Below are 57,671 nucleotides of genomic sequence, written 5' to 3'. Positions count from 1 at the left end.
GGTTCTCCTGGTAAGTTAGTTGCGCTTGAAGATACTATTAAAGGCTTTAAAGGCTTAGTTGAAGGTGAATTCGATGACCTTCCAGAGGCTGCATTCTATATGGTTGGCAATATTGAAGAAGCTAAACAAAAAGCATTAAAACTATCTTTAGAGGTAGCGTAAGTGAAAGTAGAAATACTAACACCTGAAAAAGTAATGAGTTTTGAGGATACTGCTGTGGTATCCTTTAAAACTAAAGAAGGTGAAATGGGGGTTATGGCTGGGCATGAAAACATGATTACCCTGCTTTATCCAGGAATCGTATCTGTACAGCAAGATAAACAAGTTAATCAGTATTTTATTACATCAGGCTTTGCAAAAATATCAGATAGTATTGCAACTTTAGTTGTTGAAGAGATATTTGATAAAACTAATATATCTAGAGAAATGCTTGATGAAAAAAAGAAAGATTTAGAAAATACTCATGAGCATCATCCTGAATATAAAGAAAAAATGCTTGTTGTTGAAGCTTTAACTGAGATGGTTTAATTCAGTAAAAAAAGTTTTTTTGGATAATAAAAATCAGTCAATCAGGGTAGCATTTAGTATTCTTTTATATTTAAGTATAAGTACTTGATAGGCTTCCCATAACCGCTTATTTCAATATATATTTAAATGTCCTCAAGTATAAAATCTTGACTTTATAGAAGTTTCAATCCAAATTTATAAAAAATTTCAAAAATAATTCTATTAATTAATATATTAACTATTGGCTTATTATGTATTTATCTAAGTATTTTGCACCATTAATTAAAGAAACACCAAGTGACGCGCAGGTTATATCACATCAGCTTATGCTACGTAGTGGTATGATCAGGCAACTTTGTTCAGGAATTTATAACTGGCTTCCGCTTGGACTTAGGGTTCTTAAAAAGGTTGAAAACATTATACGTGAAGAAATGGATAAAACTGGCGCTTTAGAAATACTAATGCCTTCAATACAGCCAGCGTCACTTTGGATGGAATCTGAAAGATATGACGCATATGGCAAAGAAATGCTACGTATAAAAGACAGACATGACAATGATATGTTATATGGTCCTACGCATGAAGAAGTAGTAACTGATATATTTAGAACTAATGTAAAGTCATACAAGGAATTACCGCTTACTCTTTATCAAATTCAAACAAAATTCCGTGATGAGATTCGCCCACGTTTTGGTTTAATGCGCGGCCGTGAATTTATGATGAAAGATGCATATTCATTTGATTTAGATGAAGAATCGGCATCTAAAACATATGAAAAAATATTTAATGCATATTTCCAAATTTTCAGGCGTATTGGCGTTACTGCAATTCCTTTAAAAGCGGATACAGGCGCTATTGGTGGAAGTTTAAGCCATGAGTTCCACATTTTAGCTGAAAGCGGTGAAAGTGGCGTTTTCTATGATCCAAAAATATTAGAACTTGATAATATTACGCTTTCAAACTATCAGGATTTTTATGCCGCAACCGACGAAAAGCATGATGCAAACCTAGCGCCAGCAAATGTTGTAGAAAAACGTGGTATTGAAGTTGGACATGTATTTTATTTAGGTCAAAAATATTCAAATGTACTTAATGCTAAAATACAGGGCAAGTTTAGCGACTTTATTCATCCTTATATGGGATGTTATGGCATTGGTGTATCTAGGGTTGTTGCAGCAGTAATTGAAGCGTCTAATGATGAAAAGGGTATTATCTGGCCTGAAGCTATTGCTCCGTTTAAACTTATTGTAACGCCTTTGAAAGTTGAAGGCGGCGTAATGGAAGCTGCGGAAAGAATTTATAATGCCGCGAAAGATAAAGGCATTGAAGTTATAATAGACGACCGTGATTTAAGTGCTGGTAATAAACTTGCGACGGCAGATTTAATAGGAATACCTTATCAAATAGTTATTGGTAATAAATCTATAGAAAACAATGCAGTTGAGTTTAAAAAACGTGGTGGTGATACACAAAATGTAAGTTTAGACTCTATCGAGCAATTGTTAGCGAAACTAGTTTAGTTTTAGTGAAGGATTTTCATGAGGTTGTGCTTCTGAAAATCCACGCCATGAATTATTTTCTTCAGAAATCAAGCTAAGATTTATGATTTCCTGCTGCATTCTGATTTGTAGATTCGTCAAATATTCACTTAAGTTTACCGACATATTATAAGTTCTTTGTAAAAATTATATTTCTTCCATTGAATGATTATAATATGAATTACATGAAAAATAGCTTGGAGAATTCTGAATATTTTTTAAATAATCTTCGTAACTATGTTTTATTAAATTAAGCATTGCAAAAATATTTTCATATGTAAATTCAACTCCAGACTTTATCATATTTACCAGTCTTAAGCCGTCATAAAATGTAATATATTCTTTTTTATTAATAAGTTTTAGAAAAGCAAGTTGTGATCTTATATACGTTATTGGACAGGATTTATTAATAACGCCATCATATTTTTCTAAAATTTGAAATTCTTGTGAAGTAAATGTATTTTGGGATAGTAAGTACTGTAAATTTTCTTGAACTTTTGTAGTATTTGAGTTGTATGCATATAAAAATAACTGTATTTTTTGAAAATCAGGATATGTTACAGGTAATGATTTTAAAAATTTGACATATTCTGGTATTAGTTCAATAGAATCATTAAATAAAATTTTTGTGTGAAGGTTAAACCCTTGATACATTTCATCATGTTGTATAGCAAGTTTTTGTATATTTTCGCTATTTAAGTGCGTAAAGGATTCACAGTGAATCAATTGAATTAACATATTATTCCTTTTGTTATATCAGGGTATATGCATGTATAAATATAAATTTCAAAAACTTCAAGTAATTAATGAATACAGTAGCTTTATTTATCTCTAACTTAGGCTATATATTGACAATTAAGCCAATTAGCCTTAAAAATATGGCTAATAATTTAATTTTATAGTGCTAAAAATCATGTTTACGGAATATAAAAGTTTATCATCATCCCCTAATTTTAATAACATAGAATTAGAAGTTTTAAGTTACTGGAAAAATCTAAAAGTATTTGAAAAATCAGTAAATTTTAGAGATAAAAATATTGCTGGCAAAAAAACTGATTATATTTTTTATGATGGTCCTCCATTTGCTAATGGTCTGCCACATTATGGGCATTTGCTTACAGGTTTTGTAAAAGATACTGTAGCTCGCTACCAAACCCAAAAAGGTTTTAAAGTGGAGCGTAGATTTGGTTGGGATTGTCATGGACTCCCTGCGGAAATGGGCGCTGAGAAAGAGCTTGGTATATCAGGTCGTGGTAATATTATAGAATATGGAATCGATAAATTTAACAATCACTGCCGTACTTCAGTTCTTAAATATACCAAGGAATGGGAAAATTACGTAAGCCGTCAAGCCAGATGGGTAGACTTTGAAAATGACTATAAAACAATGGACACTCCGTTTATGGAATCAGTTTTATGGGCATTTAAGCAGCTTTATGATAAAGGCTTAGTTTATCAGTCAATGCGCGTTATGCCATACTCATGGGCGTGTGAAACGCCACTTTCAAACTTTGAAACTAGGCTTGATAACTCATACAGAGAAAGAGCTGATAAATCTGCAACTGTAATGTTTAAGTTAAAGCAAAAGCCATCTACACTAAATATTCAGGAAGATTTATATATTCTAGCATGGACCACAACCCCATGGACACTTCCATCTAACCTTGCATTAGCAGTAGGCGGTGAAATTGAGTATTCGGCTGTAAAATATAACGACAGAGCCGTTTTAATTGCTACAAGCTCAATTTCTCAATACAAAAAGGAACTTGGTGAAGATCCTGAAGTTCTTGGAAAAGTAATTGGTAGTGATCTGCAAAATTTTAATTATGAGCCACTTTTTGACTATTTCAAAAGCCATGAAAATGCATTTAGAGTGTTAGTTGGTGAATTTGTAACAGAAGGTGATGGTACTGGTATAGTTCACTTAGCGCCAGGCTTTGGTGAAGACGACCAAGTACTTTGCGAAAAAGAAAATATACAGCTTGTTTGCCCAGTTGATAATCGCGGTAAGTTTACGTCCGAGGTATCTGATTTTGAAGGTATGCAGGTATTTGATGCAATTGATGAAGTAATAAAAGCATTAAAACTTAAAGGTTTATGGCTTAAAACTGAGCAGTTTATCCATAACTATCCACATTGCTGGAGAACAGATACTCCTTTAATTTTTAAAGCAGTTCCATCCTGGTATGTAGAAGTCACAAAATTTAAAAACCGTATGGTAGAGCTTAACCAGCAAATTAACTGGATACCTGGGCATATTAAAGACGGTGTATTTGGTAACTGGTTAGAAAACGCAAGAGACTGGTCGATCAGCCGTAACAGATTCTGGGGTACGCCAATTCCTGTATGGATGTCAAATGATCCTAAATATCCAAGAATTGAAGTTTATGGATCTATCAAAGAATTACAGGAAGCTTTTGGTGTAGAAGTTAAAGACCTTCACAAACCTTATATTGATGAGCTTACAAGACCAAATCCAGATGATCCTACAGGCAAATCTATGATGGTACGTGTAGAAGATGTATTTGACTGCTGGTTTGAAAGCGGTTCAATGCCATATGCACAAGTTCATTACCCGTTTGAAAATAAAGAATGGTTTGAGAAAAACTCACCAGCCGATTTCATTGTAGAATATGTAGCTCAAACAAGGGGTTGGTTCTATACGTTAATGGTTCTTTCTACTGCTCTTTTTGACAGACCACCATTTTTAAACTGTATATGCCATGGCGTTATCTTAGATGAAAAAGGTCAAAAGCTTTCTAAGAGACTGAATAACTACGCTGATCCTATGGATATATTTGCGGAATATGGGGCAGATACGCTCAGATGGCTTATGCTTTCATCGCCTGTAATGCGCGGGCAGGAGCTTTTAATTGATAAAAGTGGGAACATGCTTAAGGATGTTCAGCGTTTAGTAATAAAGCCTATATGGAATGCTGTGCATTTCTTTACGCTATATGCAAATGCCGATAAAATATCACCAAAATTAAGCTTTGAAAGCCAAAATCCTATTGATAAATACATTATTTCTAAACTTCACTCGACTGTTAAAAAAATCGAAGAGTCAATGGATTCTTATAATACTGCTGAAGCATGCATAGCTGTACAAAATTTCTTTGAAACACTTAATAACTGGTACATCAGAAGAAACAGACCAAGGTTCTGGAAAAGTGAGCATGATAGCGATAAATTAGAAGCTTATAATACTTTATTTACATGCTTAGTAACAGTTGTTAAATCTATGGCATCATTGCTTCCGCTTCTAAGTGAGGCGATCTATGGTACGCTTCAGAAATTTGATTTGTCTAAAGCTGAAGAAAGTGTGCATTTAACAGATTTACCTGATTATAAACAAATTCCATTTGATGACTTACTCGAGAAACAAATGGATAAAGTTCGTGATATTTGTAACTCTGGTCACTTTATCAGAAATACAAATAACATAAGAATTCGTCAGCCACTTAGAAGTATTAAACTTGCAGGTAAAAATCCTGGTATTGAAAGCATGGTGGACTTGATCAAAGACGAACTTAATGTTAAAAATGTAGATTTTTCAGATAGTTTTGAAGGTCTTGCAACACAAAATCTAAAAATTAACTTCCCAGTTCTTGCTAAGAGACTTGCAGCTCAGATGAAAGATATTACAAAAGAAGTTAAGCAAGGAAACTGGAAGCTTTTAGAAGATGGTAGAGTAGGGGTAGGAGAGTTTGTAATTGAAAAGGATGAACTTGAGCTTACATTAGTACCAACTGATAATAAATCTTCAAGCAGTCTTTCATCGCAAGATGCTGTGGTTATTATGGACTTAAATATTACCGAAGAATTATTTGAAGAAGGTATAACTCGTGACTTTATCAGGATAATTCAGCAGATCAGAAAAGATATAAATTTAAATATTACTGATAATGCCAGCGTATTTGCTGAATGCTCTGATGAGTACAAAAAAGCTATAGAAAAGCATTTAGGTTACATTGAAACTCAGACACTTAGCAAAGTAAGTTTTATAATGCACGACAATGCTAAAGAGTATAAGCTTGGCGAAATGAAAGCTAATATATATATCGAGAAAGCATAGATGATTGCAGTTTTAGGCGCAGGATCATGGGGGACGGCTTTAAGTATTTCTTTTGCAGAAAAGCAAAAAGTTATGCTTTGGCATAGGGATAAAGAATATGCAGATAATATGAAGCATACTAGTTGTAACTCAAAATATCTTCCTGAAATAAAACTGCCTGAAAACATTGATATTACAAGTGATTTAGAGCATGCTATAAAAGTTTCTGAAATTGTTTTTATAGCTGTTCCTTCAAGTGCTTTAGAAGATATTTTACAGCAAATTAAGCCGTTTAATCCTCAAAATATTGTGTTATGCTCTAAGGGATTTGCTAAATCAAATTTAGGATTTTACAGTGACCTGGCTAGTCAAATTTTACCAAATAGTAAAATTGCAGTTCTTAGTGGTCCTAATTTTGCTTTAGAGGTGGCAAAAAAATTACCAACTGTAACAAGTTTGGCGTCAAAACATAAAGAATTTGAGCAAATTGCAAGTAAGTTTTCTACAGATACATTCCTCTTAAAATATACAGACGATATTATAGGTACTCAGCTTTTAGGGGCGCTTAAAAATATTTATGCTATTGGGGCAGGTTATATTTCTAAAAAGTATAATAGCGAAAATACTATGGCGGCATATCTAACCAAAGCTACTTTAGAGCTACAAAAATTGCTGGAAAAATATGATGGAAAAGCAGCTACAATTTTTGAACCAGCAGGAATAGGTGACTTGTTTTTAACATGCGGCGGTAAAACCTCCAGAAATTTTAGGTTTGGTTATAATTTTGAAGAGAACCCAGAGCCGTCAGACACGGTAGAAGGGCTTGTCGCGCTTAAAATTATATCTGATAAACTTGGAAACCATATTGCTAATTTTGAATTAATCTATAAATTACATAGAATTATCGTAAATAAAGAACAACTAAATTTACCAAAAGGATTAATATAGGTGCTTAGACTGATTTTTAAAAAAATCCCAACTCTTTTTGCTAAATCAATTAGTGATTTTGTGAATAATGATGGAATTGAGCATGCTGGCTACATGGCATTTATAACCATATTAGCGATTTTCCCATTTATGGTGCTTCTTATATCGCTTGCTGGTATGGTTGGAGAGTTAGAAGTATCTAAAGAATTTATTAGAAGTTTCGTAGATAATGCTCCAGACCATGTACAAAATTTTCTACTACCAAGAATTAATGAGATAATATCAGGACCCCCTGAAAGCATTATGACTATTGCTATTTTAGGTGCTATATGGACTGCATCATCATCTTTTGAGGGGTTAAGAACATTTTTTAACAGATCTTATAGAGTTAATACTCCTCCTGCATATTTACTTCGTAGAATGCTTTCAATCCTACAATTCCTGGCGTTTACCGCATGTGTTTTATTAATTATGGCGCTTCTTATTATTATTCCGCCATTTTTATTTAAGTTTGCAGAATACTTTAAAATTCAGCCTATAATTATACCAACCATATATTTCTTTAGAAACTTTGGCTTATTTATTATAATTTTTATTGCAATATCAGCACTTTACTACTTTATACCCAATAAAAAGCAAACTTTAATGCAGGTTATACCAGGATCATTAATAGTGACAATTTCTTGGTCACTCTCAAGTAAGCTGCTTTCTCTTTATATTCAGAACTTTACACAGGTTAATCTGATATATGGTGGATTAGAGGGTATAATTATTACATTGCTTTTTTTCTATATTAATAATATAACACTGATATTCGGTGCAGAATTTAATTATCATTTTATTAATTTTATGAATAAAACCAATGAATAACAGTCGACTTTTATCTATTATTGAGTTTGTTTTCCCAGTTAAAAAGAAAGAGCTTGGTAAATTTTGCTTACTTAGCATCCTAATGTTTGGTATTTTATATATACATGCCACTTTAAGATCTCTTAAAGATACTATAATTGTTCCAAATATTGGTGCTGAAGCTTTAAGTTTTATCGATTTATATTTGGTGCTTCCTTGCGCTGTTTTATTTACCCTTGCATATACAAAGCTTACTAATATTATTCCAAGCGATAGGATATTTTATTTTATTAAGCTAATGTTTTTAGTGATTTTTTCAGTATTCTTACTTTTTGTTTATCCCAATACTCATATTCTTCATCCAGATCCTGATAACATTGATATGTTAATTGCTACATATCCTAAACTTAAATGGTGGTTAAAGCTTTATGGAAAATGGACATATGCCATTTTTGCTGTAGTCGTTGAACTATGGGGTCCAATTGTAACAGTACTTAGTTTCTGGCAGTTTGCCAATAAAGTAACCTCTTCAGAAGAAGCAAAAAGAATTTACCCAACTCTTGCATTACTTGGTAATTTTGCTTTGGTAATGGCAGGTTCAGTAATTAAGGTAAGTGCCAAATATACTGAAAATGTTATTGAATTTAACCTGGCAATTATTGTTTTCATGATATTACTTAATATGACAACATATTTTATTTCAAATAAGCTTTTAGAAGTCGATAATTCTAAAACTGCACCTAAAACAAATTTATCAGTATTTAAAAGCCTTAAGATTATTTTAAGTTCCAAATACTTGTTATATATTTTCGGTATGGTTTTAGCTTATGGAATGATCAATAATATGATTGAGGTTCAGTGGAAGGCTAATATTAGACAACTTTACCCTGAACAAAATAATTATGCTAAGTTTATGGGTTCGTTTACTCAGTATATGGGGTATGCATCTATTGTTATTATGATGTTTGGTAGCCATATTCTCAGGAAATTTAGCTGGTATGCTGCTGCAATAACAACACCAATTGTTGTTATTATGACGAGTGTGTTTTTCTTTTTAAGTTTAATCTTTAAAGACAGTATTGAGCCATATGCTCAATCTATTTTTCATGTTAATGCTACGCAGTTTATTGTAGGTCTTGGTATGTGCCAGATAATACTCATGAAGGCATCTAAATATGGATTATTCGACCCTACAAAAGAGATGGCATTTATTGCTGCCGATGAAGAAATTAAAACTAAAGGTAAAGCGGCAGTAGACGTTGTTGGCATGAGACTTTCAGATACAACAGCTGCGTTGATACAATCTATTCTGCTTATTTTCTTCCAAACAGCTCTTATTGCCGGAATGACATTTAGCGTAATGGTTATTGTATATCTAATTTTAATTATGTGGGTAACATCTGTTAAAAAACTTAACAGAATTTATAGCAAAATAGCAAAAAATGGTCATAGCCATCATTAGTATTTAATCATTTTAGAAATTTATAACAGTTTGTAACAGGCAAACAAATGCTCGCATCTATTCGTGAATACTATACTAAACTTAGTGAAAACGACCATTTATTCAATCCCAGATTAGAACTTGAGACCTTACTTAACGCTGACAGTTATAATATTAACAATGTAATAGTACTTTATAGGTTATACAGTACCAATAATGTGAGTATTCAAAATAAATTACGTTTTGCTAACTTACTTATTGAACATATTGAAGCACTCGAAGGTGATGAGGAATTATATGAATGTGCTGAAACTTTAGGTGTGCTTGTTGCTCAGCTTGATGACGATAATTTAATACAAAAAGTATTTAATAAAAGTTCTGCAAATTTTTCTTTAAAGTGCTTTGAGCTGCTAACAGAATATGAGTTTTTTTAGGCATATACAGTAATTCTAATAAGTTTGAGCAGATTTTAAATTATATTGGCGATTTTGATACTATTATTGCGGCTATTACAAGCGGCAATTTCATTGAATTTAAACTAAATGATATTATTGATTATTCCAGATATTTTTGTAATCAGGAAAAAGTAAGAGCTAACTTATATATTTTAATGAAAGTTCTTAAAAGCTTGGATTGCAATAAATATGAGAAGACCCTCGAAAATACTCAGAGTTTTTTTGAACAAAACATTAGTCTTTTTGATAATGATAAAAGTCAAACTTTTATATCACTATACATTCCAGAGTTAAATGTAGATTATTTAAAACAAAACATCTCTCATCAAGAGCTTGCTTTGAAATTAAATAAAACAATTAAGTATATTGAAAGAAATTTTTATAATTTTTCTGAAATACAGAAGACATATTATGTAAATAAATTCACAGCTGACCTTATAAATGTTAGTGAAGATATTAAAAACCTTGATATTCTAAAGCATCATTTTATAAAATTATCAATGCTGATTCATTATTTCTCACCTGTGGATTTAAGCAGCAGAGAAAGCATTGAAAATTATGTTAATAATTCATATATTTCATTAGAATATTTTATTTTTACCAAGTTTCGATTATCTATATTGGTAAGTAAGTTACCTGATTACTATCAAAACAATTATTATTATCTTAAGGTAAAAGATGGTGATTTAAATGGTATATCATATACTGATAAAACACTGATATTTTTTGATTGGCTCATACAACATAAAACGCTTGATGATAAAACTGTCAAAGCATTAGAATTTAGCAATCATGATTATCATCCAATCTACCATTTTTTAAATATACACAATATAGCAAGTATTGGGGATTATAATTTAAGAATTCATCATAATAATGATGAAACACATCCTAATTGGTATACGCCACTTAATAGATATTATTATCATACACGTTTGATTACATATTTTCCGAGAATGAAAGTATTTGGTAACTTTGTAGAGTCATTATTTGCCAGTCCAAAGACAGAAAGTATTAAAAATACAATTAATGGACTACAAAATAATGATCACAACTTTCAAAGTTTATTTTTATACAAAGATCTGGCTTCTAAGCATTTTGGTGTAGAAGTTTCAGTTGATAATATGATGAATAATATTTTATCTGAATTTGATATATCTAAATCGCCAGAAAATAATGCATGGATAGGTATTTTATTCAGGCATTTTAACGACTTTGGTGTTGATTTGAAACAAGATATATATAAAGCCTTAATTTCTACAGGTAACGATTACAGGGTTAAGGCTCTAGACCTAAGTCTTTATATTATGGTAAATGATAATACTGAAAATATTCAGTTATTTATTGATCGCGATGCTGATTTTAAAAAAGAGTTAGCGATACATCTTATAAAACTTATCCATAATAAAAATTGCCATCAAAATATTTATGAAAATTTACATCAATTTAGAGAGTTGTTGTTCAGTCATAGTATAAATATTTTCGATCATTTTAATAATAATAGGGATAGTAGATATATCTTTCCCTTAGTTGATATAATGGAATCTCTTCAAAATAATTTACTAGTTTCAAATATTTTATCACGTTTTTCAGATGCGGATATTAAGAATATGTTTGGTAGATATGACAGAGGTGAAATATCTTATTTACCAGTATATAATGCAAGAATCAGAAAGCTTTTAAAAGAATACTGTAATGATGATAATAATGTAATTTTAAAGTTTTTAGCTAAATCAAATAATCATTCATACTTAGAACTTGCACAAGAAATATTACAAATCAATGTAGAGAATATATTAGAGGTTTTGAGAAGCTTTAATGATGATATATTGCTAAATTTCCTAACTGTGTGGGCAAATGATAAAAATCCTCAGGCAAATACCTTGGAAATTTATAGTATAATTGATGATAGAATATTACTGCTTCTTGATAAATCTTCTTCTAAAAAAGCTATTGATAAAATATTAGAGCTTTACCTACAAAATAAGCTGACAACAGAGAAGCTGGCTGAGAAAATAGGTTCAGTCTCAATAACAGCACAAAATTTGTCGTATATATTTAATAAACTTCAAACCGATAAAAATGAAATAGATAATAATATTGAGCTGCTCCTGCTCCTAAGTGAATTGATGAAAAAACCTAAGCCTATATACATTGAGGCTTTTGCAAATATAAATTTACCAGTAGAAGAAAAAAATAATTATTTTAAAATTTTTGTACATAAAGGAAATAGTAATGAGATTTCAAAATCTGTAAAAACCTTGTTACTTAATAGCAGTGATATTCTCAAAAACGATAAGTGGCTTACTGACTATATAATTCCATCAGATAAAAATGATTTACCTAATGAGCATTTAAAAAATAAGACTAAAATTTTCGGTAAAATAGCTGATTGGTCACTATTTGTTTTAGAGTTTGCGATATCATATAAATATTGGCCAGGCAGATTAAATATTCAGTGCGTGATAACTTATGCAATATTTAGTATAATAAATCATGCGTATTTTTCATATAAATATGAAAATGTAGCAAATAGCGCGCCAAAACCACAAATTATAAAACATGTTTCATCGGCATTAAGTTGTGGTTTAAGCAGGTTATTTTATAGAAGTGACTTTAGACTAAAATCCGAAGTAGATATAAATGTAGTGCGAATTCAAAATTTATAATTTCTAATTATTGTTTTCGATGATCTTTAATCTGTCCTTCAGGAATATATTCATAAAGTTTAATTCATGTTCTGAAATATTATCAATATTATCCATAATATTTTTGATAATTAAAAATGCTTCTTCTTTATCGCCAACTTTTTCATGGTAAATGGCTGGTAACTGTCTTACCCAAATAGGTAAATCTCCTTTAGCATTTACTAAATGATCTGCGATTTCAATACCTTGTTTTTGATCTTCAAGTTTATGGAAAGCTAAATATGAAGCCTGATAAATCCACCACCATTTAGTATCAATCCTGTCTAGAGAATGTTCCTTTAAATAATCTACCAGGTACTGAATATCTTTTATCCTAGGAGTCATGCTATAATAATATGATGCGAGTGATGGAACGTAATCAGATTCATTGTCAAGTTTATCAAGGAGTTTAAACCAGTTGTACAATAATTTATAATCATAATCTTTAAGAGGTGTACTTCTGCCGTAAGTATCACCCATATACTGAAGCTCAAGGGCTAAAACCCTGAAATAAGCCTCGTTATCACCAAGTGAGTTAAAAATCACTTCTTTTTCAGACGGCAGTCTTTCTTGTATGCTAAGTTCTGCAAAATTATGGCGATTAAGATAATAATAAAATGAATTAATACCAAAAAAAATCAAGAAAACAGTTAGGTTTAAGTTAACCTTGTCTGTAATTTGGCTAATATTAAAATTCTTTTTTTTCAATATCATAAAAGGCTGCAAAGTGAAGAATTATTATATACATAACAGCTTGTACTGCTATGAATTTTATATTTTCGTAAGACTTAATCTCATATAAAAGCCAGTTAGTTTGGGTGTAAAGATCGAAGCGCGGAAGAACTACAGAAGTTATGTACATTATTTTCTGAGGCAGCCACTTTGAAAGAGAATCAATACCTGTATAGATATAATCATATCTTGCAGACATATAGAAAAAGCCCATCATTCTAGCGCCTATGTAAAACGTAAAAGAGGCAAGGATAGCTGAAACCTGACTGCGAAAGAAAAGGGAGGTTAAAAAGGCGAAGGTTGTAGTTATGACAATTTCAAATGTAAAAGATATAAACCAAATAAAAGTATTTTGAATTAAACTACCAAATGCGATTAGCAATGCTGTTGGTATTAAGGCTATTAAGAGGGAAAGTAAACTTATACCAAGTGTATATGCACAAATAATAGATTTTCTTGAAATGGGCTTGGATAATACAAAATCAATTTCTTTATTATAAAATAACCTTGTTATGTGCGTTATAATAAAAACTATCATACCAAGATTGATAATAATTCTGCTTGAGGAAGCAATATAGGCTACTATCATTTGCGTTTGCTCTGCTATAGCATTGCCACCAAAAAATATTGAAAAAGCAGAACTAATAAAGATTAGCAAAAATAATGAAATCAATAATCTATCACGCTTAACCGATAGAGCAAAAAATTTAAGTAGTGCTAGCATCTTGTATTACAATTTAAAAATTTATTTCAATTGTAATGCATTGGGGTCATTTGTAAAGGTATTATAGAAATCTTTATCAGCAGGCGTATAATTTGAACCACCTGGAAGAATAGTTGCTTTTAAAAATACTATAGTCTGAATAGTGTTTTTAATTTTACCATTTGACTTAAACAGATTGCCAAAAAAAGGAATTTCTTTTGCAAGTGGTATGCCGCTTTCATTATTATTTGACCTTTCTTCCATCATACCGCCAATAACCATGATATTGCCGCTTTTCATTTTAACAATTGAGTCAAGCTCTTTTACTTCAACAACAGGAACCTCACTTGTTAAATCCTGATTTGTAATACCTGTGCTTTCTAAAGCATATACAATTGCTGGATCTTTTACGCGGTTTACTATTCTTGAAATTGTTGGTCTTACAGCCATAGTAATTTCATTTGTTTCAACGTTTATTGTAGGCTGAATTGAAAGAATAAGTCCAATAGGTACAGTTTTAAGATCAGAGGTAACTTTAGTATCTGTTACAGCACTCGATGAGCTGCTGGTAGTAGAAGAAGTTTGATCAATATTGAGTTTAAAGTATACGAAATTCTGTGCAAATGATAATACGGCTTGCTGATTGTTCATAGCATGAAGCCTTGGACTTGAAAGTGTTCTGGTTGCGCCAAATGTTTCCATAAGCTGAACAGCAGATATAAGCGTATCAGATGAATTTGAATTAAATCTTTTAGTTTGACTTATTCCTAGTCCGTTAAGAACGCCAAGAGTAAAGTCACCAGCGTTTGCAGTGAATTCTCCTATAGGGTTAAATGATACATTCGCACCAATTTTAGCACCAGTTCTATCTATCATATTCCAGTTAATACCTGTGCGATATTCATCACTCAGTGAGACTTCTACAATTTTAGCTTCAATTAAAGCTTGTGCGGATATATTACTTTTAACTTTTGACAAATAATTACGTATACGCTGATGAACTCTGGCATTTGTTACAACTGTTATGATACCTGCCCGTTGGTTAATAGTGACATAAGGCGTTATATTTGATGCGGGATAAGTAGTAGATTCAATCATTTGTTTGATATCGAGCGTAATAGTACCCCAAAGATCATCTTTTTGCTCAGATGTAATTTCTGTAAGTGATCCGCTACCGATAGAAGAGCTTCCACCACCACTTCCACCACCCGAACCATCAAGTCCTACATTTACTTTATACGATGACTTATTACTTCTAACTAAATTTATAAAATCTACAGGGTAAGACTCAGAGTATGGAGTATCTACTTCTACCCTTAAAACATTACCATTAATTGAATATCTAAGGCTTGCAAGCTCAGAAACCCTGTCTATTACTTCTGTTAAGGGTTTGTCTGTTACTTTCAATATAATACCGCCTTTAACGCCTGGATCAATTTCTATATCAATTTCTGCAAGTCGTGCAAGTTCTATGAGAACATCTTTAACATCTACATCGTTACTTATTGATAAAGTTACAAGCTTATCCTTTTTAAGGCTTGGTTTTAGGGGTTCTGCAATAATTGGTTCTATGTCATCGATGTTTTGATGCTCATTGTTTACAAACTTATCTTGATTGTATCTGCTAAAATAACCGTCTACCTGACTTTTACTTAATCCTAAGTCATCATCGATCTTAGTGCCAGAGTATCGGTTTCTAATATTGTGCTGCACAAGGGGGTTGCAACTGGTAACCCCAAGAGAAATAGTGCTAATTAAAGCAATAATTCTGTAAAAATTCTGGATATTTGGCACAATTAAAACACTTAAAATGTTAATATATTAATATTATTAAAACATATTATAAAAGAAAAAGCAAGCGCAGGGATAAAAGGAAATTCTTCTTTATCAGTAAGTTTTTGTGAAATTAAGCTGGTTACAACTCCTACGATACCGCTAATAAATAAATAGGCTGGTAAAGAGTGTAATGGTAACAGGCATCCTATGCTTGCAACAAATTTAACATCGGCAAAGCCTAAAGAGTCACGTTTTTTAATTTTGCTGACTATTATGCCTGTAAAGAATAATAAGCTGGCAAGTATAACTGATGAAGAGTAGTTAAAAATAAAGTCACTAAAATTAAGGTAATTATATATAGAGCATATTATAAATAGAAAGATCATTATTTCATCTGGAACAATTAGATTTTCAAGGTCGGTGATAATCATTGCAAATAAACTTAAATATATAGCAAGCTCAATAATATAATTTAAGCTGAAATTACTGTGATATTTATAGAACAATATTGCTGCTATAATTCCACAAATAACCTCAGTTATTGGGTATCTTATGGATATTTTTGTTTTGCAGTTATGGCATTTTCCCTTTTGCCACAAGAAGCTTATTATTGGAAATAACTGCAGAATTCCTAGTGATTTATGACATTTAGGGCATTGTGAGGGTTTAAAAACTATATCCTCGTTTCTGGGGAGCCTATAGGTAACCAGCGTTATGAAGCTACCAAGGCAACCACCTAGCATAAATATCAAAAAATACACAATTATCATATAATGTTTGAAAAATTAATTATAATTTGATATTTTCATGTTTGAACTTATAGTCAAGAGATAAATGGCAAATAAAGCTTTTAGTTTAACAGAGTTAGCAATAGTTTTAACAATCATCGGCATAATATCATCTTCTGCCATATCAGCAGGTATTTCACAAACAGATTCGTACAGGTATGAACAAACTCAGGCAAAAATGAAAATGATTGAAGAGGCAATTGTAGCTTTTGTGGGGCTAAATAAACGCTTACCTTGCCCTGGGAATGCAGCCCTTAACATTGATACAAGCGCAAATAGCTCAACGTACGGAATAGAAAATTTTTCAGGTACTACCTGCACTGGAACTCAAACTGTAAACGTCACGGCAAACTTGCCAGCTGTAACCCCAGCATTTACGGATGCTAATATTGTAATGGGAAGTGTCCCTGTGCAGTCGCTTCTTCTTCCAAAAGAAATTATTTTAGACGGGTGGGGAAATAAATTTGATTTAGTTGTCTCAAGAGGGCTATCAAATAACACTACTTTGCCAGCAATTGATTCACAGGAATCTGGTGTTATTAAGATAAAGCGTTTTACCAATCCCGGCGGTGCAGTATATGTTACAAATGGAGCTGCATATGCCATAGTAAGTCATGGTCCTAGCGGGGCAGGCGGTTATAACAGAAGCGGTACAAGAGCTTCTGCGGGTGCTGATGCAAAGAAAGTAGAAAATGCGCATACAAGTGGCGGTTACGACGAGGTTTTTGTGCTTAATATACCAAATAACTCAACAACTTTCGATGATGTAGTGCGTTATAAAACTAAAACTCAGGTGTTATTTAGCCTGGGTGTAACCCTATCAGGTAATTCCTGTAATAATGCTTATACTGCGCTTAGCAACTCTAATCAGACTAACCCGCTAAACTTGCTTTGTTTTGGTACGGCAAATGCGGCAACAGGTACAATTAATTCTTCGGCTGATTGTAATGTATATATGCTAACATTTTCTGAACTTGTGAGAAAAAGATGTATAACAAGGTAAAATTAAAGGCATTCAGCTTAGTAGAATTATCGATTGTAATGATTATTATATCTGTTGCTTTAGGAGTGGTTTTAGCATTTGCTACACAAAAAACCGATGCTGATAAGTTACTAGAAACTAAAGAAAAAATCGAAATTATTGATAAGGCACTTGGGGCATATTTGCTTGATAATGGTTCCATCCCATGCCCTGCGAACGGTACAATCGCTACAAACAATGCGGCTTTTGGCGATGCGCTAAGGGGAGGGCTTAACTATCAGTGCGCTGCAAACTTTAGTAGTGGTAGTATGAGCTGGGGTATTATTCCTGTAAGAACCTTAAATTTACCAGATGAATTGGCCTTTGATGCCTGGGGTAGAAGGTTTAGCTATGCTATTATCCAGGATTGTAATTGTGATGCTGCAACAGCGGGATGTGCAGCAAGGAATTTTAATACTGACTTTTGTGGTGTGTCAGCCGGTATTACTGTTCAGGGTAATGCCAGCTCTACAATTATGAATAATGCTGTGGTAGTTATTGTTAGCCACGGGAAAAATGGTCATGGTGCTTTTGCCTCTAATGGTGGTGCTGCAAGAATTGTATCTAAAGTTGGTAGTAGTATTAACTCTGATGAGCAAGAAAATGCTCATCTATCAATGGCGGGTGCGAATTTGGCAGTAAACGCTACATTTTTAGCGCGAAACCAAATATTATCAGATGATCCTGCCGTTAACTTTGACGATATAGTATATTTCAAGAATAAACAGCAGCTTATCAATGCAACAAAAGGATTAAACGCTGATAAGGACAATGTTTGTGCGTTTAAAGATACTGCAGGTTTTTCAACCAATCAGTGCGGTAACAAAACTACAACCTCCTGCGCAACTACTATGGATGCTTTGATTCAGGCGTTAGATTGCTTTAATTGATTATCTAAGGCAGTAAATCTATAATGCTGTATATACACTGAATATCTTTTATAAATGTATCATACATAGTTTTATCTGCGGGAATGCTTAAGTTTTTATATTCAAAAAACTCATAATCTGTGGGTATTAACATTATCATTTCATTTTTATAAAACACGCAGCTAAATCTTCCAGCTTTTACAACAGGTTCAAATAATTTCTGAGCTTTAGCCTGCAAATATTCTAATACATTGCCCTGAAACTTATTAGAAAGCGAGCTTTGGGTTTGAAGTATTGTTGATAAGTTATTCAGCCTTTCCATTAGTTTTGCTGTTAAAAGTTTTCTAGCCTCCAGCTGATCTGTAGAAGTAACTTTAAAGTATTTGCTAAACTTTGGGTCTTCTAAAACTACCTCTTGTTTACCAGAAAAAATCTCCAAATTCATCTGGAACATGACTTTAGATTTTATAATAGTTGTCGCATACAGCTCTTTTTTTAAATCTACTTTAAGCATATAGCCTTTGAAAACATTGACCGTACTTTTTTGATTTGAAGTTTGTAAATTAAGTTTAAAGAACTGAAATTTTTGGTTTGCATGTTTTCCAGATATTGTATCGGAAGAAAACATGTAATCAAACTCAGGAGTAATTTCTAAATTTCGGATAAAATCAGGGTCGGCATTATACTGATGATTATACTGTATGTCAGGTAAAACTAATGAAATTTTGGCAAATAATTTTTCTTTTATATCGAACTGATACAAGCTTTTAATAAAAGTTATGTATGCGAAATGGGAAAAAATTCCTATGAATGGTGCATTATAACCTGCCTGAAGTTTTATCAGTATAGCATATGAAATTGGTACTATTGCTAACCAAATAACTATTATTCCTATATATTTAGCTTTCAGTAGTTTTTGGCGTTTGACTTCTATTTCTTCTATTGTTGGTGCTATATGCTTTGTGTAAATGTTTTCAAAGTTTATAGCACCATTTTCCATAAATTATTTTTTCAAAATATTGTTAATATCTAAATTATCTTTATTTTCTGTTTCAAAAAATGGCATTGATTTAAACCCGAATAATTTAGCAATTAGATTACCTGGAAAAATCTCAACAGCATTATTAAATTCCATGATGGCTGAGTTATAAAAACGCCTTGCTGCAGATAAGTTCTCTTCAATATCCTGAAGGCTAGACTGAATTTCAAGCATTGCAGTATCAGATTTTATAGATGGATAGTTTTCAGCATTAACAATAAAATTTGATAATTTTCCTGCAAGCTCCTTTTCTATTCGAAAATGCTTAGTTACATCATTTGCATCTTTTTGATTATACTTTTGAATTGCCTCTGCTCTGATACTAGTAATATCGGTAAGAATTTTTTGCTCAAATTCCATAGTTTTGGAAGCTATCGCAACTAGGTTTGGTATTAAATCGTGTCGTCTTTTTAACTGAACATCAATGCCGCTTAAGGCATTTAAAGTAGTATTCCTTCTTTTAACAAGTATTACGTACCAAATGTATATTAATAGTGCCAGACCTGCACTTATATAGCCAATAATTTCAATATCCATGGTGACCTATAATATAAATATTTTAATCTATTATCTAAAATTTTGATCTTGATGTAAAGTTTTATTGACTTATACAATTTTAGGTTCATATTAATTCTATTCCACTTAACTTATGAGGTAATTTATGCAAGCAGCAAAAAAAGCTACAAAAGCTACCGCAGCACATGTAAACAATATTAATAGCGAAACAATCACTTCAAATAATATTAACTTTGAAAATATATCTGCGGCTAATGAGCAAACTCATGAAAATATTAATAGCGCTTTAGAGCAAATGGGTAAATTCGGTTTTGATTACATTACATACACTTCAAATGTAGTGTCTCAGTCTATAAAGTCTGCACAAGCGTTAAACGATATTACTTCTGAGTTTACAGATGAAATTTATAATGCTAATGCAAAAAATTTAAGAGAATCTTTAACATGCACAAGCTTTTCACAAATAGCTGATTTAACTGAAAATACTATTAACCAGCAGATAAATTCAATTACAAGATACTCTAATGACCTCATGTCTTTATTAAGTTTAAACTTTGATAAAATAATTAATGAGGTATAATATAATAAATAGGGCAGTGTAAGTGCTTGATATATAATAAAAAAACTGTTAAGAGTACTTACTTCCCTCAATTATTTATTTAGAATTTATCTGGAATATGGTTAATAAGTTATTAAATTTAATAGCTCTGGTGGCTACTTTATTAATATTTTGTGCTTCAAGTGCGTTTGCATTTGAGAAGCATAAGTATGCTGCATTAGTTGTTGACCAAAAAACAGGTAAAATTCTGTACGAAGAAAACGCGACTCAGCACAGATACCCAGCTTCAATTACTAAGGTAATGACTTTATATTTAACATTTGAAGCTATTGCAAGAAAAAAACTTGATGTAAATCAGGATATTACAGTATCTAAACATGCAGCATCAATGCCTAAAATGAAACTTGGTCTTAAGCCTGGTTCTAAAATTAAATTAAGAGATGCGATATATGCTGCGGTTGTAAAATCTTCAAATGATGCTGCGGTAGTTTTAGCTGAAGCAGTAGCGGGAAGCGAGCATAATTTTGTTAAATTAATGAACAAAAGAGCAAAAGATTTGGGTATGAAACATACTACTTATGCTAATGCTTCAGGTCTTCCAAATCCTACAAACAAAAGCAGTGCGTATGATATTGCTAAAATTGCTATAGCCATTGAACGTGATTACCCTGAATACTTCAAAATTTTCCAAACTAAAGAATTTAATTTTAAAGGTAAAAAGCTAACTACTACAAATAATCTGCTTGCAAAATATAAATACGAAGGCGTTACAGGTCTTAAAACCGGCTTCACTAATATGAGCGGTTATAATTTGGTAACAACAGTTAAGCGTGGTGATAGAAAGTTAGTTGCAGTTGTATTGGGCGGAAGTACAGGCTTCGCACGTGACAGGAAAATGATGGCGCTTCTTGATAAGTTTTTAGGATCAAATGGTAGTAATGTTACTGAAACTATTATTGCTAAAAAATCTACTAAAAAACAACCAAAACAGAAAGTGACTGAAGTTGCAAAAGCAAAAATTAAACAAGAAAATGTTCAGTTAAATTTAGCTAGCGCAAAAGTTTCAGAGAAACGTATAAAGGCTGTAAGAACAAAACTTTCCGATAATCATAAACAAAATACTAAAAAAAATAAAATAGCGCAAAATTAAAAGAGTGTAATATTATGCAGAATGATTTTAAAGTTAAAGATATCAATCTTGCAGAACTTGGACGTAAGCAAATTACTCTGGCAGAAAGAGAAATGCCAGGTCTTATGAAATTACGCGAGGAATATGGGCAAGCCAAGCCTTTAAAAGGTGCTAAAATTGCAGGTTGCCTGCATATGACAACTCAAACAGCTGTACTCATAGAAACTTTAATTGAACTTGGTGCAGAAGTAAGATGGAGTTCATGTAATATTTTCTCAACAGTTGATAGTGCTGCAGCTGCTATAGCAGCAAGAAATATACCTGTATTTGCATGGAAAGGTGAAACAGAAGAAGAATATGAATGGTGCATAAAACAAACTATTGCAGGTGCAAATGGCTGGAAGCCAAATATGATACTTGATGATGGAGCAGACCTAAGCCTAATGTTGCATAATGATTATCCTGAGATGTTTGAAAATATTAAGGGTATATCGGAAGAAACAACAACAGGTGTTCAAAGACTTAAGCAGTTAGAGATAAGTGGTAAACTTCTGGCTCCTGTAATAAACGTTAATGACTCTGTTACAAAATCTAAATTTGATAATTTATATGGTTGTAGAGAAAGCCTAATTGACGGTATTAAAAGAGCTACAGATGTTATGATAGCAGGTAAATATGCGCTCGTCGTAGGTTATGGTGACGTAGGAAAGGGATGTGCTGACGCACTTAGGTCTAATGGTGCAAAAGTAGTAATAGCTGAAGTTGACCCAATTTGTGCTATGCAGGCAGCGATGGAAGGGTATGAAGTAAATACTGTAGATGATTTTATTTCAAAAGCAGATATTGTTGTAACTGCTACAGGTAATATTAAAGTTGTGACTATTGACCACATGAGAGGCATGAAAGATGGTGCTATAATGTGTAACATTGGTCACTTTGACCATGAAATTGAAGTTTCATCGCTTCGTAATATGAAATGGAATAATATCAAGCCACAAGTAGATGAAATCACTATGAGTGATGGAAAAAAACTGCTTTTATTAGCTGAAGGCAGGCTTGTAAATTTAGGCTGCGCAACTGGTCATTCTAGTTTTGTAATGAGTATGTCATTTACAAATCAGGTTCTCGCTCAGATTGAACTTTGGAATAACAACAATAAATATCAGAAAAAAGTGTATGTTTTACCGAAAGTCCTTGACGAAAAAGTTGCAAAACTCCATTCTGATCATTTAGGAATAAGGCTTACAAAACTTACTGATGAACAAGCTAAATATTTATCAGTTCCAGTTAATGGCCCATTCAAATCGGATAACTATAGATATTAATATTGCTAATGGATCATTATATCGCGTCGTTAGTTGCAAAGCATGCAATCTATCAATATACAGCCTTGCTAATGTTTGTATGCATTATAACCTTAATTGTAATCATTATAAAAAAGGTTCATAAAATAAATTTATTGCGTGCGGAAATTGATAATCTGCACATAGTAACAGCAAGCCTACCTGAAGATCCTAATTCAGGATTTATATATTATGACATTATAAAAAAGAAAATTTTTTATTCTGCAGCAATGCGTAATATCATGAAAATTGTTAATGATAAAAACTTAGATTCAATAGATTTGCTTAAGTCTTTTTTAAAGCCCGAATCGTTTAATATCGTTGAAGGTTTTTTTAATAATCTAATTATTGATATGACATTTCCAATGAATTTAGAAAACTCAATTGTTGAGACAATAGATAATAAAAAATTCTGGATTACATATCAGCCTACTGCAAAAAATAATAATCATGGATTTGTATTGTGGTTTTTTATAGCCGATCAGTTAATTGTATCTCTTAATGATTATAAAGATAGGGCTTCTTCGTATAATAAAGAGTTAGAATCAATATTAATGTTACTTAATAATATTAATATTCCAATATGGCTTAGAGACGAAAACCATAAAATTAGATATTACAATCAGGGATACAAAAAGTTATCAGATGCTAAGGAAAAATCAGATTTCTCTTATATGCTTGCTCAGGATGCTAAAGAAAATAATATTGAAATGTCAGAGAATATGAATTTCAATATTAGTGGTGAGCGAAAAATTTACGAGATTAGAGAACTTGCAATGTCTAATAATAACTTGAGTATTGGTTATGGTTTAGATGCAACAAAAATAGAGCAGTTAAAAAATGAAATTAAGCAGCATAACAGGGCTTTAAGTGATTTTATTTCAAGTTCATCAAATGCTATGGCGCTATTTTCTTCTGATATGAAGTTACAGATGTGGAATTTTTCTTATGTAAAAATGTGGGATTTAGATGAGAAGTTTATGGAGTCTAATCCAACCTATCCGGAAGTGTTAGACGTATTAAGGCAAAAGCGTAAACTGCCTGACCATATTAACTTTGCTGATTTTAAAAGAAGCAGAATCAATTTATTTAAATCACTTACTACAATTCATAATGAATTTATGTACTTATCTGAAGGTAAAACCATCAGGCTTATTATTACGCCGCATGCACTTGGTGGGTTATTATTTGCATGTGAAGATATGACGGATAAACTTGTTCTGGAAAGGTCTTATAATACGCTTATAGCTGTGCAGGACGCAACACTCAATACAATGCATGAAGCGGTATGTGTAATTGGTTCAAATGGTAAGTTAAAGCTTCATAATGTAGTTTTTGCGAAACTTTGGAAGCTTTCTAATGAATATTTAGAATCTAAACCACATTCCAATGATATTTTAAAAAGAACAGAAGATCAGTTTTTACATGCTCAGGACTTCCAAAACTTTAAAGCGGCATTCTTAGGGATTTATGAAAAAAGGTCTATGATAACTCAGCGTTTTGAGATGAAAAGTGGTACAATTGTTGAAAGATATATTTCATCCCTTCCCGATGGGTCTATACTGGTCAGTGACCTTGACGTAACCGACTCTGCATTAGTTGAAAGGTCTTTGCGTGAGAAAAATGAAGCACTTTTAGCAACAGATAAAATTAAAACAACATTTTTATCTAATATTTCTTATCATTTGCGCTCACCTCTTACTTCAATATTAGGGTTTAGTGAGATGTTATATAATGGGATACTAGGTGACTTAACTACTGAGCAAAAAGAATATTTAAATTATATCAAATCATCATCTGAAGATCTTAAAATGTTGATTGACGATATTATTGAGCTGGCGGTACTTGATTCTGGTGAGGTTAAACTTGAAAGAAGCGAAATTGAACTAAGCTCGCTTCTTAAAAATACAATACTTTCAATACAGGGTAAAGAGCTATCCGCTAATATTAAATTTGAATTTGCGAATAAAAATAAAGTTATATTTTATGCTGATGAGTTCAGACTTAAACAAGCTATTTATAATATTGGAATGCTTATTTTATCGTTATCACCGCAAAATTCGGTTATAAATGTGACTATCAAGCAGATGGAAACCTATATAGATATTATTTTTATAACTAACATTAGAATGTCAGATAATCAGTTTATGGCGCTTTTTGACAGGTTTAACTTAAATCTAAGTGATTCTGGCAATGAAAAACTAAAAACTATGAATCTTAATGTTGTTAAAAAAATTATTGAAATGCATGATGGGCAAATTTCAGTTAATAAGCATAGCCCGCAATTTGAACTGAGTATTAAATTTTATAATAAACTGTAAAAATCATTGAAAAATAAAGAAATGTATAAATTTATTTAAATTTTATTGATTTTTAACAAATTTTATATAATATAGCAACCAATTATTAATACATTAGGTTGTGGGTATGTTAGCTAGTAACTTAAATGAAAGCCAAAAAGATATATTGAATTTTTTGGTCGAGCCATGTTTAGAGGAAATTTTAAAAAGCGAACTTGATGTTATCAATCTATTTAAATCATTGATAAATAAAGATTTTGCATGCGAATCGTGTACTAATTATACAAATATAGAGTATTTACATAAGATATTTTGGTATCCTAATCAAACATTATTGAATTTTAATAATTTATCTAAATCTCAATCTACTATAGGCGAAATTAGGCTTTATATTTTATCCTATCTAAAAACCTGCATTTTAAAAAGTTCTAATGATTTATTTGTAGATTACAGTAAAACACTTGAAAAACTGCAACAAAAAGTCAAGGAAAGTTCGGATTTTACTGAAATACTTGTATCAGAGAAGGCAAAACCAACTTTATTAGATGATATTCAGGAAGAGTCTGGTGTTAACATAATAGGTATTTCTGAGGACGAATTTAATAGTTTAGATAGATATCAGCAGGAAGCATTATATAATGCAGAAAAAGTTAGGTTTTTACTTGATAAGGGTATAGATAAAGTCGATATCATTAATAATTTAGCTCTAGCTTGCGATATTATAGAAAATATTGAGAATGTTAAGCTAGTTTTGAGCATTCTGGAAATTAAGCTAAAAGATTTATGGAAATCGGAACGCCGCCAAAGATGTGCTGTAATTGATAGTATTAGGGTTATAAATAAACTTGTCAAAGCTTATAACGTAGATAAAGGGTTGTTGATCGAAAACGCCAAATACTACTTGCCAATATACGAAGATGTGAACAAATTTATAATGTTTATAAATTATTTTGACTTAGACGCTAATCAAATATTATCTTTAATACTAGATCCAAAAAAATATGATATTTTGAATTTTTTATTAAACATAGAAAATAATCCGCAAAGTAAAAATTTACCTGATTATGTAACACAGGAACATAATAAATCAATTCCGCATAAGTGGGTAATATTAAAAAGGTTTAATATTAAAATTACCAATATTTTAAACATAGAACACCCAGATTTGCTTCAAAATATACTTATACATCATAGAATATTGTTGCAACATAATCCTGATTCTTTAAAAGTTTTACAAAAAATTATTTTAAATTGTAAAGGAGTTAACGAAAAAAATATCTTGAAGTTACTAAAAAGCTATAAAGCTAACGCCTTTTTTATCCTTGATATTTTAATAGATCAAAATCAGCTTAAACTTAAAGAAAAGTTTGAAAATTTTAATAAGATACTAGCTATATTAAATGACTTGGGCTTTAACTTAAATGAAAGTGACATAGTGATGTTGCCAAAAAATAATATGCCAGAAATTAATACGGGTCATTTACATACATTATATAAACTTGGCTTAAAAAAACATGTTATTCTTAAAAATCTATATGAAATTACATTAATTGTATCTAATAAAGATCATTTAATTGCACTTCAAATGCTTTCTAAAAGGCTTGATATTAATAATGTTATTACTTCTTTCATTCAAATTATTGAGTTATATCCAAAGGAAGATCTAAGTGAAATATTTAAAACTCTCTCAATTTTAAATATAGAATATATAAAGTTAATTAAAGATAATATCTATACTATATATTCCTTGAGTTTAAGTAACATAGATGTATTTGTTATATGTAATAAATGTAATAATTTTAGCCAAAAGTTAAAATTTATTATTAATAATGCGCATTCTATTGAAAAATATTTGTCAAATGGCGGAGATTCTGAGATATTGCAAGAAATGCTAATAGATACACAAAAATTTAGCGATAAAGATATTTTGGATTATTTGGATTTAATCAATAATTCATTTGTAAGCCAATTAAATAGTAGTAGCGATCTTAGCTTATCAATGTAAAAATTTAGGAAATAATTATGAGATTTATTGACGAGGCAAAAGTATACATACGTTCAGGTAACGGTGGTAATGGGTGTGTAAGCTTCAGAAGAGAAAAATTTGTTGAACATGGTGGCCCGGACGGCGGTAACGGTGGACGTGGTGGTGATGTTGTAGTAATTGCTGACCGTAATCTTAATACACTTATTGACTATCGCTTTAAACAACATTTTAAAGCAAGAAATGGTGAGTCAGGTAAAGGAAGTAACTGTAGTGGTAAGTCACAAGAGCCTATTATTATGAAAGTGCCAGTTGGAACTCAGGTTTTTGATGAAATTGGCGAAGAAATGCTTTTTGACCTTGATGAGCATGGTAAAAAAGTAATTTTAGCCAAAGGCGGAAAGGGAGGTGCAGGTAATGCTGTATTTAAAAGCTCTACAAACCAATCGCCAACCGAAGCTGTAAAAGGTGAAGAAGGCATCGAAATGTACGTGTGGCTCAAGCTAAAGGTGATTTCTGACGTAGGATTAGTTGGTCTTCCAAATGCCGGTAAGTCTAGTATGCTTTCAAGAGTATCTCGCGCAAGACCAAAAGTTGCCGATTATCCGTTTACAACACTTGAGCCTCATTTAGGTGTGGTATTCATGGGTTACAGAGAATTTGTAATGGCTGATATTCCAGGGTTAATTGAAGGTGCTAGTGAAGGGGTTGGTCTTGGAGATAAATTCTTAAAGCACATCGAGAGATGTAAGATCTTATTGCATTTAATTGACGTAAATCAGGAAGATGTTTGTCATACATACGACACTATTCGTGAAGAACTTACAAACTATTCAGATCAGCTTGATGAAAAACTTGAAATTCTTGCTTTAAATAAGTGCGATTCATTATCTGAGGAAGAAGTTGAAGAAAAAAGAAATCAGCTTAAAGAACATACAGGTAAGGAAGTTTTCACAGTTTCTGCTGCAAGCGGACAAGGCGTAGATGATTTATTAAAGTACCTAGGAAAGATTTTATTTGCCAATGATTAATATTATCTGCTATAGAATTAACTAAAAATTAAACTTATAGTAGGTGTAATATGTTATCGCAAACTCCACAGGCATATATTATCAAGCAACACATTGATTATGATGATGCTAAAAAGGAAATCATTGCTAATTTGCAAATTGACCCAGATAAAGTAAAAGGCGATTTTCTTAAGCATCTTCAAAATAATGAATTTGAACTAGCGCTAGTTTATGCCAAAAATTATAAACCTAATATTCATCATTTTATTAATTACTGGGATGAAAAGGGTGTTACACCTATACAAGTTATTTTGCAAAAGCTTTCTGAAACTCACCTTGATGGTATGCACGAAACTCTGGCGCATATTCTTTCTATAGTTATTCAACATTCAAGCGATACTATACTTTCAAATAATATGATCGGAGATAGGGTAAAGCCCGCAGTAAAGGCTTTAGAAGTTGATAAAACAGATAATTTGAGAAGATTCAGGTTATTTACATCTTTTGATAGTATGACAAGATTATATAAATATAGCGAATTTTATGTTAATGGAGGTTTTAAGAAAATAGAAGAAAAATCTCAAGCAATATTAAAAGAGCTATTTAACAATCTGATAAGAGAAGACTACCCAGTTCCTGATTCACAGATTATTATAAAATCATTCAAAAAAGAAAGTTTAGGTAAACTACTTGGTTTTTTAAATTTATGTAATTTTTCAATGAAAGAAGTAAATGAAAAGGGGCAGGCAGTATTTGAAGACGATGCTATAATAAACTACAGTCGTTTAAATAAATTATATAAGGATTTTTTCACATTCTCTAAAGAAGTGCAGATGCAAATACTCGATATTGGGCTTGATGTTAATATGAAATTTAGCTTCCCTGATAAACCAGATCAAACCACAACTTTATTCCGATATGCCTTAAAGCAGGGTAAGTTTGATATTGCTGAAATTATGCTTAAAAAATATCATGCTGATCCTAATCCTCAAAATGCTAATTTAATACAATCAACCATAGTAATGGATTATAATCCTGGTGCGAATAAAATTGGTCATTTAGGTTCATCAGTTCCGATTAACGATGAAGTTAACGAGTATGATATTGGAACAACTCCTTTAAAATATATTTTGAGAACAGCACAAACTCAGGAGCATATAAGGTTTTTGGGTACATTATTAGAGCATGGAGCAAGTCCTAATCGTCAACATGTATCATTTAGCGGGAATTTTATAGCAGGTTCAAATAGGTATACAATTTTATCTGAAATTGTAAATTATGAATATAATATGTTTTATGAGGCTTTTAAAATACTTATGCCTTCCCAGTTAGAATTTTTTTCTAAAACATCTGATCCAATACATTCAAGAAAAAAAGACTTTTTACGTCAGTTAATTACAGCAAATCAAACTGAATCATTGCTACATGTTTTATCGCCAGAAGTAGAGGAAAGATATAAAATTAATTTCAGAACCTCGTTTGCAGAATTAGGCAACCATGATATTGCTTTTTTATTACTAAAAAAGTTTACTGATCAAAACCAATGGAATAATGCAAAAATCTTAGAAGCTTTAAAATTTATCGATGCACATAAATTAGAAAAGAATGCATCTTATGAGCAAAAAACAATTTTAGATCTGTTTTGTGCAACGAAAATTAAGAAAAATTTTCAAGAAGCACAAGAAATATTTACTAAAATGAGGCTATCAGGCTATCAAAATGCTAGTAAAGAACTTAGTATTATTACAGCAGCCTATACATCTGATGAAAAATCACTTAAATATATATTTGATAATCCTCCAATCGTAAGAAAAGAAATTGCATATACTATTTCAAACATGCAAAGAATACCCATGTATAATGATGTGCCGCTAGAATATTCCAAACAAGTTTTAGGTAAGGCGTTTTGGATATCTATCCTCCTGGAGAATGAATCTATGGCAACTACATTATATAAAAAAATGGGCGGATATCGATCTTTAAGTAATAAACTTGATGTTGCTCAGCAAGGACATGATTTAGCAAAATTGATTAAGTTTGGGGCTTCAATAAACTCTTGTAGAATGTTTATTAATATTGTGAGTTACAAGTTACAAAATCAGGAAAATGATGTTATTTGCGATTTACTCAAAAATGATAAGCAAAAACTAGAAGCAATATTAGATGGTATAACAATTGAAAAAGAACCAGATACCAATGACAATAATTTAGATCATCCATTGCAAATTGTATCGAATAATAATGCAAGAAATAAACTTGATGAAGAAGTGAAAGATCAAACTATAGTTATACCTGTTAGTGAAATATTTGGCAGAGATATTAAGCCTGCTGATCTTCCAAATAACAATGAACAATCCCTTACAAAAGCTGAAAGAAGAAAAAAGCAAAAAGCTGAAAGTAAAAGATCCGCAGAAGAAGAAAGAAAATCGCCGAAACCAAATGAGGTAGGAAAAAAGTAATATGACAAAACAAAGCCTTGGACTCTACATCCATTGGCCTTTCTGCAAATCAAAATGCCCGTACTGTGACTTTAACAGCCACGTATCAAGCAAAATTGACCATAATGAATGGCTGGATGCATACCTAGAATCCTTAAATAATAACATAGATTTACTCAAATCACGTAATATCACCTCTATATATTTTGGTGGGGGAACTCCATCGCTTATGGAGCCATATGTTGTTGAAAAAATCTTAGATAAAATAGCAAGTATTTCAGGTTTATCAAACATAGAAACAACACTTGAAACTAACCCTACATCCTTTGAGTATAATAAATTCCTGGATTTTAAAGCTGCAGGAATAAATAGAATTTCGATTGGTATTCAGTCATTCAGAGAAAAAAATTTGAAGTTTTTAGGGCGTGAGCATTCGCTAATTGAAGCTCAGGAAACATTAAAGCAAGCATCTAAGATATTTGACAGATTCAGCTTCGACCTTATATATGCGCTTCCAAACCAAACGGTCGCAGATTGGGAAAAGGACTTAAAAGAAGCCCTAAACTATTCAACTACCCATATTTCGCTGTATACACTTACTATTGAAAAGGGTACTCGTTTTTACAAAGATTACATGGATAAAAAATTTATAATGCCAGATGAAGACCTGCAGTATGAGTTTTATAATAAAACTCAGGAAATAATGGATGCGCATGGCATAGTAAATTATGAAGTCTCAAATTATGCTAAGCCTGGTTTTGAATCGCAGCATAATTTATGTTACTGGCGTTATAATGATTACTTGGGTATTGGTCCTGGTGCGCACTCTCGTATAACTAGCGACCATATATACGCTATGCACGAATATTACGCCCCTCATGAGTGGCTGGAAAATACTATGAAAGGGTCTGGAGTTAGAGAGAAAACCTTAGTTACCCCAAAAGAAGCTTTGCTTGAAATGATCATGATGAATACGCGTATTTTAGAGCCAATTTATTTTGACCATATAGAGCATAGAACCCAATATAAAATAAACCGTTATTATAATGCTCTTAACCCTTTAGAAGAACACGGGTTTATAAAATTTATTTATGAGGCTAAAGAGATTATTGGGTTTAAGGTGCAAAAATCAGGTTTAAGCCTTCAAAATAGTATAGCAGCCAAAGTGATAGAGGTTTTGGAAAATGAGTAAAGGTATAATACTTTGCGGTCCTACTGCCAGTGGTAAGAGCAGCTTGGCTATAAAAATGGCTAAGGAAATAGACGGAGAAATTATAAACTGCGACTCAAGGCAGATATATAAAGAGCTTCCAATAATAAGCGCGCAGCCGAGCTTAGAAGACTTAAATACTATACCGCACCATATGTATGGCATAATTAGCATAGAGGATGATTATAGCGTTGGTCATTTCTTAAAAGATGTTGAGAAAGCGGTGAGAAAAGTTTTAGCGAGGGGTAAAACACCGATTATTGTTGGCGGTACTGGTATGTATGTTAATGCGCTTTATAATGGTATTGCTGAAGTTCCTGAGGTTGCTAAAGAATATATAAATCAGGCAACCGAGATGTTAGAAAATTTAGGTAGGGAAAAGTTTTACGCTGAGCTTACAAAGCTTGATAATAACCTTACCTTTGATCAAACTAATACCCAGCGTATGATAAGATATATGTCAGTATATCTTGCGCATAATAAGCCTCTTAAAAGCTTTTACGATAATAATTATAAGGTACTTACAGATTTAGAGTGGGAGCCGCTTTTATTAAGTATCCCAAGAGATAAAGTATATGAAAACTGTAATACCAGATTTATGCAAATGTGGGAAGGTGGGGTTTTGGATGAAGTTAAAGCTATTATGGAATCAAACATTGATCAAAAACATTACACAAAAAGTATAGGCGTGCAGGAAGTTGTAGATTATTTAAATGGTATTATAACAAAAGAAGATGCAATTGCATTAGTACAGCAAAAAACCCGAAACTATGCTAAAAGACAAATGACATGGTTTAGGAATAAGTCACCATTTTTAAAGATTTATAGTATTTTATGTTGATTATATATGCGTCATTTCCTCGCTCACCTAGGTTTTACTAGGCTTAGCTCGTTATTCCTATATCTAATCTAACCTAAAAAACTATATATTTAGAATTATTTATTACTACCGCCGTTATGTCATTGCTGCATAGGTTCATAATTTCGGTGATGAAATTACCGTATTTCATTGCGAAAAATGTAAAGCATTTTGTGGCAATCCATAAAATCACCCAACTACTAAGCTATCAAATACATTTTTCCTATAGTTACTTAAACTCTCACTTGAGTTTATGAAAAAGTATCTGTTTAAAAAGAACTGAGTAATTTTAGCGGTATAATCCAGATCTTCCATCGATGGTTTTTCGTTTGAAATCAGCCATTTAGGAAGGCGAAATAGCTTATCCTCAAACTTATTCCCATATTCATATGATAATGCGCCACCAGTTTTTGGGGAGATATAGGCAAGATTTTGGGAAGTATTAGTTGCTGAACAGCGTCTTAAATCAAGCCCAAAGCCCGATAGAGCAAGTATTTTAAGCTCCAGTAAAATGAGGTCTGTAATATTGTTCGGTAAAGACTCGCAGAATTTTATGATTATATCATATAAACTGCTGTCACCCTGGTTTTCCTTAAAAATATGCTCAAGCAAACCCAAAACGTATAAAACTTTATAAAACTCACGCGTATTATCTAGGAAAAATAAGGAATATGATTTATTAAGCTCAAGCTTAGAAATACTAAGAAATTTTGAAGTTTCTTTATAGTTTGCACAGTAATGAACAAGGCTTCCAACCTCAGTAGCACTTTGACTGCGAGACGAGATTTTAGAAAATCCACGTCTAATGCCATGTTCTTTGCATAAAAGAGTAATAAGCAGCGATCCTTCAGATGATTTTTTACGAGAGAGTATAATCGCTTCACCTTCAATACGCATTTGGCTTATTTCCATTTTTAAACATTACTTCGTTACTCCTTGCTCATCTAGTGTTCAAACTAGATTTCGCGCGTCTTTCCTAATACTGCTTAATCTGGAAATAGCCAAAAAACTAGTAGATTCCATTTTTAAGCATTACTTCGTTACTCGCTTTATAAAGCGCACATTTATTACGCTATTTCCTCAAGCTTGTTAAGTAGCTTCTTAGGGAGTCTGAATTTCATATTTTCTTCCACGTCTACAACATGCTCCAGGCTTTCAATATTTATTTGCTCTTTAAGCTTAGCTATAACCCTTTCTACTAATACTTCTGGGGCGGAAGCTCCTGCTGTAATGCCAATTGCCTGCTTACCATCAAGCCAGCTAATATCAATATCATTTTCATCATTAATTAAGTAGCTTGAAATGCCCATTTCTTCACCTAAATCACGCAGCCTGTTAGAATTTGAGCTATTTTTAGCACCTATTACTAACAAAATATCGGCATGTTCTGCAATCTTCCTGACTGCATTTTGCCTGTTTTGGGTGGCGTAACAAATATCCTTAAGGTTAGGACCTTTAATGTTAGGGAAGCGTTCTTTTAAAGCCTCAATAATCTGCCTTGTTTCATCAACGCTTAAGGTAGTCTGGGTTACATATCCTAGTGAATCAGGGTTTTTAACCTGAAGCATAGCTACGTCATCAATGTTAGAAACCAGCATAACTTCGCCTTTCACCCTGCCTGCAGTACCTTCAACTTCAGGATGACCCTTATGACCAATTAAAATAATATCAAAGCCTTTGCTTTCTAAAGCCTTTGCTTCTAAATGAACCTTGGTAACTAAGGGGCAGGTAGCATCAAGTACCTCTAAATTCTTACTTTCAGCATTGTTTTCTACGTTTTCACTAACGCCATGCGCACTAAATATAGTTACAGCACCTTCGGGAATCTGATCAATCTCATTAACAAAGATTGCGCCTTTTTGCCTTAAAGACTCTACAACATGTTTATTATGTACAATTTCATGCCTTACATAAACAGGAGCGCCATATACTTCTATAGCTTTTTCAACAATTTCAATGGCTCTTTCTACGCCTGCGCAAAATCCTCTTGGGTTTGCTAGTAAAATTTTAGTCATGTTATATCTCTTTTTATTCGAATGCATCCGAAAGTTCGTTATTACTTATATAGTACTTTGATTGCATTTCAACAAGTCTTGATACTGTTCTTTTAAATTCTGTAGAATTTTTGCCATTCGTATATAATTCTTCTGGTTTGTTTTCTGCGCTGCAGATTAGTATTACATTATTTAAATAAAGCTGATCTATAAGGTTTGTAAAGCGTTTTGCCTCATTATGCATATCTTTATTCATAACGGGTATATCTTTCATGAAAATAATCTTAAAATGTTTACTTATTTCAATGTAATCATTTTGGGATAAATGTGCCTTACATAGTTCATTAAAATCAGTCATTAGTACATTTTTGAAGGCGGAATTTAGCTTAAGTTTCCTGCCAAATACTTCAATTTCCGTAGATGTAAAATCAGCTTCTGGTACTATTTCACTGGCTATATTATCAAGCTGAGCGTTATCTTTTATGATATATACATTAGTAACGTCCTTAAGCTTAGTAAGCCTGTAATCATTAAGGCTTTGAAGTTCAAAAACTTTCATAGTTTTTTTAATAAAATCTACAAATTTACTAAAATGCTCTTTGCCAAAATCCTGAGTATAAAGTGCATCTGGTGCACGATTTGAAGTAAATATAAAAATACACCCCAGATCATGAAGCTTATTAAATAGCCTTGAAATTAGCATAGCATCGCTTACGTCCATTACATGAAGCTCATCAAGACATATGATTAAATACTTATTTGCTATCTTACCAGCTAAAATTTCTACAGGATCTTCCTTATTATTAGATGTTCTGATGTTATGTAAGTCGCTATGAACTTCTTTCATAAATTCATGAAAATGCGTGAAAATTGACTCTTTAATATTTAAAGCATCGATAAAAAGCTTTGAAATTGCTGTTTTGCCTTTACCCACACCGCCGTAAATATATAGCCCTTCAGGAGATCTATTAATTTTATTAAAAATTCTTCCTAAAAATTTGGATTGCAATGAATTTCTTCTTTCTAAATAATTTGATATATTTTTCATTAAAATATCATATTCAGCGACTAAAATTAGTTGCTCAGGATCGGGTTTAAAGTTATTCTTTTGTAAAAATTCATCATAGAGTTTAAAAATATTACTAGTCATATTTTAGGTAATATATAATGGTAAATTGTTTTTATAATATTTAATAACTTAAACCACGAAAGCAAAAGATACAAATGAAATTCGATATACATATACAAGAACTTACAGATATTAAGCAAAAAATTAATGGATGCCGTCCGTGTTTTAGCTGGATTTTCTTTGGATCTCAGGGCATTGGCAAAAGTTTGAGCGCAAAAAATTTAGCCTTAGAAATATTAGATAGTAAAACCGATCAGCATCCTGACCTTAAGATAATAGCGCCATTAGATAGCAAAGACGGAATATCGATTGACCAAATTCGTGAGATTAAGTCATTTTTATCATTAAAATCAGCAATTTCTCCTTATAAAATTGTTATTATTGATAGTATAGATGATGTGTCTTATCAAGGGTCAAATGCGCTGCTTAAGATTCTAGAAGAACCAACAGATAATACATTTATCTTTCTGATTTCTCACAATATTTCAAAGGTGATGCCGACCATACGCTCCCGCTCTCAAGAGGTATTATTTCAAAACCCGACATATGCAGAATGTAAAGCAATAATGTATGAAAAATATGGCTCAAATAAAAATTTTGATGACAGTATTATAATATCTGGGAACATACCTGGACTTGCATGCACATATTTAGATAATAATGTTATTGAAGACTATTATAAAATGCTAGGTTTAATAGGAAATGCTTATATGAGTGCAAGCGATATGAAAGGATTTGATAGCAATATTAAATACATGCAAAATCTTATTTTAAGGTTTTTATCTTTAATAAATAAGCAGCAATTAGGAGTGAATATTATTGCAACTTCTAAAGAAAAAGAGATGCTTACAAAACTTGCAAAATCTACAGATTTACATAAAATTATGACTCTTTGGCAAAAAACCCTAGAAAATTATAAAAATCAGGATATCTATAATCTGGATATTAAAACAAACTTATATTTAACCTTATCGGAGCTTAGCTAACAAATGGCAGGCAATTATTATATTACTACCCCAATTTATTACGTAAACGATAAACCCCACATAGGTCATGCGTATACCAGTATTGTAGCTGATTGTATTGCAAGATATCACAGAATGTTTGGTAAAAACGTACATTTTTTAACTGGTACAGATGAACATGGGCAAAAAGTAGCATCTACAGCCGAAAAAAACTGTATGAAAACTATTGAATTTGCTGACTATAATTCAGCAAAATTTCGCACTATGACACCTGAGTTTAATTTATCAAATGATGATTTTATTAGAACTACCGAAACAAGGCACATTGAGGCTGCTCAAGGTTTTTGGAATAAATTGAAAGAGAATGGTTATATATATTTGTCATCTTATAGTGGCTGGTACTCAGTCCGTGATGAAGCATTTTACCAGGAAAGCGAGCTTGTGGAGGGCAAGGCTCCTACAGGTGCGCCTGTTGAATGGGTTGAAGAGCCTAGCTACTTTTTTTCTCTTTCTAAGTTTGAAGATAAGTTACTTCAGTTTTATGAGGAAAATCCAGATTTTATCTGGCCGAAATCTCGCAAAAATGAGGTTGTAAATTTTGTAAAATCGGGACTAAAAGACCTTTCAGTTAGCCGTACTACGTTTACATGGGGAGTGCCAGTACCTGGTGATGAAAAACACGTTATGTATGTGTGGCTTGATGCCCTTACAAATTATATTTCGGCTTTGGGATACCCTAACGAAAATGCTGAGAAAATGCAAAACTTCTGGCCTGCAGATATTCACTTGGTTGGTAAAGATATTCTTAGGTTCCACGCCGTATACTGGCCAGCATTTTTAATGGCTGCAGATCTTGCGCTTCCAAAGCAGGTTGTAGCTCATGGCTGGTGGACTAATGAAGGGCAGAAAATATCTAAGTCTTTGGGAAATGTGATTGATCCAGCTGAGCTTGTAAGCCACTATGGTCTTGATCAGGTTAGATATTTTATGTTACGTGAAGTGCCATTCGGGCAGGACGGCAATTATTCAAAACTTTCCGCTACACGCAGGGTAAACAGTGAACTTGCTAATAATATTGGTAACCTTGCACAAAGAACATTAACTATGGTTCAGAAAAACTGTGAAGGTAGAATTCCTGTAAAGCATGAAACACATGACTTAATAAAGCAAATTGAGGAACTTTCAGCTGAGTATTTTGAGCTTTTTGAAAGCCATTTATTCCATGAAGCACTTGAATGTATTGTAAATATTGGTAATTTAGCAAACGCTTACATTGACGAGATGGCTCCATGGAAGCTTAAAAAAGAAAACCCTGAAATGATGAATACGGTACTTCACCATTTGATTTATGCTATCAGGGTTATCGCCATTTTACTAAAGCCTATTATACCTAATTCAGCTGACAAACTGCTTGAAATCATAGGTGAGGATAGTGGTTTCATTAGCTTTAAGAACCTTACAGATTCATTGGAAGAAGGTAAAATGCTGCCATTGCCTCAAATTGTGTTTAACAGGATTGAGGAAGAGGCTGAATAAATGATAGTAGATTCGCATTGCCACTTGAATTATAAGGATTTTCAGGAAGATTTTGACTTGGTTTTACAGCGCGCTAAACAAAATGGCGTAAGCTATATGCAGACAATTTCAACTTATATATCTGAATTTCCTGAAGTTCTGGCAATCGCTGAAAAATACGATAATATTTTTTGTTCTGTAGGGCTTCACCCGTGCCATGTTATGGATGAAGCTCCACCTTCGGCAGATAAGATAATTCAACTTACAAACCATCCCAAAGTTATAGGGATTGGTGAGACTGGTCTTGATTATTATCATAAGCCGTTTGATGAAGATTTGCAAAAAATGTCTTTCCAGAACCATATAATTGCAGCTCAGGAAACAGGCATTCCACTAATTATCCATTCCCGTGATGCAGATAATGATACTATTGAGATTCTGGAAGAGCATCTGAAAATTAAGGATTTTAAGTTCCTGATACACTGTTTCACAGGCTCTAAACCTTTTGCTGAAAGAGTATTAGAGATTGGGGGCTATATATCATTTTCTGGTATAATAACCTTTAAAAACGCTATAGATCTTCAAAATATTGCAAAATTTGTCCCTTTAAGCCGCATTTTGATTGAAACAGACGCTCCATACTTAGCGCCTGTACCATTTAGAGGTAAGCGTAATGAACCTGCCTATACTCTTCATGTGGCAGAGTTTTTAAGTACTTTAAAAGACATAAACCTTGATGAAGTTAAACAAACCACAACTCAAAACTTTAGGGAATTGTTTAACAAAGCCAAAATATAACAATATTTGTTGCAATAATATTAAAATATTGTTATTATAGCGAATAATTTTAATAGTTAAATATATGTTATATGAAAAATATTTTAGAAATTTTAGTAGGACTAGGAACACCAACTAGTTTACCAAAAAATATAAATGAGTTGACTAGTGACTTAGGGCAGCAGCGAAAAGCAGAAAATTATGCTGCTAAATTAAAATATTTGTTTGTTGATGTATTTAAAGAAATTAAATTTGAAAACCAAACACCAATTTCCAGAAATTCTATAGATAATATTTCTGCTTCAAATAAAAAAATAAGTGATTTTTCAAGTGAGCAATTGAGTGCACTTCAGGAAGTGTTGATGTTATATACTATACCCTCTAAATATTCCAGAATTGAAGATTATGTAGGTAATATTACCAATGCACAGTTCAGAGAGGCAATATTTTATATACTTGTCACAAGTATTATATGTGTTAAAAGATCAGAAACTAGCAAGGCTGATTTAACAGAAGATGAATTTTCTGAATTGCTAAACAAAGATAAGGAACTAAATTTAACACCTGACGAAATTGATTTTTTAAATACACATTTTTATTCTACAAAAGAAAATTTCTTTGCAGCACAAAATATAGATAATAATTTAAACGATCTAAAAATTACCAACACTTCTAGCGATAATGCTAAGCTAAAAGGTATACATGAGCATATAGAAAGAAATATTAACCCAAATGTCCTAATAAATAATGATCAGCTAAAAGAAAGCAATCTGATAGATTTTATGTCTGGGTTTGAAAGCTATAGCAAGCAAGAATTAATAAATGCTTTGAAAGCTGCAAAGAAAATTAATCAAACTAATAAATCTATTAATTTGGTCAATGGATTAAATAATCGGGCTGAAAGTAATGATAGAAGTGTAATTATCGTTACCGACGAATTAAAAAGAAGAGCGAAGCAGGAAATTGCAATAAATTCGATTTTTGCCAGTTTTAAAGCTCCTAAAGAAAATATATTGTCTATAATGCAGAGTCAAATTGAAAGTATTGTTTCTAAAGAATTGACAAAGGTAGGCAACGATCAAAAAAAATTAAGAAAATACTGTCAGGCGATAAAAGATATTCTAGCTGAACCCTTTAAACATGGCAAAAAAACTACAAAAACTTATACTGAAACTCAGACAGCTAATAACCAAACAATTATAACAACATACACATTGCCCTACTATGATATATCAGAATATGAAACGCTAGGGGCTGCATCTTTAAAACTTCACGCTTTTTTTAAATTGTATGCATATCCATCAAGTTTATATTATTTAACAGATTTAAATGTTACAAATTTTGACGTTAGAAAAACGATTTTACAAAGTTTTGTAAACGCTATTGAAAAAACCCTGACAAATAATAATGCTCAAATATCAGATAATGAAAAAAATAAATATTTAGCAGATAATTTTGTAAACAAAGCTGATATTGAAGATTTTATACAGACTAGTTGTGTTACTGCATCTGAGATTCACTCTAATAGTAGACCAGTTAGTTATAATAGAGCATTTTTAATAAAATCATTTATAAAATCTTTTGAAAACGATTTAATTCTTGCATTAGATCTCGCGCGCGAACAATACAAGATCAGAAGTGCCTATAAATTGGAATCCGAAGTTAAATGGAACACTTTAAGTGAAGTGCAAAAAGAGGCTAATAATAAATTAATTGAAAATTACCAAAAAGACTATGATAGAAAATTTAAGCTTTTAGTTTTAATTGAAAGGGCTAAAATGCTTAGGTCAATTTCAGTTAATGGTATAAACTATCCATTAACCCAAGAAGATAGAGAGCTATTAATTTGGGAACTAGAAAGAGAGGCAAGTCTTGCTAATATTAAGCTAGATACTTATCAGGCGTATGAAACACCAGAAAAACTCTTTGAGTTGTTAACATCGCAGGAAATAAATAAAGCCAATAAGGATGCTAAGGATAAGGTAGAGCGTCATATGTTTTTAAATATTTGGTTTGAAAATTCTTATTTAGCGTTTGGATTATATAAGCTTTCATCTTCTAAGATTTTTCCATTAGATTATTTAGCAAATGTATTATTGGCGTCCTTAAAATTAGCGCTAATGCTAATTCATGTTCCTGTTAACTTTATTAAATTTGCGTTTGGCAAGGGACAGTTCTTAGACACTTTAAGACCTTTTAAGCATTTATTCGTATCTCAGTTTGTTAATTATTCTTCTAAGGATAAAAAAATTACTTATATGCAAGCGCCGATAACTGAGATTGTGAAAAATAGTTTTAAAACTCTTGTTAAAGGATTGTATGGTGCGGCATATGGTATAACTGCGGTTCCATATAGGGCGTATAAATATTTATATCAGTATATTTATAAAAATAATTTGAAAGACTTCATGGAGAGCTTTAACAAAAATGGTTTGCTTAATAAAGAAACAATGACTCATGTTGGCAGGATTATTAAGGCTTTGGTTTTTAGTGTGGGTTACCCACTTTGCATGCAGTTTGGTTTAAGAGCTATGGGGTTCCCAGGCATTTTCGACAGCTTAATTACATCGGCTTTAGCTAGTAAAAACTTATTAAGCGAATTTTTTATACCAACAAGTATGTCAACAACTGTTAAATACAAAGAGATAAATGATAAAATTTACACAATTATTGATAATAAAATAGCATATAATCAAGATATACTTAAAAGTAATTCTACTAAGTTATCTGGTAATGCAGGGGTAACGTTAATCATATCAATTGTTGAGCAGGCTGTCTCAAAGCTTTATTATGCCCTTCCTAAAAAAGCGCAGCATTATGTGTCATATTTATTGCCATATTACGACGGTGTGGAAAAAGACTATCCGCAGTCTAATGTCTTGCCATGCTATAATAATAATGAGAACATTTTGGATTCATTAGGTGCAAGAGTTTTATATGAAACTAAGAAAAATCAAGGAATAAGTATTTAGTCAAAGATGAATTTGTTACTAGCTTGACTTTTGGCAAAAAATAGCCTAAGATCGCCCCGAAGTTTTATTAAAAACTCACGCACCCGAGTACTTTAGTAGTGTTAGGCTTGCCTAATCATCAGTGGGTGCGGTGGATTAACTACTAATACCTGTTTTATTTGGGAATATTTCACCCAAAAGTCTATTTTTGGGCAATTTTCAAGGAAAATCAGGTATATAAAAGGTATAAAAAAATGACAAACATTCCAAATTTTACAATTCGTGAATTATTAGATGCCGGTGTTCACTACGGTCATAAAACTATGAGATGGAATCCAAAAATGGCTCCTTTCATTTATGGTGAGAAAGACGGTGTTCATATTATCGATCTTCAACAAACTGCTCCTATGCTTCATAAAGCTCTTGTTGCTATCTATGAAGTTATTAAAAATAACGGAAAAGTAATGTTTGTTGGTACAAAATTACAAGCAAGAGAACTTATTGCTGAAGCTGCAAAAAGCTGTGGTCAGTTCTATGTAAACCACAGATGGTTAGGCGGTATGCTTACAAACTGGCCAACCGTTTCAGGATCTATCCAAAGACTTGTTAAAATGGAAACAAGCTTAGACGATGAAGATTTTGTAGAAAAAAGTACAAAAAAAGAAGTTATTGAGCTTAACAAAAAAAGAGAAAAATTAGACAGATCTTTTGGTGGTATCCGTTCTATGGGTGGTCAACCTGATCTTATTTTTGTAATCGATACAAACAAAGAAAGCTTGGCTATTAAAGAAGCTGTAAAACTTGGTATTCCAGTTGTTGCAGTTATCGATACAAACTCTGATCCAGATAACGTAACATACCCAATTCCTGGTAATGATGATGCTACAAGATCTATTAAATTATATTGCAGATTAGTTTCTGAAGCAATTATTGCTGGTATTAGAGACGGTCTTGCAGATTCAGGTGTTGATCTTGGTGAAGTAGAAAATATTCAGGAACTTTTAGAGACAAAAGATAAAGAAGCTTCTAAATCAAGAAAAGGTGGCGCTAGAAAGCCTGCTGGCAGAAGAGCATCTGAAGAAGAAGGAAAATCAGACGCTGAAGCTAGACCTGCTAAAAAAACAGCAGCTAAGCCAAAGGTAACTGTAGAAAAGAAAACTACAAAAAAACCAGTCAAAAAAGACAAAGCTGAATCAGCTGAGTAGTTAAAATTGGGGGATCTTAATGATCCCCTTTATAATCTAATAGAACAATAAAAGAGGGTAATTATGTCAGTAACTCCACAAATGATTAAAGAGCTTAGAGAAAAAACAGGCGCAGGTATGATGGACTGTAAAAAAGCTTTAGACGAAAACGGTGGTGATTTTGAAAAAGCAACTGACTGGCTTAGAACAAAAGGGCTTGCTTCTGCTGCTAAAAAATCATCAAGAACAACTGCTGAAGGTTTAGTAAGCCTTAAAGTTGAAGGCAAAACTGGTATCATGCTTGAACTTAATGCTGAGACAGATTTCGTAGCTAAAAATGACCAGTTTATTCAGCTTGTAAATGATGTTACATCAGAACTTGCTTCTAAAAAAATGACTGATGTTCAGGCGTTTAAAGAATCAAAAATGGCTGACGGCGCGACTGTTGAAGAAAAAATTAAGGCAGCTGTTGCAGTAATTGGCGAAAACATCAACCTCCGTAGAGTTGCACTTGCTGAAGTATCTAACGGTACAGTAATCAGTTATGTTCATAATGCTGCAAGCGAAGGCATGGGTAAAATCGGTGTGTTAGTAGCACTTGAGACTTCATCTAACGATGAAAAAGTAGCTCAGGCTGGTAAACAAATTGCAATGCACATCGCAGCTTCTAAACCTGAATCTTTAAATGTTTCAGAATTAGATCCAGCTTTAGTAGAGCGTGAAAAGAATATTTTTGCTGAACAAGCAAGAGCATCAGGCAAGCCAGACAGCATCATTGAAAAAATGATCGAAGGTCGCGTAAGAAAATACTACGAAGAAGTTGTTCTCTTAGAGCAAGTTTTCGTAATGGATGGTAAAACAAAAATCAGCCAGGTATTAGAAGACTTAAGCAAAGAAGTAGGTTCTAAAGTAGAAATCAAATCATTCGTACGTTTCGCATTAGGTGAAGGTATCGAAAAAGAACAAACAGACTTTGCTGCGGAAGTGGCTGCCGCTGCTGGTACAAAATAAATTTACCTTTGGCAAAATCAAATTTTGGTTCGTCATTTCAAAACTCGTGTACATTTAGGTACACTTCGTTTTTTACTCCTGCCAGAATTTGATTTATCCAGGGTAAATACAAAGCATATGGCAAAATCAGATTTAGGTATGACGGATCTAAAACTCATGTACATTTAGGTACATTTCGTTTTTAACTTCTGCCAGATATCTGATTTATCCAAGGTAAATACTTGAATATTTGGCAAAATCAGATACTGGTTCGTCGTAGCAAAACTCATGTACATTTAGGTACATTTTGTTTTTAACTTCTGCCAGATATCTGATTTATCCAAGGTAAATGTTTATAAAAATATTGAAATGAAGGTTTGGTAAAATTGCTAAATCTTCATTTTTATAATAAAGCTAAATTGCAGCTTGTACTAAAGCTAAATAAAATATATAAATATGTCAGTCTGCTTTGAAAAGTTTATTCTAGTTAATAAATTTTCCTAAACAGAAAAAATATTTTACAAAAACCTAAGTAATTCTACTTAGGTCTTTTAAAAATGCCGCAAAAGTAGCAAACACATATATTTTTAAGAGGATTACATGGCTGATAACATTAAATATAAAAGGGTTTTATTAAAAGTATCTGGTGAAGCATTAATGGGTAATTTGCCATTTGGTCACGATCCTCAAACAATTAAAAGAATATGTGAAGATGTAGCAGAAGTACATAATATGGGCGTGCAGGTTTGTTTAGTAGTTGGGGGTGGTAACATTTTCCGCGGCGTGTCTGCTAGTGAAGTAGGTATTGACAGAGCAAGTGCAGATTATATGGGAATGTTAGCGACTGTAATGAATGCACTGGCACTACAAAGCGCTTTGGAAAGCCTTGGCATTAGCACAAGGGTGCAGTCTGCAATTCCAATGACAACAATTTGCGAGCCATATATTCGCAGAAGAGCTGTAAGACATATGGAAAAGGGCAGGGTAGTTATATTTGCAGCAGGTACAGGTAACCCATTCTTTACAACAGATACAGCATCAGCACTCAGAGCCGTAGAAATGAACTGTAATGCACTGCTTAAAGGTACGCAGGTTGATGGTGTATATAGCGCAGATCCTAAGAAAAATAAAGATGCTACAAGATTTAATACGCTCACATATAAGCAAGTTCTTCAGGATGATTTAGCAGTTATGGATGCCTCAGCAATTGCCCTCGCTCGTGAGAACCATATTCCAGTAGTAGTATTCTCACTTCATGAGAAAGGCGGTTTTGCAAACGTTATTAAAGGTAAAGGCCTGTTTACTGTAATATCGCACGAAGAAATGGCTTAGTCTATATGCTAGTCATAAGACAGGCGAATTTAAATGATATAGAATATTTGCTGCCGCTAATGGAACAATATGGTTATCCTGGCACTTATGAAACTATTAAAAACAGAATTGAAATATATTCAAATTCCCCAAACTACAATATTTATATTGCAGAAAAAGATAATCGAATTGTTGGTTTAATTACTTTTATAATTACTGAAGGTTTTGTATATATTTATAAGGTATGCCGTATTACTGGGTTAATTGTTAATAGAGATAGCAGAAACAGTGGTATAGGTAGTACTTTAATGAATCATATGGAAATGGTATGTAAAAGTAAAAACGTTCAAGTTATTGAAGTTACTTCAGGTATTCGAGAAGAAAGAGCTTTAAGTCATAAATTTTATCAAAAAATGGGTTATAGTATTGGAGAAATAGTAGGCAAATTATACTTTAGAAAAAATTTAGAATAGAAAAGTTAATAAAAATAATTGCAAGTTTTTCATTGAATTTTTAGGATTTTAATCATATATACCATTTCCCATTCATAATTTAATGGTTTTATGTTGAATAAAGGATGAAAACCAAATGATCTATAAAATTGATAAGTTTTATAATAGTTATGGTCATTTTGATTTGGTGACAATGTTTCTACAGTAATCGAGGCGGTTCCCTTTTCTAAAGAATATTTACTGGCATATTGTAATAACTTTTTACCAATACCTTTATTATGATAATTAGGCAATATTCCCATCCAATAAACATTACTATTATTAGAATATGGAAATTCTAAAGATAATAATCCAACATATTCATTATTATATTTAGCAGCAAAATTTGTTTTTTGAAATATACCGTTAAAATAATTTTCATTTGCTTCCATAATTCCAAAATATTCAGGCAATTGAATAGTTATTCTTTTACATAAATCTGAAGCAACATCAGATGATATTAATTTGACATTTATTACATGTTTTAATTTACTAGTCATTCAAATACTACCACTTATCCTGCGGCACTCCTTTTCTTAACAAAACCAAATTGTCACGTTTACAGATAGTATTCCCTAAGGAATTTAAAACCGTCTCAATTTCCTCATCACTTGCCTTACAAATACTTGCAATGTTTTGTTTTTGAATAGATGTTACAGGAATGTCTTTTAGATTAATTGGTCTTGGTTTGGTATTATCTTTGGGCACTAATTTGGTTCTAATATCATGAACAGCAGCATAGCCTAAAAAGTTAGTTATACGTTCTAACATAACTGCTTTAGAATAACCGATTTTTTGTGCAACAAATGGATTATCACATTCTACCATTAAAACATGCTGAGTAGATGTAAATGTTTTATGGGATGTAATTTTAATTGGCTTTGCATAACTAATAATATCATTATTTCCAACAATCTTATGCCAGTTAAATAATATTTTGGTTATAGCATATCCCTGTTTTTCAAATACTGGTTTTAAAAAGTCTTCCAAAACGGCGCTTATTTCGCGCTCACGTTTTCTATATTTTCTTATTCCATTATCATCAGTCATTAGGGAAAGTTTGCTCTTTAGTTATTTGTTTTGAATAATAGTCAGTAAGCTTATTTACTACAAACTCACATGAGAAACTAGATATGTCGCCGCCAAGTTTTGCAACTTCTTTTACAAACCGTGAAGATACATATTGGTTGTTTTCTGATGAAGGGATAAATATAGTCTGCAGTTCAGGCATTAGCCTAGAATTTACGCAGCTTAACTGAAATTCAAACTCAAAATCATTAACCGCTCTAATGCCACGAAGAATCAGATTTGCACCAATCTTTTTAGCAAAGTTTACCAATAAGCCATCAAAGTAAGCAACTTCAATCCTTGCCTGTAGTTCCTCAGGCAAGGTTTTGATATATTCTTTTGCCATTGTAACCCTGTCAGCAGCGCTAAATACTGTGTTTTTAAAGTTTACTATAGCAATACCGAGAACAAGTTTATCAACAACCATCAAAGCTTTTTTAACAATATCCATATGACCAATCGTCACTGGATCAAATGTACCTGGATAAATGCCAATCCTATTGCTCATTTGTATCACCACTTGTATCGCTTAATTCACCTTCTTCTTCATTGTTACTTGCGCCATCGATGATTCTGATTGCAGATACTACGCTTTCATTATCATTAATCGAGAAGAGTTTAACGCCCTGCGTACTTCTAGCTGAAATACGGATGTCATGTACAGGGCATCTAATGATACGCCCTTTGTTTGTAAGTAACATGATCTGGTCTGTATCGCAAACTGGAAGACTCGCAATCACGCCGCCATTTCTTTCGGATGTGACAATGTTTGTTACGCCCTGACCACCACGATTTGTAATGCGGTATTCATATGCAGATGTACGTTTGCCAAATCCATTTTCAGTTACGGTTAAAATGAATTGTTCTTGTTCAGCAAATTTAGCAATTTTTTCTTTGCCTAGCTTGCCTAAAATATCACTCTCTACCTGATTAATTAGCTCATCTGTTGGAGTAAGTGCAATTTGTTTTCTAAGCTGAAGCTCAATCGATGTAAATAATTCACGCTCTTCAATGTCATATGAGCCGCCATTAATAATTGACATAGAAATTACTCTATCAACTTCGCTAAGTCTTACGCCTCTTACGCCTACAGATGTCCGACCTTTAAATACTCTAACGTTTTCAACGTTAAATCTTACGGCTTTACCTGAATTTGTAGCAAGCATAATATGGTTTTCATCTGTACATAGTGCAACGCCAACTAAGCTATCATTATCTTCAAGCTTCATAGCAATTTTACCGTTAGATGGAATATTCTCGAAGTCCTGAATATCGTTACGTCTTACGTTACCATGGCTAGTAGCAAATACAATGTGCTTACCTTTCCAGTCTTCTCTGTCTTCAGGAAGCACCATTACGTTATTGATAACTTCACCTTCAGCAAGTGGGAAAATATTAACAAGCGCACGACCTTTCGATTGTGGTGAACCAATAGGAAGTTTATAAACTTTAAGCCTGTAAACTCTGCCAAGTGATGAGAAGAATAATACTGGTGCATGTGTACTTGCAACAAATAAATCTGTTGTCATGTCTTCTTCGTGCATAGTGATAGTAGATCTGCCTTTGCCGCCACGTCTTTGCGCTCTGTATGTAGAAAGCGGAACACGTTTAATATAGCCGCCCATTGTTACGATAACTACCATTTCCTCACGTGGAATTAAGTCTTCAATATCATGCTCAAATTCTGACATTTCAATTGAAGTTCTGCGAGGTGTTGCAAACTCATTTTTAACTTCAATCATTTCTTCTTTAATAACGTTAAGAAGACGAGATCTTGATGATAAAATATCAAGGAAGTCAGCAATTTCTGTGACGATGTTTTTTAGCTCGTCATTAATTTTTTGATGCTCAAGTGCTGTAAGTCTTTGAAGTCTCATCTCTAAAATAGCTTTTGCTTGTTCTTCAGTAAGGTTAATTACATCACTTACTGTTTTAATGATATTTGAACTCTCAACAAGTTTAATCATCGGAAGTACATTTCCAGCATCCCACCCTCTTGCCATTAAACGCTCTTTAGCAGTATGAGCATCAGGAGATGATTTAATAAGCTGGATTACTTCATCAATATTGCTTACCGCAACTGCAAGGCCGATTAATACATGCGCTCTATCTCTGGCTTTGCCTAGTCTGAATTTTGTACGCCTTACAACCACTTCTTCTCTAAAATTTAAGAAAGCCGCAATGATATCTTTAATATTCATTTGCATTGGGCGCGATTCATGAAGGGCAAGTGCATTAACACCAAAACTTGTTTGAAGCGGTGTATAGCTATAAAGTTGATTTAAAATCACGTCAGCAAATGCATCTCTTCTTACTTCAACAACGACACGAACGCCTGATTTATCAGACTCATCACGCAGGTCGGTAATACCTTCAATTTTCTTTTCTTTAACAAGCTCGGCAATACGCTCAACAAGTTTAGCTTTATTAACTTGATAGGGCATTTCGGTAATAATAATAGCTTGCTTCTTTTCTTTGGTTTCTTCAATTTCAGTGCGCCCTCTGATGACTATAGAGCCTCTTCCTGTCGCTAATGCTGACCTAATACCAGACATGCCAAGGATTATACCACCTGTTGGGAAATCAGGGCCTTTAACAATCTCACCAATTTCATCAAATGTAATATCTGGATTATCAATATATGCGCAGCACGCGTCAATTACTTCGCCAAGGTTGTGAGGTGGAATATTTGTTGCCATACCTACGGCAATACCGTTTGTACCATTTACTAAAAGGTTAGGGAATCTTGCAGGTAAAACTGTAGGTTCAAGTTCGGAGCCGTCATAATTTTCTTTAAAGTCTACGGTCTGCTCATTGATATTTTCTAGCATTGAATGCGCTGATTTATCAAGCCTTGATTCTGTATAACGCATCGCCGCTGGAGAGTCACCATCCATTGAGCCAAAGTTACCCTGACCATCAATAAGAGGAAGCCTAAGCGAGAAATCCTGCGCCATACGTACTAATGAATCATAAATAGCAGCGTCACCATGCGGGTGATATTTACCCATTACCTCACCCACGATTCTCGCAGATTTTCTGTAAGGTTTGTTATAATCGCAACCAGATTCATACATTGCGTATAAAATACGGCGGTGAACAGGCTTAAGACCATCGCGAACATCTGGCAGCGCTCTACTAACGATTACGCTCATAGCATAATCAAGGTAAGATTTTTTCATCTCATCTTCGAGTGAAACCGACACAGAATCGCGAATATCTTCTAGCATAAACACCTACTTAAAAAGGACAAATTATTTAATATGTAAATACATCAATTTGAAGCCCAAATCAACCTGAATTTACTACATTTATAAAGTACTGACTATACTACTAGATTTAATTTAGAAAGCAATGATAGAGATATATTTCCTAACGCTTGCGTTAAGTTTATTTATATTATATCTTCTAAAGCCGAAAATAATATAGAATACAGGAGGTAAGTGATGCAATTATCTGTAGTCATACCAGTTTACAATGAAGAAGATAATATTATTCACATTATCGAAGCAATTAGTAATAGTTTAGAAAATATCGATTATGAGATAATTTTTGTAGATGATGGTTCAAGTGATAAAACATGCCAAATAATACATGAGCAAAATAATTCCAGAATCAAGCTCATAGAATTTAGCCGTAATTTTGGTCAAACATCCGCTATGGCAGCTGGCATTGAGCATGCAGAAGGCAAGTATATTGCAACTATTGATGGTGATTTGCAAAATGACCCAAGCGATATACCTATGATGATTAAGCTTTTAGAAGATCAAAAAGTTGATGTGGTTGCTGGTCGCAGAAAAAAACGCCAGGACGGAATGTTGCTGCGTAAAATACCAAGTAAAATAGCTAATTATTTGATTAGAAAGCTTACTAATGTAAACTTAAAAGACTATGGTTGTACTTTAAAAGTTTTTAAAGGCGATATTGCTAAAAGACTTGATTTATATGGTGAGCTTCACAGGTTTATACCAATACTCGCTCATATAAACGGTGCCAAAATTATTGAAGTTGACGTAAAACATCACGCGCGTAAATATGGTGAATCAAAATATGGTATTGGCAGAACATTCAGAGTAGTAAGTGACCTTATGCTGATGGTATTCATGCTTAAGTTTCGTCAAAAACCTATGCATCTATTTGGTACTTTAGGTATTATATCATTTATTATTAGTGGCTTAGTATCAATATATTTAGTAACACTTAAGGTAATGGGGCAGTCTATTACAGATAAGCCTTTGTTTTACCTATTTATTATAACTTTTATGTCAGGTGTACAGCTTATCACTACTGGTTTTATAGCAGAACTAGTAATGCGTACATATTTTGAATCTCAGCATAAAAAACCTTACGAAATAAAGAAAATTACAAAAGTGAAGAAATAAATGAAAAAAGCACTACTCGTTTTACTGAAAATTTCAATAATGGCATTAATATTCTACCATTTATATACTAAGGTAGATGTTAATGAGATTGTAAATTATTTAAGTAGGATAAATGTTTTTCATTTAACGGTAGCATTTATATCATTTAATTTTTCATATAATATTAGTGCGTTAAGACTTAAGGACTATATAGAATCTCATGGAGTGAAAGCAAGTTATAAGTCCTGCCTGAATTTGTTTTACCGCTCAAGTATGGTTAGCAATTTCTTACCTGGTGGAGTAGGGGGCGAAGGGTATAAATTATATATCCTTAATAAAATTTACTTATTTAGCGTTTTTGATTCTTTTAAAATAGTTTTAAGCGACAGAGGAAGTGGAATGCTTGCACTTGCTGTTCTGGTACTTTCTTTGCTTCCTTTTGCAAGTTATAAAATAGAATTTATTGCTAAATATATTTGGTTAATTGCAGCTTTAGGCATGCTGGTGAACTTATACTTATATAGATATGTTACTAGGGAATATTTGGGGGAGAATTTAAAGCTATCATTATATGCTTTATTTAAATCTATTTTAGTGCAAATACTATGCTATATAGGCTTTTATATGGTCATTTCTGATATAATGCCTAATGTTAGTTTAATTGAATATGCAATTGTATTTTTTATATCTTCAGCAGCCTTAATTTTTCCTGTATCAATTGGAGGAATAGGAATTCGTGAAATATCAATGGTTTACTCGGCCTACATATTTCCAATAGATGCAGAATTAGCTATCGCTGCCTCCATTATTTATTATATGATCTCACTGGTCTCATCAATGATTATTGGTGGTGTATTTTTTACCAAAAAAATATCGTAATTTTTTTCTATATAATTCATATAGTTAATGCAAAATTAACTATTTATCAACTTTATATAATTTGACCCATCTCAGTTTATTGCAATATAATTAATATAGTATATTAATATAAATAAATTGAGAACATTTATGCAGCAAAAAGAAAATGTATTGCCACATTTATTAGGTCAGGTAGGAAATGAAGTAAATGCGCTTCAAACTACTAAAATAATACCTAAAGGTAAATTTGCTCAAATCAGGCATCATTTGGCGCATGCGGGTCATTGTTTTAATCTTATGACTAAGTTTGGTTTGAATGGAAAGGTCATCAAAAGTAAAACTGTATCTCAATTTATTAATAATAAACAAAGTTTTATAGATGAACTTAATAGCGTCGCTGATAATGCAGTGATAGAGCAAGAAGGCAGAAATCAAATTAGACAAAATCAATTAGATAACTTTAATTCGGAAAATAGAGTTATTATCGATGAAATCACAAAGTCATATGATGAGTTTCATAATCAATATAATAATCTAAAAAGCTCAGAAAATGTTCGTTCTATTATTACAGATCTTACAAACTTACAGACTTCTACAGAAGTAAAATCTTTAAAAGACATTCAGAACACTGTGTCAAAAGTCGGAATTGTACAAAAAGATATGGAGTCTGTAGTAAAGCAACAGAAAATGATGCAAAAATTAACACGTAATTATTTATATAGAAACTTTACTCATCACATAAAAGAAGTCCTGCATATTATTAAAGAAGCAATAGTTGGAATATTTCATAAAAATCCAAAAGATAACAAAGTTAAACAATTAAACGAAGTAGCAGGATCACTTGAAAATATAATAGACGTTGCTGAAACTCAGCAAAAAAAGGCAAATCAGACCGATTTAGAGAACGGTATAAATTTGAATGTAAATAAACCAGATAAAACCCAAAGTAGTGCATTTATTAAATAAAGTAGTTTAAATGAAAAAATACACACTTATATTATTAATACTTCCATTTGTATGCTTTGCAAATGATCCTTTATGGGATAAAGTGCGGTTCCGTGACCTGCCCCAAGGGAAGTATAATATATCCAGTGGTACAGGTTTTTTTGTTACGCAAAATTATATAGCTACTAATTACCATGTTGTAGAAAATTGCATTAATTACAGTGCAAGAGGTGCTATTCCACCTACGCCACTAAAACTGGTAGCCTATGATAAATTTGTAGATCTGGCTTTACTAAAATCAGAAACTTCTCCTAAGAAAATTCCATTTTTTAAAGGAAATACTAAAACGCTTCAGTCAGGTTCAAGAGTATATGTTATGGGATATCCTTTAGATAGAGGTGAAACAGGATTATACGAAGTAGTTGAAGTTGCTTTAACCAAGTTTAATTATCAGGATGCCAGGCAGATGATAGAATTTAGCCTTTCTTCTATTAATCATGGTAATTCTGGGGGGCCTTTAATGGATGGTAATGGAAGAATTTTAGGTATGGTGCAAGGTAAGGTTACAAGGTACTTAAATAATGTGGCGGTAGATAAACAGGGATTAGCAATCAGGAACGAAGTTATAGAAGCTCTTTTAAATAAGCTCCGCATTCAATATTACACGTTTGATAGTAACGATATGTATGAGGGGATAACCCCAGAAGTCGTTGCTAAAGATTTTGTGGTAAACATACACTGCATCAAAACTTCCGAGGCTAATAATAATAAAATAGCGTCTAACCTACAGGTTGAATGACCTTTTCAATAAAGTTTTTAAAGTACATTAAATGAGGCTGGTTAATATCACCAATAATATATCTCCAAACCCTTGGTAAAAACTTCTGATAATTTAAATTGCCATCACGATATACTTTACGATTAAATATTCCTACAATTTTTAGGTTTCTTTGTAATGCCCAAATATAATAAGCAAACATAAAGTCCTGATGATCAAAGGAATTATCTGAAATAAACTTATCAACGCATTTATGAACAGTTGCAGCCCCCACATCTCTTCTTGCATCTTCAAGAAGTGACATTAAATCATAACATGGGTGACCAACTAAAGCATCCTGATAATCTAAAAGTCCTATAGAATTTACACCTTTTCGCATTGGTAATATATGTAAGTTATCAGCGTGATAGTCTCTGAGTACTAATGTTTTTTTTGTAGGTTCAAGAATCAGGTCATAAAGTGATGTAAGTAATTCTTTATATTCATGATTTAATTCTTCATTTTCTGTAGTACTTCTGCTAGGTGAATATATACAATAATCTGCAAAAATTTTACCCTCTTTAAGAAAGTAATTTATATCATAATTATCGTAATGATTATGCTCTGAAAAGTTTTGGTAGACTGTTGAAAGTACGTCAACGCACTTCAGATAATACTCTTCTTCAAAGTGAGGATTATTTGATATAAATTTATTAATACTGTCATCACCTAAATCTTCAAGCATGACAAAACCTTCTTTTTCGTCAAAATGAATAATTTCAGGAGCAGACAAGTGCATTGATCTAAGTGTATTAGTAACTTTTATAAAAGATCCCACAGATTCATGTTCAGGCGGAGCATCCATTAATATGTAGCTATCACCGTTTTTATTAATCAGTCTGCTATAAGTTCTGCGAGATGCATCAGGAACTAGCTCGATTATTTTGCAGTCACCGAAATTATGTTTTTCTAAAAATTCCCTTTTTAAGCTAGGTCGATCAGTATTCATAATTCTTTAATACCTTATTTAAATAATCTTTATTTGCACTAATTTTAATTTCTCTAGTTTCAGAATTAGGCAATATATTAATGCTTATTCTGATAGAATTTGTTTGTAAATATTTTTCAGCAAGTTCTGGCCATTCTATTATGCATACTTTACTTCTGATTGCATCAAAAAAAGCAATTTCTTCTAATTCATTTTCTGATTTTAATCTATATAAATCAAAATGCCAAATTTCACCTAAATCTGAATCATATGTTAAAACTATATTGAAAGTAGGGCTTGGGACGTCCTGAATCTGAGGATTTAAAAACTTTATTATACCTTGAGAAAGTGTGGTTTTCCCAGCGCCTAAGTTACCTTGTAAGGTAATAACATTATTAGGTTCTAAATTACTTGCAATAGAACGTGCAAGTTTATTAATATCCTGAATATTATAAGCAGTAAGTGTAAGCATTTTATAGTGATTTAATATATTCTAATACTTCTTTAGCATGATCATTTACGCTAACTTTTTTCCATGATTTTATAACTTCACCAGCTTCATTAATTATGAAAGTGGAGCGTTCAATTCCCATAGATTTTTTGCCATACATATTCTTTTCTACCCAGACTCCGAATGCTTCTACAAGCTCGCCATTTATATCGCTCAGTAAATTAAATGGCAGGCAATATTTTGATTTGAAGCGACTATGAGAATCGACATTATCTTTAGATACACCTAAAATAATTGTATTGTGTTCATTGAATTCAGGTGTAAGATCTCTAAAGTTTTGCGCTTCTACAGTGCATCCTGGTGTATCATCTTTAGGATAAAAGTATAGTACTATCCTTTTTCCTTTTAAATCTGCTAATTTTCTTTTGTTTCCACTGTCGTCTTCTAACAGAATTTGTAAAAAACTGTTGTTGTTCATAAAAGTCCCCTAAATACCTTATTTAACCAAATAAAATATCACAAGAATAACTATAATCAATCAAGTATTTGAATTTTATAGAAAAATTAGTTTTTTACTTATCTTTTTTATCCTTGCGGAAATTTGTTAGACTAATAACATTGGATGATGAATTATCATCGGCTGCAATTGGATTTGGAACCTGATTAACCTTTTGTGGCTTTGCAGATTGTTCTTTAGCGGCTTTAAATAAGTTATCTGCATGTCTGAACTGAAGCCCAAATTTAACGCTTGGGTCTGCAAAAGCGGTAAGAGCTGCAAAGGGAACAACCACATTTTCTTTAATATTATTAAAGCTTAGTTTTAGGCTAAAATGATCTTCCTCAACCTTTAACTCTTCGTATTGGTGTTGAATTACAATTGTAATCTCATCAGGGTATTTATTTTTAATCCTTTCAGAAAGCTGTACTCCAGGATAACTGGTAATAAATGAAATAAAGAAATGATGGTTGCCTACTAAACCGTTTTCCTGAGTTAGTTTTAAAACTTTTTTGACAGCATAATGCAAAGCATCATCTATTATTAAACTGTAATTAATTTCGTTAATCATGGTACTTCAATATGGATTATTATTAATATATTAACCTTGATGTTACATATTAGCAAGGTAATTTTTTACTTATTTTACAAAAGCATGTGCTAAATTAAATACATATGATTTAAAAGTCAATATGGCTTATAAAGAAAATGTATGATAAATAAGGTATTTTGGGCTATACATTAAGAAATATCTTTAATAAAGGCAAGTTATGAGCAAGATGAGTATAACAAAAATAATAGCGCATATTTGGGTTGGTATGCTTATGGTACTACCGATGCTTATAGTCATATACATATCATTTTGCACTCAGGTAGATAACATACCTCCTTTTGAATCATTTATAATTCAGCAAAATGATGCCTTGATTATCAAACCAAGTTTTGTCAATTATAAGGAGTTATTTACTGATAATCTTTATTTAATGGCATATGCAACCTCTATTAAGCTTGCGATTATAACAACTTTAGCCTGCCTGATAATAGGGTATCCTGCCGCATTTTATATTGCAACCAGAACTCAAAAAGTTAAAGATTTGCTGCTGATATCTATTTTTATACCTTTTTTCTCTTCACTGCTTTTAAGAGTATATATTTGGATGATTATACTTAAAAAACATGGAATTATTAGTATATTTGCAGATTTACTGGGTTTTGAGGGTTTAGATTTACTTAATTCACAAACCTCTGTGATTATTGGAATGGTATACTGTTATTTGCCATTTATGATACTTCCTTTAGTTGCTAATATTGAAAAACTTAATTTCCAGATAGTGGAAGCTGCAGAAGACTTAGGTGCATCTAAGTTTACTATATTTTTCAAGATTATAATACCCATGTCACTAAGCGGCATTATTTCGGGATGTGCAATTGTATTTATACCGTCTTTGGGTGAGTATATTATTCCTGATTTATTAGGCGGTTCTGAGATTACTACGATAGGCAAGCTTATCTGGAGTGAGTTCTTTTTAGCCAGAAACTGGCCACTAGCTAATGCTATAGCTGTAAGTCTTTGTTTAATGCTTTTAATTCCGTTTACTTTAAAAAGGTTTTATAGGGTGTTTAGGTAATATATGTCATCATTGCGGCAGAGGTTCAAAGTTTTGGATTGCCACAAAATGCTTTGCATTTTTCGCAATTGTATAGGT

Annotated in this window: 50 protein-coding genes and 1 pseudogene (1 of these 51 running past the window's edge); 33 read left to right on the top strand and 18 right to left on the bottom strand. The window is 32.3% G+C overall.

Features of this window, described 5'->3' with window-relative positions; all coding sequences use genetic code 11:
• The 3 genes from BGO27_07545 to BGO27_07535 all read left to right on the top strand — a co-directional run.
• Window positions 1-162, top strand: partial view of a F0F1 ATP synthase subunit beta gene (locus BGO27_07545; protein OJV15752.1) — the final stretch only. Its footprint begins 1,266 nt before the window's first position; the window shows 162 of its 1,428 coding nt (coding positions 1,267-1,428); the start codon falls outside the window, past its left edge; its stop codon occupies window positions 160-162.
• Window positions 163-528, top strand: a complete 366-nt coding sequence (locus BGO27_07540; GenBank protein ID OJV15751.1) for a hypothetical protein — start codon at window positions 163-165, stop codon at window positions 526-528.
• A gap of 230 nt (window positions 529-758) precedes the next feature.
• Window positions 759-2,027 (top strand): proline--tRNA ligase, encoded by a 1,269-nt coding sequence (locus tag BGO27_07535; protein OJV15750.1) that lies wholly within the window; start codon window positions 759-761, stop codon window positions 2,025-2,027.
• Window positions 2,028-2,192: 165 nt separating this feature from the next.
• On the opposite strand, the gene BGO27_07530 is transcribed toward BGO27_07535, so the two are convergent.
• Complete coding sequence (locus BGO27_07530) at window positions 2,193-2,783, bottom strand: hypothetical protein (GenBank protein ID OJV15749.1); 591 nt, start codon at window positions 2,781-2,783, stop codon at window positions 2,193-2,195.
• 175 nt (window positions 2,784-2,958) lie between these two features.
• Between BGO27_07530 and BGO27_07525 the strand changes: the two genes are divergently transcribed.
• The 6 genes from BGO27_07525 (at window position 2,959) to BGO27_07500 (ending at window position 12,440) form a co-directional block, all read left to right on the top strand.
• The gene (locus BGO27_07525) at window positions 2,959-6,120 is read left to right on the top strand and encodes an isoleucine--tRNA ligase (protein ID OJV15748.1); all 3,162 of its coding nucleotides are present in this window, start codon (window positions 2,959-2,961) and stop codon (window positions 6,118-6,120) included.
• Entirely contained in the window at window positions 6,121-7,047 is a 927-nt protein-coding gene (locus BGO27_07520) for a hypothetical protein (GenBank protein OJV15747.1), read from the top strand.
• A 9-nt stretch (window positions 7,048-7,056) separates the two neighbouring features.
• A complete protein-coding gene (locus BGO27_07515; protein ID OJV15844.1) occupies window positions 7,057-7,896 on the top strand; it encodes a hypothetical protein in 840 nt (279 codons plus the stop codon).
• The gene (locus BGO27_07510) at window positions 7,889-9,337 is read left to right on the top strand and encodes a hypothetical protein (GenBank protein OJV15746.1); all 1,449 of its coding nucleotides are present in this window, start codon (window positions 7,889-7,891) and stop codon (window positions 9,335-9,337) included. Before BGO27_07515 ends, BGO27_07510 begins: the two co-directional genes overlap by 8 nt.
• 47 nt (window positions 9,338-9,384) lie before the next feature.
• Window positions 9,385-9,750 (top strand): hypothetical protein, encoded by a 366-nt coding sequence (locus BGO27_07505; GenBank protein OJV15745.1) that lies wholly within the window; start codon window positions 9,385-9,387, stop codon window positions 9,748-9,750.
• Between the two features lie 176 nt (window positions 9,751-9,926).
• Window positions 9,927-12,440 (top strand): hypothetical protein, encoded by a 2,514-nt coding sequence (locus BGO27_07500; protein ID OJV15744.1) that lies wholly within the window; start codon window positions 9,927-9,929, stop codon window positions 12,438-12,440.
• A gap of 3 nt (window positions 12,441-12,443) precedes the next feature.
• Here the strand turns inward: BGO27_07500 and BGO27_07495 are convergent, their stop codons facing one another.
• The 4 genes from BGO27_07495 to BGO27_07480 are packed head-to-tail and all read right to left on the bottom strand — an operon-like array spanning window position 12,444 to window position 16,268.
• Complete coding sequence (locus tag BGO27_07495) at window positions 12,444-13,172, bottom strand: hypothetical protein (protein OJV15743.1); 729 nt, start codon at window positions 13,170-13,172, stop codon at window positions 12,444-12,446.
• A complete protein-coding gene (locus BGO27_07490) occupies window positions 13,147-13,914 on the bottom strand; it encodes a hypothetical protein (protein ID OJV15742.1) in 768 nt (255 codons plus the stop codon). Before BGO27_07490 ends, BGO27_07495 begins: the two co-directional genes overlap by 26 nt.
• Window positions 13,915-13,935: 21 nt before the next feature.
• A complete protein-coding gene (locus BGO27_07485; protein OJV15741.1) occupies window positions 13,936-15,687 on the bottom strand; it encodes a hypothetical protein in 1,752 nt (583 codons plus the stop codon).
• An 11-nt stretch (window positions 15,688-15,698) separates the two neighbouring features.
• Complete coding sequence (locus BGO27_07480; GenBank protein OJV15740.1) at window positions 15,699-16,268, bottom strand: hypothetical protein; 570 nt, start codon at window positions 16,266-16,268, stop codon at window positions 15,699-15,701.
• Between the two features lie 235 nt (window positions 16,269-16,503).
• On the opposite strand from BGO27_07480, the gene BGO27_07475 reads away from it, so the two are divergent.
• Both BGO27_07475 and BGO27_07470 read left to right on the top strand, forming a co-directional pair.
• Window positions 16,504-17,460: a hypothetical protein gene (locus tag BGO27_07475; protein OJV15739.1), complete on the top strand. Its 957-nt coding sequence runs from the start codon at window positions 16,504-16,506 to the stop codon at window positions 17,458-17,460.
• Entirely contained in the window at window positions 17,445-18,368 is a 924-nt protein-coding gene (locus tag BGO27_07470; protein ID OJV15738.1) for a hypothetical protein, read from the top strand. The genes BGO27_07475 and BGO27_07470 overlap by 16 nt, the downstream gene beginning before the upstream one ends.
• Window positions 18,369-18,372: 4 nt before the next feature.
• Here the strand turns inward: BGO27_07470 and BGO27_07465 are convergent, their stop codons facing one another.
• Window positions 18,373-19,347: a hypothetical protein gene (locus BGO27_07465; protein ID OJV15737.1), complete on the bottom strand. Its 975-nt coding sequence runs from the start codon at window positions 19,345-19,347 to the stop codon at window positions 18,373-18,375.
• Between the two features lie 3 nt (window positions 19,348-19,350).
• Complete coding sequence (locus tag BGO27_07460) at window positions 19,351-19,923, bottom strand: hypothetical protein (protein OJV15736.1); 573 nt, start codon at window positions 19,921-19,923, stop codon at window positions 19,351-19,353.
• Window positions 19,924-20,047: 124 nt separating this feature from the next.
• Here BGO27_07460 and BGO27_07455 point away from each other — a divergent pair, with 124 nt between their 5' ends.
• The 9 genes and pseudogenes from BGO27_07455 to BGO27_07415 all read left to right on the top strand — a co-directional run bounded on the left by BGO27_07455 (window position 20,048) and on the right by BGO27_07415 (window position 32,716).
• Window positions 20,048-20,482 carry a hypothetical protein gene (locus BGO27_07455; GenBank protein OJV15735.1) on the top strand — a complete coding sequence of 145 codons (435 nt, stop codon included), beginning with the start codon at window positions 20,048-20,050 and terminating at the stop codon, window positions 20,480-20,482.
• Between the two features lie 97 nt (window positions 20,483-20,579).
• A complete protein-coding gene (locus tag BGO27_07450) occupies window positions 20,580-21,611 on the top strand; it encodes a hypothetical protein (GenBank protein ID OJV15734.1) in 1,032 nt (343 codons plus the stop codon).
• A gap of 14 nt (window positions 21,612-21,625) precedes the next feature.
• Window positions 21,626-22,915: an adenosylhomocysteinase gene (locus tag BGO27_07445; protein OJV15733.1), complete on the top strand. Its 1,290-nt coding sequence runs from the start codon at window positions 21,626-21,628 to the stop codon at window positions 22,913-22,915.
• Between the two features lie 8 nt (window positions 22,916-22,923).
• Window positions 22,924-25,254 carry a hypothetical protein gene (locus BGO27_07440; protein OJV15732.1) on the top strand — a complete coding sequence of 777 codons (2,331 nt, stop codon included), beginning with the start codon at window positions 22,924-22,926 and terminating at the stop codon, window positions 25,252-25,254.
• 106 nt (window positions 25,255-25,360) lie between these two features.
• Window positions 25,361-27,238 carry a hypothetical protein gene (locus BGO27_07435; GenBank protein ID OJV15731.1) on the top strand — a complete coding sequence of 626 codons (1,878 nt, stop codon included), beginning with the start codon at window positions 25,361-25,363 and terminating at the stop codon, window positions 27,236-27,238.
• A gap of 17 nt (window positions 27,239-27,255) precedes the next feature.
• Window positions 27,256-28,248, top strand: coding sequence for a GTPase ObgE (locus tag BGO27_07430; protein ID OJV15730.1), 993 nt, complete (start codon window positions 27,256-27,258; stop codon window positions 28,246-28,248).
• A 50-nt stretch (window positions 28,249-28,298) separates the two neighbouring features.
• Window positions 28,299-30,686 (top strand): hypothetical protein, encoded by a 2,388-nt coding sequence (locus tag BGO27_07425; protein OJV15729.1) that lies wholly within the window; start codon window positions 28,299-28,301, stop codon window positions 30,684-30,686.
• Window positions 30,667-31,857 (top strand): annotated as a pseudogene (locus tag BGO27_07420) (hypothetical protein). Before BGO27_07425 ends, BGO27_07420 begins: the two are co-directional and overlap by 20 nt.
• Complete coding sequence (locus tag BGO27_07415) at window positions 31,850-32,716, top strand: tRNA (adenosine(37)-N6)-dimethylallyltransferase MiaA (GenBank protein ID OJV15728.1); 867 nt, start codon at window positions 31,850-31,852, stop codon at window positions 32,714-32,716. The pseudogene BGO27_07420 and the gene BGO27_07415 overlap by 8 nt, the downstream one beginning before the upstream one ends.
• Before the next feature lie 207 nt (window positions 32,717-32,923).
• Here BGO27_07415 and BGO27_07410 read toward each other — a convergent pair whose 3' ends face one another.
• The 3 genes from BGO27_07410 to BGO27_07400 form a co-directional block, all read right to left on the bottom strand.
• Complete coding sequence (locus BGO27_07410) at window positions 32,924-33,646, bottom strand: DNA repair protein RecO (protein OJV15727.1); 723 nt, start codon at window positions 33,644-33,646, stop codon at window positions 32,924-32,926.
• Window positions 33,647-33,801: 155 nt separating this feature from the next.
• Window positions 33,802-34,776 (bottom strand): 4-hydroxy-3-methylbut-2-enyl diphosphate reductase, encoded by a 975-nt coding sequence (locus BGO27_07405; protein OJV15726.1) that lies wholly within the window; start codon window positions 34,774-34,776, stop codon window positions 33,802-33,804.
• The gene (locus tag BGO27_07400) at window positions 34,763-35,878 is read right to left on the bottom strand and encodes a hypothetical protein (protein OJV15725.1); all 1,116 of its coding nucleotides are present in this window, start codon (window positions 35,876-35,878) and stop codon (window positions 34,763-34,765) included. Before BGO27_07400 ends, BGO27_07405 begins: the two co-directional genes overlap by 14 nt.
• 74 nt (window positions 35,879-35,952) lie before the next feature.
• Between BGO27_07400 and BGO27_07395 the strand changes: the two genes are divergently transcribed.
• From BGO27_07395 to BGO27_07360, 8 genes are all read left to right on the top strand, one after another.
• Window positions 35,953-36,843, top strand: coding sequence for a hypothetical protein (locus BGO27_07395; protein OJV15724.1), 891 nt, complete (start codon window positions 35,953-35,955; stop codon window positions 36,841-36,843).
• A gap of 3 nt (window positions 36,844-36,846) precedes the next feature.
• The gene (locus BGO27_07390) at window positions 36,847-38,358 is read left to right on the top strand and encodes a methionine--tRNA ligase (GenBank protein ID OJV15723.1); all 1,512 of its coding nucleotides are present in this window, start codon (window positions 36,847-36,849) and stop codon (window positions 38,356-38,358) included.
• The gene (locus tag BGO27_07385; GenBank protein OJV15722.1) at window positions 38,359-39,135 is read left to right on the top strand and encodes a hypothetical protein; all 777 of its coding nucleotides are present in this window, start codon (window positions 38,359-38,361) and stop codon (window positions 39,133-39,135) included.
• Between the two features lie 71 nt (window positions 39,136-39,206).
• Window positions 39,207-42,086 carry a hypothetical protein gene (locus BGO27_07380; GenBank protein OJV15721.1) on the top strand — a complete coding sequence of 960 codons (2,880 nt, stop codon included), beginning with the start codon at window positions 39,207-39,209 and terminating at the stop codon, window positions 42,084-42,086.
• 233 nt (window positions 42,087-42,319) lie between these two features.
• Window positions 42,320-43,270 carry a 30S ribosomal protein S2 gene (locus tag BGO27_07375; GenBank protein OJV15720.1) on the top strand — a complete coding sequence of 317 codons (951 nt, stop codon included), beginning with the start codon at window positions 42,320-42,322 and terminating at the stop codon, window positions 43,268-43,270.
• Window positions 43,271-43,333: 63 nt separating this feature from the next.
• Entirely contained in the window at window positions 43,334-44,260 is a 927-nt protein-coding gene (locus BGO27_07370; protein ID OJV15719.1) for a translation elongation factor Ts, read from the top strand.
• Window positions 44,261-44,839: 579 nt separating this feature from the next.
• Complete coding sequence (locus BGO27_07365) at window positions 44,840-45,571, top strand: UMP kinase (GenBank protein OJV15718.1); 732 nt, start codon at window positions 44,840-44,842, stop codon at window positions 45,569-45,571.
• Window positions 45,572-45,576: 5 nt separating this feature from the next.
• Window positions 45,577-46,023, top strand: coding sequence for a hypothetical protein (locus BGO27_07360; GenBank protein ID OJV15717.1), 447 nt, complete (start codon window positions 45,577-45,579; stop codon window positions 46,021-46,023).
• 29 nt (window positions 46,024-46,052) lie between these two features.
• Here BGO27_07360 and BGO27_07355 read toward each other — a convergent pair whose 3' ends face one another.
• The 4 genes from BGO27_07355 to BGO27_07340 are packed head-to-tail and all read right to left on the bottom strand — an operon-like array spanning window position 46,053 to window position 50,339.
• Window positions 46,053-46,541, bottom strand: a complete 489-nt coding sequence (locus BGO27_07355; protein ID OJV15716.1) for a hypothetical protein — start codon at window positions 46,539-46,541, stop codon at window positions 46,053-46,055.
• A gap of 7 nt (window positions 46,542-46,548) precedes the next feature.
• Complete coding sequence (locus BGO27_07350) at window positions 46,549-47,091, bottom strand: hypothetical protein (protein ID OJV15715.1); 543 nt, start codon at window positions 47,089-47,091, stop codon at window positions 46,549-46,551.
• Complete coding sequence (locus BGO27_07345) at window positions 47,084-47,623, bottom strand: pantetheine-phosphate adenylyltransferase (GenBank protein ID OJV15843.1); 540 nt, start codon at window positions 47,621-47,623, stop codon at window positions 47,084-47,086. Before BGO27_07345 ends, BGO27_07350 begins: the two co-directional genes overlap by 8 nt.
• The gene (locus tag BGO27_07340; protein ID OJV15714.1) at window positions 47,607-50,339 is read right to left on the bottom strand and encodes a DNA gyrase subunit A; all 2,733 of its coding nucleotides are present in this window, start codon (window positions 50,337-50,339) and stop codon (window positions 47,607-47,609) included. The genes BGO27_07345 and BGO27_07340 overlap by 17 nt, the downstream gene beginning before the upstream one ends.
• A 216-nt stretch (window positions 50,340-50,555) precedes the next feature.
• Between BGO27_07340 and BGO27_07335 the strand changes: the two genes are divergently transcribed.
• From BGO27_07335 to BGO27_07320, 4 genes are all read left to right on the top strand, one after another.
• Window positions 50,556-51,491, top strand: a complete 936-nt coding sequence (locus tag BGO27_07335; GenBank protein ID OJV15713.1) for a glycosyltransferase — start codon at window positions 50,556-50,558, stop codon at window positions 51,489-51,491.
• Window positions 51,492-52,349 (top strand): hypothetical protein, encoded by an 858-nt coding sequence (locus tag BGO27_07330; protein OJV15712.1) that lies wholly within the window; start codon window positions 51,492-51,494, stop codon window positions 52,347-52,349.
• Between the two features lie 129 nt (window positions 52,350-52,478).
• On the top strand, window positions 52,479-53,294 hold the full coding sequence (locus BGO27_07325) for a hypothetical protein (protein OJV15711.1): 816 nt from the start codon (window positions 52,479-52,481) through the stop codon (window positions 53,292-53,294).
• Between the two features lie 10 nt (window positions 53,295-53,304).
• Window positions 53,305-54,072: a hypothetical protein gene (locus tag BGO27_07320; GenBank protein ID OJV15710.1), complete on the top strand. Its 768-nt coding sequence runs from the start codon at window positions 53,305-53,307 to the stop codon at window positions 54,070-54,072.
• Here the strand turns inward: BGO27_07320 and BGO27_07315 are convergent.
• From BGO27_07315 to BGO27_07300, 4 genes are all read right to left on the bottom strand, one after another.
• The gene (locus BGO27_07315; protein OJV15709.1) at window positions 54,053-55,039 is read right to left on the bottom strand and encodes a hypothetical protein; all 987 of its coding nucleotides are present in this window, start codon (window positions 55,037-55,039) and stop codon (window positions 54,053-54,055) included. The genes BGO27_07320 and BGO27_07315 overlap by 20 nt on opposite strands.
• Window positions 55,029-55,490: a tRNA (adenosine(37)-N6)-threonylcarbamoyltransferase complex ATPase subunit type 1 TsaE gene (locus BGO27_07310; protein ID OJV15708.1), complete on the bottom strand. Its 462-nt coding sequence runs from the start codon at window positions 55,488-55,490 to the stop codon at window positions 55,029-55,031. The genes BGO27_07315 and BGO27_07310 overlap by 11 nt, the downstream gene beginning before the upstream one ends.
• Window position 55,491: 1 nt before the next feature.
• Window positions 55,492-55,947, bottom strand: a complete 456-nt coding sequence (locus BGO27_07305; GenBank protein ID OJV15707.1) for a peroxiredoxin — start codon at window positions 55,945-55,947, stop codon at window positions 55,492-55,494.
• 94 nt (window positions 55,948-56,041) lie between these two features.
• Window positions 56,042-56,536, bottom strand: a complete 495-nt coding sequence (locus tag BGO27_07300; GenBank protein ID OJV15706.1) for a hypothetical protein — start codon at window positions 56,534-56,536, stop codon at window positions 56,042-56,044.
• A gap of 199 nt (window positions 56,537-56,735) precedes the next feature.
• Here BGO27_07300 and BGO27_07295 point away from each other — a divergent pair, with 199 nt between their 5' ends.
• Complete coding sequence (locus tag BGO27_07295; protein OJV15705.1) at window positions 56,736-57,593, top strand: hypothetical protein; 858 nt, start codon at window positions 56,736-56,738, stop codon at window positions 57,591-57,593.
• Window positions 57,594-57,671: the final 78 nt, after the last annotated feature.

Source organism: Alphaproteobacteria bacterium 33-17, from assembly GCA_001897445.1.
Classification (GTDB): domain Bacteria; phylum Pseudomonadota; class Alphaproteobacteria; order Rickettsiales; family 33-17; genus 33-17.
The sequence above is the reverse complement of the archived record's forward strand: the minus strand, read 5'-3'. Positions and strand labels throughout refer to the sequence as shown.

Excerpts from the sequence above, each read along its gene's own strand:
- BGO27_07535 (OJV15750.1), top strand. The coding sequence starts at position 759 with ATGTATTTATCTAAGTATTTTGCACCATTAATTAAAGAAACACCAAGT.
- BGO27_07530 (OJV15749.1), bottom strand. The coding sequence starts at position 2,783 with ATGTTAATTCAATTGATTCACTGTGAATCCTTTACGCACTTAAATAGC.
- BGO27_07525 (OJV15748.1), top strand. The coding sequence starts at position 2,959 with ATGTTTACGGAATATAAAAGTTTATCATCATCCCCTAATTTTAATAAC.
- BGO27_07520 (OJV15747.1), top strand. The coding sequence starts at position 6,121 with ATGATTGCAGTTTTAGGCGCAGGATCATGGGGGACGGCTTTAAGTATT.
- BGO27_07510 (OJV15746.1), top strand. The coding sequence starts at position 7,889 with ATGAATAACAGTCGACTTTTATCTATTATTGAGTTTGTTTTCCCAGTT.
- BGO27_07505 (OJV15745.1), top strand. The coding sequence starts at position 9,385 with ATGCTCGCATCTATTCGTGAATACTATACTAAACTTAGTGAAAACGAC.
- BGO27_07500 (OJV15744.1), top strand. The coding sequence starts at position 9,927 with ATGAAAGTTCTTAAAAGCTTGGATTGCAATAAATATGAGAAGACCCTC.
- BGO27_07495 (OJV15743.1), bottom strand. The coding sequence starts at position 13,172 with ATGATATTGAAAAAAAAGAATTTTAATATTAGCCAAATTACAGACAAG.
- BGO27_07490 (OJV15742.1), bottom strand. The coding sequence starts at position 13,914 with ATGCTAGCACTACTTAAATTTTTTGCTCTATCGGTTAAGCGTGATAGA.
- BGO27_07475 (OJV15739.1), top strand. The coding sequence starts at position 16,504 with ATGGCAAATAAAGCTTTTAGTTTAACAGAGTTAGCAATAGTTTTAACA.
- BGO27_07470 (OJV15738.1), top strand. The coding sequence starts at position 17,445 with ATGTATAACAAGGTAAAATTAAAGGCATTCAGCTTAGTAGAATTATCG.
- BGO27_07465 (OJV15737.1), bottom strand. The coding sequence starts at position 19,347 with ATGGAAAATGGTGCTATAAACTTTGAAAACATTTACACAAAGCATATA.
- BGO27_07460 (OJV15736.1), bottom strand. The coding sequence starts at position 19,923 with ATGGATATTGAAATTATTGGCTATATAAGTGCAGGTCTGGCACTATTA.
- BGO27_07455 (OJV15735.1), top strand. The coding sequence starts at position 20,048 with ATGCAAGCAGCAAAAAAAGCTACAAAAGCTACCGCAGCACATGTAAAC.
- BGO27_07450 (OJV15734.1), top strand. The coding sequence starts at position 20,580 with ATGGTTAATAAGTTATTAAATTTAATAGCTCTGGTGGCTACTTTATTA.
- BGO27_07445 (OJV15733.1), top strand. The coding sequence starts at position 21,626 with ATGCAGAATGATTTTAAAGTTAAAGATATCAATCTTGCAGAACTTGGA.
- BGO27_07440 (OJV15732.1), top strand. The coding sequence starts at position 22,924 with ATGGATCATTATATCGCGTCGTTAGTTGCAAAGCATGCAATCTATCAA.
- BGO27_07435 (OJV15731.1), top strand. The coding sequence starts at position 25,361 with ATGTTAGCTAGTAACTTAAATGAAAGCCAAAAAGATATATTGAATTTT.
- BGO27_07430 (OJV15730.1), top strand. The coding sequence starts at position 27,256 with ATGAGATTTATTGACGAGGCAAAAGTATACATACGTTCAGGTAACGGT.
- BGO27_07425 (OJV15729.1), top strand. The coding sequence starts at position 28,299 with ATGTTATCGCAAACTCCACAGGCATATATTATCAAGCAACACATTGAT.
- BGO27_07415 (OJV15728.1), top strand. The coding sequence starts at position 31,850 with ATGAGTAAAGGTATAATACTTTGCGGTCCTACTGCCAGTGGTAAGAGC.
- BGO27_07410 (OJV15727.1), bottom strand. The coding sequence starts at position 33,646 with ATGGAAATAAGCCAAATGCGTATTGAAGGTGAAGCGATTATACTCTCT.
- BGO27_07405 (OJV15726.1), bottom strand. The coding sequence starts at position 34,776 with ATGCATTCGAATAAAAAGAGATATAACATGACTAAAATTTTACTAGCA.
- BGO27_07400 (OJV15725.1), bottom strand. The coding sequence starts at position 35,878 with ATGACTAGTAATATTTTTAAACTCTATGATGAATTTTTACAAAAGAAT.
- BGO27_07395 (OJV15724.1), top strand. The coding sequence starts at position 35,953 with ATGAAATTCGATATACATATACAAGAACTTACAGATATTAAGCAAAAA.
- BGO27_07390 (OJV15723.1), top strand. The coding sequence starts at position 36,847 with ATGGCAGGCAATTATTATATTACTACCCCAATTTATTACGTAAACGAT.
- BGO27_07385 (OJV15722.1), top strand. The coding sequence starts at position 38,359 with ATGATAGTAGATTCGCATTGCCACTTGAATTATAAGGATTTTCAGGAA.
- BGO27_07380 (OJV15721.1), top strand. The coding sequence starts at position 39,207 with ATGAAAAATATTTTAGAAATTTTAGTAGGACTAGGAACACCAACTAGT.
- BGO27_07375 (OJV15720.1), top strand. The coding sequence starts at position 42,320 with ATGACAAACATTCCAAATTTTACAATTCGTGAATTATTAGATGCCGGT.
- BGO27_07370 (OJV15719.1), top strand. The coding sequence starts at position 43,334 with ATGTCAGTAACTCCACAAATGATTAAAGAGCTTAGAGAAAAAACAGGC.
- BGO27_07365 (OJV15718.1), top strand. The coding sequence starts at position 44,840 with ATGGCTGATAACATTAAATATAAAAGGGTTTTATTAAAAGTATCTGGT.
- BGO27_07360 (OJV15717.1), top strand. The coding sequence starts at position 45,577 with ATGCTAGTCATAAGACAGGCGAATTTAAATGATATAGAATATTTGCTG.
- BGO27_07355 (OJV15716.1), bottom strand. The coding sequence starts at position 46,541 with ATGACTAGTAAATTAAAACATGTAATAAATGTCAAATTAATATCATCT.
- BGO27_07350 (OJV15715.1), bottom strand. The coding sequence starts at position 47,091 with ATGACTGATGATAATGGAATAAGAAAATATAGAAAACGTGAGCGCGAA.
- BGO27_07340 (OJV15714.1), bottom strand. The coding sequence starts at position 50,339 with ATGCTAGAAGATATTCGCGATTCTGTGTCGGTTTCACTCGAAGATGAG.
- BGO27_07335 (OJV15713.1), top strand. The coding sequence starts at position 50,556 with ATGCAATTATCTGTAGTCATACCAGTTTACAATGAAGAAGATAATATT.
- BGO27_07330 (OJV15712.1), top strand. The coding sequence starts at position 51,492 with ATGAAAAAAGCACTACTCGTTTTACTGAAAATTTCAATAATGGCATTA.
- BGO27_07325 (OJV15711.1), top strand. The coding sequence starts at position 52,479 with ATGCAGCAAAAAGAAAATGTATTGCCACATTTATTAGGTCAGGTAGGA.
- BGO27_07320 (OJV15710.1), top strand. The coding sequence starts at position 53,305 with ATGAAAAAATACACACTTATATTATTAATACTTCCATTTGTATGCTTT.
- BGO27_07315 (OJV15709.1), bottom strand. The coding sequence starts at position 55,039 with ATGAATACTGATCGACCTAGCTTAAAAAGGGAATTTTTAGAAAAACAT.
- BGO27_07310 (OJV15708.1), bottom strand. The coding sequence starts at position 55,490 with ATGCTTACACTTACTGCTTATAATATTCAGGATATTAATAAACTTGCA.
- BGO27_07305 (OJV15707.1), bottom strand. The coding sequence starts at position 55,947 with ATGAACAACAACAGTTTTTTACAAATTCTGTTAGAAGACGACAGTGGA.
- BGO27_07300 (OJV15706.1), bottom strand. The coding sequence starts at position 56,536 with ATGATTAACGAAATTAATTACAGTTTAATAATAGATGATGCTTTGCAT.
- BGO27_07295 (OJV15705.1), top strand. The coding sequence starts at position 56,736 with ATGAGCAAGATGAGTATAACAAAAATAATAGCGCATATTTGGGTTGGT.